The sequence below is a fragment of the Stenotrophomonas sp. STEN087 genome (assembly GCF_056759115.1).
This window is the reverse complement of sequence record NZ_JBRRCR010000002.1, coordinates 57,672-113,620: the sequence shown is the minus strand read 5'-3', so window position 1 is coordinate 113,620 and position 55,949 is coordinate 57,672. Positions and strand designations below refer to the sequence as shown.

The following is a 55,949-nucleotide window of genomic DNA, read 5'->3' as shown; positions in this document are numbered from 1 at the left end:
AGGGCTTCTTCCCAGCCGGCCTGCGCCTGAACGGTCCAGCCGCGCGCTTCCAGCTGCGCCTGCAGCGGTGCCAGCGGACCGGCCACCTGCACGTCCAGCGGCCAGCGCTGGTCATCGTCGAACTCGTTGCGGCGCGCCGGCAGCTTGGCCCAGTCGTGCTGCCACCAGGCCTGCATGTCCATGGCCACCGGTGCCGGCAGGGTCGGTTCGAAGCGCTCCAGCTTCACCGGGATGTTGCGCGGCGCGTACCACATCGCCGCCACCGCGAAGACGCCGTAGAACAGCCACGCCACCGGCTTCACCCAGAACGAGCGGTTGAAGCGGCGGCGGTAGGCGATGCCCAGCACCAGCAGCCAGAACGTGCCGAACAACATGCCGCCGATGACGTCGCTCAGCCAGTGCGCGCCCAGGTACAGGCGCGAGAAGCCGATCAGGCTGACCACGATGCCCGACACCAGGTACGGCCAGACGCGGGTGCGGCCGGGCATTTCGCGCGCGATCAGCACCGCGAAGAAGCCGAAGGTGATGGTGGCCATGGTCACCGACACCGAAGGGAAGCCGAAGCCACTGCTGGCATCGACCGGGCGCACCACGTCCACGGTGGTGCCCAGCAGCTTGGTCAGGGCCAGGCCGAAGGCCAGTGCGGCCAGCCAGTGCGCGGCGGCCATCCAGCGCCGGCGCCACACCAGGTAGCCCATGGCCGCGGCGGTGGCCGGCATCAGCACCTGCCAGGCGCCCAGCGAGGCCAGTGCCGCCATCGGGTAGTCGGCCAGCGGGTTGCGCAGGGCCAGCATGGCCTGGTGCACCAGCAGATCGATGGCCAGCGGTTCGCCATGGGCGACCACCACGGTCAGCAGCGCGAACCAGCCCCAGCCCAGCAACAGCAACATCAGTGCCAGCATCGCCAGCGGCACCGATTCACGGCGCTTCGGGTCGAGCACGCCGACCGTGTAGCGGCCCAGCGTGGGGTGGCGGTTGGACCAGTCCAGCAGGCGCGCCAGCCAGTGGTCCATGCGCGCGGCCGACCAGCGGTAGCCGTACAGCACGATGGCCCAGACCAGGCCGAGGATGACCACCAGCAGGCCGACCACCACCACCAGGCGTCCGGCAACCGCGGCGACGGCGTCATAGGCTTCGCCGAGGATCCAGCCCGGGGCCAGGAACAGCACCGCCCACGACAGGCTTGCGATGCCGCTGGCCTGCACGTAGCGGCTGGCCGGCATCTTCAGCATGCCGGCGATGGCGGGCACGAACGGCCGGATGGCGCCGACATAGCGCGCGATCAGGATGCTCTTGAAGGCATTGCGGCGGAACAGGTTCTCGCCACGGTCCAGCAGCTGAGGATAGCGGCTGAACGGCCAGACCCCGCGCAGGCGGTCGCCCCAGCGGCGGCCGATCCAGTAACTGATGCCATCACCGGCAAACGCACCCAGCGCCGCCGCAGCCACCGCATACGGCCCGGAGATCTGCCCCAGGCCGATGAACACGCCCACCGCGAACAGCAGGGGCAGCGCCGGCACGATGGCGCCGAGAATGATGACCGCATCGCAGAAGGCGATCAGAAAAATAACCGCGCCCGCGAGTACGGGATGGGCGGCAATCCACGCGAGGGTGGCGTCGATCCATGAAGAGTCCATTGCCCGATTATAGAGGCGTGAAGGTGACTGGTTCCCAGCGGCTTGGTGACCGTTTGCAACCAGCGCCATCGCCTAGAATGGGCGCATGCCGCACTCGACCGACGCTCCAACGCATGCCCTGAAGGCCGACAGCTTCGGCCGCATCCTGCTCGTGCAGGGGCCGCAGGGCCCCTTCGTACGCCGCGACCTGGGCGCAACGCCGCTGTGGCTGCGCGTGCCGGCGTGGTGGCTGGCCCGCCGCGAAGCACGCGCGCTGCGCCATATCGAGGGCATGGCCGACGTGCCGCAGCTGCTGGACTGGGATGGCCGCCACCTCGACCGCAGCTTCATGGCCGGCGATGCCATGTACCAGCGTCCGCCGCGTGGCGACCTGGCCTGGTTCCGTGCTGCGCGGCGCCTGCTGCAGCAGCTGCACCGGCGCGGCGTGGCCCATAACGACCTGGCCAAGGAGGCCAACTGGCTGGTGACCGAGGACGGCCGCCCGGCGCTGATCGACTTCCAGCTGGCGGTGATCGGCAACCCGCGCTCGCGCTGGATGCGCCTGCTGGCCCGCGAAGACCTGCGCCACCTGCTCAAGCACAAGCGCATGTACTGCCGCGAGTCGCTCACCCCGGTGGAGAAGCGCGTGCTCAAGCGCACCTCCTGGGTGCGCGAGCTGTGGTTCGCCACCGGCAAGCCGGTCTACCGCTTCGTCACCCGCCGCATCCTGCATTGGGAAGACAACGAAGGGCAGGGGCCGAAGCCGTGACCGCCGCGCAGGTGGTGACCGCGCCGCCGAGTGCGGCCAGCGTGCTGCGCGCGCAGCTGCCCGGCGCCAGCTTCGTGCACGCCTGCCAGGTCCATACCCGTCGCGATGGCCGCAGCGCGTTGCAGGCCTACCGCGATATGGCCGCGACCATCCCCGGCTGGTTCGATGGCCTGATGGCGCTGCGCAACCGCGGCATGCGCCTGCTCGGCATGAAGGACCTGGGTTCGTTGCGCGCGGTGCAGGACACCGTCGCGCCGCGACCGGGGCAGCGTCTGGGCATCTTCACCCTGCAGTCGCTGGATGAGGATGCCATCGTGCTGGAAGACAACGACCGCCACCTGCGCGTGCAGCTTGCGCTGCAGTGGCAGGGCGACGTGCTGGAAGTGGCCACCGTCGTGCATACCCACAATGCGTTTGGGCGGGTGTACATGCTGCCGGTGGCGCCGGTGCATCGATGGATCGTGCCGCACCTTCTGAAAAAGCAGGTGCAGGCCTACGACTGAAGACGGGATCTGTTGCGAAGCGTCGAGCCGGCCCGCGTGGTGCGGGTGCGCATGCGGACGCAAGGGGATGGCGTGAATCAATTCGTTGTCTGGCAGGGCCGCGCGGCCCAGGAGGGGGGGGGTGTCAGTCCGTGCAAAGCAGAAGTGGGACATCGGAAGCGTCTTTCTGCTTCCGCTTGAGGATGGCGATTCGTGTGTTGGCCAGGTCATCGGGCGTGAGGCGCACGTTCTGAATAGTGCGGTGATCGTTCTATTTGATTTCAAAGGCGCCTGGGCCGGTGGGGACATCCCCCCTCTGGGGCTGGATGCACTGTTTTCGGCCGTTTTTGTAACCCGCGATCTGCTGGATTCGGGGCGTTGGAAGGTGGTCGATCTTCGCGATACAGGGGGCGTGGTCGACGCGGCCCCCTATGAGACGCTGCGCAGGAGCGGATTCATTGGCGCCAGAATTCGAGGCTCGGGGATCGTGGAAGAGTTTGCAAATGCCTTCTATGGTCTTGCGCCTTGGGATGACTGGTATGTGCCGGACTATCTTGATGCCTTTCTGATTTCGGCGGAAAAGAAGCCGACTGATCGTCTTGTGTACTCGGGAAGGCACCCGGTATAGATGAAGGGGGTGCCTGTGCATCGATGGCTGAATGACTCATCAAGGAAGATCACATGAGGGGACGCGTATGGATCATGGCCGTTGTGCTGTGCGGAGTGTTGATTGCCTGCAAGGGCAGTAGTCATGACAACGTTGCTGCCGCGTCCGTTGACCGCTGCACGCATCGCATGTCGGTTGGGGCCTGTGTGGTCTCCGCGGTCGAGTTGTTCTCTGCTCCAGATGCATTTGAAGGACGGAGCGTCTCGGTCGTTCTCTTCTATCCCGGTCATGGCGCCAAGGTTCTGTTCGCAAGCCACGATTCCGCAGAGATCAACGACCTGGCTTCAGCCATCGTTTTTTTCAGGGTGGAGGACCAGCGGGAGCCGTTGCTTGAAGCGGGCTACTACCGCGTCAAGGCCATGTTCCAGCGCTCGCCGAAGATCGTTGTCGGTGACGGCGTTGTTCCCGAGCATGTCGTCGCTGGAAGATTCGCGGACCTGGAAAACGTCGAGCGGTTGCGGACGCTCACAGGCATGCGTGAATTCTGCGCCGAGTACAAAGACTGTTCGATCTCCTACTCGGATGGCGTCCTGCCGATACCTCGAACAGGTCCAGCAAACGATTCACCTGGCCATCCGGAATAAAGTAATGGTGATGGATTTTCTGGTTCTCTCCGCGCCTGTTGCCGTTGCTTTCACTTTCATATATCTGGTCGAGCTGAGGATGTTCCTTGCAAGGCTGCGGTTGGAGCTGCCGGACGAATGGCGCAATATGGGATCGCCGACTCTGGGCTACGCGTCGCGTAGTGTTGTCATTCCTCTTGTGCTGGGGGAATTGAAGCAGTTCGCGTTGCTTTCTTCGACGCAGCGAGCGCGTGCCAGGCGTTTGCGGGCTTACGTTACGGTCTTGTTTCCCTACTACATCGTCTGGATTCTGCTGGTGCTGTTCCGGAGAGAGTTGGGGTTGATTGGATAGCGCTGGATGATGCGGGCCTCTCGCGGCCCGACGCGCTGATTTCCGCATCAGGCAATTGATTGGGGTGATCCATGTGGTACTGCGCGCACGCCATTTTTTACTACGAATGCGAAGGGCAGGACTCGATTCTTATCCATGAGAACGTCTATCTCCTCAGTGCGGATAGCGAAGAGCAAGCTCTCGACAATGCGAAAGCGCTTGCCTCTGACTATGAGGATCTGAGCGGCCGCCTGATGGGTGAAGACGGTAGACCGTCCCTCTATCGATTCGCCGGAATCCGCAAGCTGATATCAGTAGAGACTGATGAGGACACTGCCGAGGGACGCCTGCACTCCGGTGTGGAGGTTACGTACTCTGTCATGGCGGTGGATACGTTGGATCAGGTGAGACGTCTTGCCCGTGGTGATGCCATCGAGGTTCTGTACCAGGAGTAGAGTCGAGCTTGCCCGACTGAAGGGCCAGGAGTAGAGCCGAGCCTGCTCGACTGAGGCGCCAGGAGCAGTCGAGCAAGCTCGACTCTACGGCAGGTGCCACGTCTTGCCTGTCGCCGGGCATGGCCCGGCGCTACCTCAAGGGCACGCTCCGGATCGGTAGCGCCGGGCCATGCCCGGCGGGTACGCAACGTTATGGCATCACGGCGCCGCCGGCACCACCTGCTGGCCGATGAAGTTGCGCTTGCCATCGAAGTCATAACCGATCTGCAGCTGGCCGACATCCGGGCAGGCATGGCAGTCGCGCAGCGGCGTGCGGTACAGCAGGCGGATGCCGCCGCCATCGAGCGGTGCCGTGCCTGCTGCCTGTGCGGGCGCGAACGGCGTGGCCTGCGGATGCGCGGCCAGCACCGCCTGTACCCCCGGGTCGGCGCGCAGGGTGTCGTCCAGCTGCACCGCGTCGACATCGATGCGCTTGCCGCCGGCATCCACCAGGCGCGTGCCCTCGTTGGTGTTGGCGCGGAACGGATACTCCACCGTGGCCACGCCCAGGCCATCGTGTTCATGCCAGGCCGTCACGTAGGCCAACTCGCCGCCGGTGGACAGCTGGTCTGCAGCGGCCACGGCATCGGCGCTGGCGCCGGCGGACTTCATCGTCTCGGCCAGGCACTCGCGCGTTGCGCTGTTCTCACCCTGCCGGCATGCGTTGAGGTCGCCATCCCAGACCACCGACTCGCTCCAGCGCAGTGAGCCATCGGCGGCCTTGCTGGCGGCGGGCGCATCACCCGTGGCGGGTTCGGTGCCGGGTTCCGGCGCACGGCCCTGGCAGGCGGTGAGCAGGGCCAGGCCCAGGGCAGGCAGCAGCAGGCGGGAACGGCGCATGGCGTGTACCTCGTGCGTGTGACTGGGGCGCCAGTATCGTCAACGCGCGGTGAACTCCGCGTCGGCGCGGCATACTAGCGGCTCATTGCATACGCTGGAGTGTGGAACGTGGGCAGTCTGCAGGGTAAAACCCTTTTCATCACCGGTGCCTCGCGTGGTATCGGCCTGGCCATCGCACTGCGCGCGGCGCGCGACGGCGCCAACGTGGCCATCGCCGCGAAGTCGTCGGTGCCCAACCCGAAGCTGCCGGGCACCATCCACAGCGCCGCCGAAGCAGTGACCGCGGCCGGCGGCCAGGGCCTCGCCCTGAAGTGCGACATCCGCGAAGAGGACCAGGTGAAGGCGGCCGTGGCCGCCACGGTGGATACCTTCGGTGGCATCGACATCCTCATCAACAACGCCAGCGCGATCTGGCTGCGCGGCGCGCTGGATACGCCGATGAAGCGGTTCGACCTGATGCAGCAGGTCAATTCGCGCGGCAGTTTCCTGTGCGCGCAGGCCTGCCTGCCGTACCTGCTGCAGGCGCCCAATCCGCACATCCTCACCCTGGCCCCGCCGCCCAGCCTGGAACCGAAGTGGTGGGGACCGCATACCGGCTACACGCTGGCCAAGATGGGCATGAGCTTCGTCACCCTCGGCCTGGCTGCGGAGTTCGGCCCGCAGGGTGTCGCGGTCAATGCGCTGTGGCCGCGCACGGTCATCGCCACCGATGCGATCAACATGATCCCCGGTGTGGATGCGGCCGGCTGCCGTACGCCGCAGATCATGGCCGATGCGGCGCACGCGGTACTGGTGCGCGAGGCCGCCGGTTTCCATGGCCGCTTCCTGATCGATGACGAGGTGTTGGGCGAAGCCGGGGTGACCGATCTGTCCGGGTACGCCGTGGACGCGTCGCGCCCGCTGCTGCCGGACCTGTTCCTGGATTGATCGGCGGCGCGTGCTTCTGAGGCAGTGGTCAAGGATGGCCACTGCCCGGGTTGGGTAGAATGGTGGCTGGAACCGTTTTCATCAGCCGTCTCAACAAGGAAGTTTCCCTATGCGACCGATGCTTCGCGCGGCCACCCTGGCTGCTTCGCTGTCCCTCGTCCTGGCCGCCTGTGGTGGCAAGCCTGCGGCCCCGGCCGATGCCGCCGACACTGCAGGCAAGGGAGAAACGGCGGCCGTCGACGCCGATGCCGACCAGGCCCTGATGGCCAAGCTCAACGGCTACATCGAGTGCTACAACGATGTGGACCGCAAGATCCATGCGGGCATCGGCCCGTACACGGTGTGGATGAAGGACCCCAAGGCCGGCCCGACCGGTCGCGAGCAACGCCCGATTGGTCCGCCGGACCTGACCGCCAGCGACCTCAAGGGCTGTGACACGGCGCTGCCGGAAGCCATCGCCGCGCAGCCGTCGCTGCCGGAACTGGACAAGGCCGCGCAGGGCTATCTCGATGCACTGCATGCACTGCAGCCGATCACCCACGAAGCGGCCGACTACTACCAGCGTGATGACTACGAAGACGATGGCTTCGCGCGCGGCAAGGCGCTGCATGCGCCGTTGATGTCTGCATTCAGCACCTTCGTCGAAGCCAGCGGCGTGTTCAGCGATGCGCTGGATGCCGAGAACGATCGCCTGCAGGATTCGCAGCTGGCCAAGGTCGAAGCGCAGGAAGGCCGCACCCGCAACTTCTACCGCCTGGCGATCATGCGCGATGCCAAGGCGCTGATGGACCTGATGGCCGAAGACAGCTTCGACGTGGCCGAAGCGCGCCGGCGCCTGGATGCGTTCAACGCGATCTCCGATGAGGCCCACGCCAAGGTGGCCGAGCAGGAGCCGGGCAAGCTGGACTGGAACAGCTTCGAGCGCACCGCCGAGGATTTCCGCCGCGCCAGCAAGGAGCGCCTGAAGCGCGTCGCGGACAAGACTCCGTACAGCGATTTCGAGCAGCGCATGCTGGACACCACGCTGGCGCCGCAGGGTTCGCCGGGCAAGCTGATGCAGGAATACAACTCGCTGGTCTTCCAGAGCAACCGCCAGTAAGGCGACCTACTGTTTTTTTTTGCAAGCAAGGAATTGAATTGAACGCTTCTGTACGTGTACTGCCGGTGCTGCTGCTGGGCGCCGTGGCCGGCCTGGCCGGTTGCAACAAGTCCACCGGCCTGTCGCTGGCCGATCCCAGCCTGGCCAAGGTCAACGCCTACATCGAGTGCTACAACGGCGTCGAGCAGCCCATCCACGAGGGCTTCGAGACGTACACCGGCTGGATCAAGGATGTCGAAGCCGGCCCGACCGGCAAGGAAGCGCAGCCGCGCTCGCCGGGCAAGGTGTTGTCGCACCGCGTGGAGTATTGCGGCCAGCCGCTGACCGACGCGCTGGCGCTGACGCCGGCGATCCCGATGGACGCGCCGGTGCGTGACTACCAGCAGGCCTTCCAGGCCCTGTACGCGAAGATCGAGCAGGCCGATGGCTACTTCAGCCGCGAGGAATTCCGCCGCGATGGTGGCGAAGGCATGCGCAGCCAGCACGCACCGCTGATGCAGGCCTATGCGGCCTTCTTCAAGGCCAGCGACGCACTGGACGTGGCGCTGGAAAAGAACGAGGAAGACCGCCGTGCCGCGCAGCTGAAGCAGATCGAAGAGAGTGAGGGCCGTTCGCCGGCTTACTACCACCTGCGCCTGGTCGGCGACGGCAAGCAGCTTGCGGTGGCCTTCCAGGATGAAAAGCCTGACGTCGCCGCGCTGCGCACGCGCGTGGCGGATTACGAGGCACTGGTGAAGGAAATGCAGGCCGCCGGCATCGGCAAGGACGACCCGATGTGGGGCCATGTGCAGCGCTCGGCCGACATGCTGATCCGCAAGGCCGGCCGTGGCATCGAACGCATCGAGCAGGGCAAGCCGATCAGCGCCGAAGGTCTGGCCGCCGAGCGCAAGGCATCGGGCAGCTGGCTCACTTCGGCCCCGGAAGGCGCGCAGTCGGACATCCTGGACGCGTACAACGACCTGGTGACCACCAGCAACCGCATGCATTGACGAGTACCGACTCTGGTGGGTGCGGACCGTTGGTCCGCACTGTGCCGGTGCTCATCCACGCATGGCGTGGATCTACTTGAAGGTATCCGGCAGGGCACTGCCGCACCGGCGGCAATGGCGGGCGTCGGGCTCGTGGCCTTCCAGCCCGCACTGCGGGCAGCCACGTGCATCCCGGCGCGCGGCCATGTCGGCCTCGCGCATGGTGCTGGCCAGCTCGGCGGTGTAGATGCCGGTGGGCACGGCGATGATGCTGTAACCGATCAGGATCAGCACCGAGGTGACGAAGCGGCCCAGCACGGTCTGCGGCACGATGTCGCCGAAGCCGACCGTGGCCATGGTCACCACTGCCCAGTACATGCTGGCCGGGATGTTGCTGAACCCATGCGCAGGGCCCTCGATGATGTACATCAGGGTGCCGGCGATGATCGTGATGGTGATGACCGTGAACAGGAACAGCAGGATCTTGCGCCGGCTGCGCCACAGCGACTGCAGCAGCACGCCGCTTTCCTCGATGTAGCGGGTCAGCTTGAGGATGCGGAACACCCGCAGCATGCGCAGCGCGCGCACCACCAGCAGGCTCTGCGCGCCGGGGATGAACAGTGACAGGTAGGCCGGCAGGATCGACAGCAGGTCGATGATGCCCCAGATGCTGACCGCGTAGCGCAGCGGCCGCTTCACCACCGCCAGGCGCAGCAGGTACTCGATCGTGAACAGGGCGGTGAAGCCCCACTCGATGACGTACAGCCAGTCCGACCATGCCACGTGCAGGTGCTGCACGCTGTCGATCATCACCACCAGGATGCTGGCGATGATCGCCACCACCAGGATCAGGTCGAAATTGCGGGACGGCCGGGTGTCGTGGCGGTAGATGATGTCGAACCAGGTCCGGCGCCAGCCGGAAGCGGTGGCGGGGTTCAGCTGGGGGGCGGAAAACGGGCGCATCCGCACATTGTGCCGCAGGGGCTGGGGGGCGAGAATGGGGGGTCCTGAACCCAATCCACTGCCATGACCGCCGCTACCGATCCGTTGATCTCCCTGTCGCACTACTACCTGCCGGTGTACAAGCCCCGCCAGGTGGTGTTGGAGCGAGGCCAGGGCGCCCGCGTGTGGGACAGCCAGGGCCGCGAGTTCATCGACCTGGCCGCCGGCATCGCCGTGTGCGGGCTGGGCCATAACGACCCGGACCTGGTGGCTGCGCTGGTCGAGCAGGCCGGCAAGCTGTGGCACACCAGCAACGTCTTCTACAGCGCGCCGCCGCTGCACCTGGCCGAGGAACTGGTGCAGGCCAGCCGCTTCGCCGAGCGCGTGTTCCTGTGCAATTCCGGCGCCGAAGCCAACGAAGTGGCGATCAAGATGGTCCGCAAGTGGGCCTCCAGCAAGGGGCGCCCGGCCGACAAGCGCGTCATCATCACCTTCCGCGGCAGCTTCCACGGCCGCACCATGGGCGCGGTCACCGCCACCGCCCAGCCGAAGTACCAGGAAGGCTACGAGCCGCTGCCCGGTGGTTTCCGCTACATCGACTTCAACGATGAAGTGCAGCTGGAAACCGCGATGGCCGCCGGCGACGTCGCTGCGGTCATGCTCGAGCCGGTGCAGGGCGAGGGCGGCGTGATGCCGGCCAAGTCCGGCTTCCTCAAGCGCGTGCGTGAGCTGTGCGACCAGCACGATGCCCTGCTGGTGCTGGACGAGATCCAGGCCGGCATGGGCCGCACCGGCACCCTGTTCGCGCACTGGCAGGATGACGTGGTGCCGGACATGGTCACCCTGGCCAAGGCCCTCGGCGGCGGCTTCCCGATCGGCGCGATGCTGGCCGGCCCGAAGGTGGCTGAAACCATGCAGTTCGGCGCCCACGGCACCACCTTCGGGGGCAACCCGCTGGCCGCGGCCGTCGCCCGCGTGGCCCTGCGCAAGCTGGCCTCGCCGGAGATCGCCGCCAACGTCAGCCGCCAGTCGAAGGCGCTGCGCGATGGCTTTGACCGCATCAGCGAAGAGTTCGGCGTGTTCAGTGGCGTGCGTGGCCGCGGCCTGATGCTGGGCGCGGTGCTGAGCCCGGCCTTTGCCGGCCAGGCCGGTGCGATCCTCGACCATGCCGCCGACCAGGGCCTGCTGACCCTGCAGGCCGGCCCGGACGTGCTGCGCTTCGTGCCGTCGCTGAACATCACCGACGAAGAAGTGGCCGAAGGCCTCAAGCGCCTGCGCGCGGCCGTTGCCGCGTTCGTCGCCGCGCGCTGATCCTGACGCTGGGGTCGGATCCCTCTCCTGCGGAGAGGGCTCTGACCCCCGGATCATCGTACCGCGTAGCGCTTCAACACCTTCCCCAGCCCACGCCCGTCACGCACCGTTTCCGCGTGCAGGCCGGCCGCGCGTGCGCCGCGCACGTTGGCGAACAGGTCATCGACGAACAACGTGTGCGCAGGCGCAACCTGCAGCACGTCGAGCACGCGCTGGAACACCGCCGGCTGCGGTTTGCGCAGGCCGAAATCGGCACTGCAGAACACCCGCCCGTGCAGCGCAGGAAACAGGCCCGGCAGCAGCTGGGGCAGCGCCTGCACCATCAGCGCGCCATTGTTGGTCAGTACCGCCAGCGGCACCTGCAGGTGCTCCAGGCGCTGCAGCACCGCGTCCTGCGGATGGCTGGCGGCCTGGCGTGCGGAGGTCCAGGTCTGCGCATCCACGGTGTGGCCCAGCAGTTCGCCAAGGCGCGCCAGATAGGTCGTGCCATCCAGCGCGCCGCTGTCGTGTGCCGCTTCCAGCCCACTGTCATACAGCGCCGCCTGCACGGCATCGGCGCTCACGTCCAGCGCCTGCGCCAGATGCAGCACGCGCTGCGCGCGCTGGTACTGCACCAGCACGCCGTCCACATCCAGCAGCAACAGGTCGATCCGCATGGCCTGAGCATGCCATTGCCATAGAAGCGCGAACACCCTGCCGTGCGCATGCGACAGACGGTCGCAGCCGGTGGCGCATGGCCCTGCCTAGAATGGTCGGTGAACCCGCAGGAGACGCAACGATGAAGGCTTGGATGGTGGCAGTGGGACTGGGTGCGCTGATGCTGGCGCCGTCGGCGATGGCACGCGTGTGTGCGGTGAGCATTGACAGCACGGACCAGATGAGCTTCAGCACGCGCCAGATCAAGGTGGCTGCCGACTGCAGCGAAGTGGACCTGACCCTGCGCCACACCGGCAAGCTGGCGGCCACGGCGATGGGCCACAACTGGGTGCTGACCCGCACGGCCGACTACCAGCCGGTGGCGATGGCCGGCATGCGCATGACTCTGGCCGACAGCTACCTGCCCAAGGCCGACAAGCGCGTGCTGGCGCACACCAAGGTGATCGGCGGCGGCGAAACCGCGCGTGTGCGTTTCTCGACCAAGGGGCTGCAGAAGGGCGGCGATTACACCTTCTTCTGCTCGTTCCCCGGCCACTTCGCGATGATGAAGGGCAGCTTCGTTTTCGGTTGATTGCAGCCACGCATGGCGTGGCTCTACTGGTGGAACGGTGCGCGCAGTCTGGTAGATCCACGCCATGCGTGGATACGGTGCCCCGGCAATGCGTGGTAGATCCATGCCATGCGTGGATGCCGTACCCCGGCAATGCATGGTAGATCCACGCCATGCGTGGATACGGTGCCCCGGCAATGCGTGGTAGATCCACGCCATGCGTGGATGCCGTACCCCGGCAATGCGTGGTAGATCCACGCCATGCGTGGATGCCGTACCCCGGCAATGCATGGTAGATCCACGCCATGCGTGGATGCCGTACCCCGGCAATGCATGGTAGATCCACGCCATGCGTGGATACGGTGCCCCGGCAATGCGTGGTAGATCCATGCCATGCGTGGATACGGTACAAGGCGGTGCCAACCAGGGTTGGCACCAACCGGGCGTGGGCTCAGCCCTTGGCGGCCTTGAACGCGATGCGGGCGGCGGCCAGAGTGGCTTCGATCACGGCATCGTCGTGCGCGCTGGACATGAAGCCAGCCTCGTACGCCGACGGCGCCAGGAACACGCCCTGGTCCAGCATCGCGTGGAAGAAGCGGTTGAACGCCGGGATGTCACAGGCGGTGGCCTGCGCATAGGTCTCCACCTTTTCGCTGGTGAAGAACAGGCCGAACATCGCACCCACGCGGGTGGTGGTCACCGCCACGCCGGCTTCCGCGGCGGCCGCTTCCAGGCCTTCGCACAGGTGCGCGGTGCGCGCCGCGAGGTCGTCGTGGAAGCCCGGCTGCGAGACCAGTTCCAGCATCGCCAGGCCGGCGGCCATCGCCACCGGGTTGCCGCTCAGCGTGCCGGCCTGGTAGATCGGGCCGGCCGGGGCGATCTGCTGCATCAGCTCGCGGCGGCCGCCGTAGGCGCCCACTGGCATGCCGCCGCCGATGATCTTGCCGAAGGTGCTCAGGTCCGGGGTGATGCCGTAGTGCGCCTGCGCGCCGCCCAGGGCCACGCGGAAGCCGGTCATCACTTCATCGAAGATCAGCAGGGCGCCGTACTGCGTGCACAGCGCGCGCAGGTGCTGCAGGTAGCCGTCGCGCGGCGGGATGCAGTTGGCGTTGCCCACCACCGGTTCGATGATCAGGCCGGCGATCTCGCTGCCCTGTGCTTCGAACAGCGCGGTGGCGGCGTCGAAGTCGTTGTAGGGCAGGGTCAGGGTCAGTTCGCTCAGGCCGGCCGGCACGCCCGGCGAGGTCGGCACGCCCAGGGTCAGCATGCCGCTGCCGGCCTTGACCAGGAACGAATCGCCATGGCCGTGGTAGCAGCCCTCGAACTTGACGATGCGGTTGCGTCCGGTGGCGCCACGGGCCAGGCGGATGGCCGACAGCGTGGCCTCGGTGCCCGAGTTGACCATGCGCACCATCTCGCAGGACGGCACCAGGCGGGTGATGGTCTCGGCCATGGTCACTTCGGCCGCACAGGGCGCGCCGAAGGACAGGCCATTGTCGATGGCCTTCTTCACTGCCTGGCGCACGGCCGGGTGGTTGTGGCCGACGATCATCGGGCCCCAGGAACCGACGTAGTCGATGTAACGGTTGCCATCGACGTCGTACAGGTAGGCGCCATCGGCGCGCTCGACGAAGAACGGCTCGCCGCCGACGGACTTGAACGCGCGCACCGGCGAATTGACGCCGCCCGGCAGCAGCTGCTGGGCGCGGGAGAACAGGGCGTGGGACTGGTCGTGGTTCATGGGGCTTTCCTGGGTGTTACGCGAACTGGGCGAGGAAGGCGCGCTGGGTCGCGACCGGGTCCTGCGCGGCATAGATGCCACTGACCACGGCCACCAGGTCGGCGCCGGCATCGATGATGGGACCGACATTGTCCGGCGTCAGGCCGCCGATCGCCACCCGCGGCACACCCAGTGCGGCGCTTTGCCGCAGCAGGTCGGTGTGGGCGCGGCTGCTGGTGACCTTGGTGGTGGTCGGGTAGAAGGCGCCGAAGGCCACGTAGCTGGCGCCAGCGGCCACGGCCTTTTCGGCGTTGGCCAGCTGGTCGTAGCAGGACGCGCCGATGATGGCGTCCGGGCCGAGCAGGGCGCGCGCGCTGGGGATGTCGCCGTCGGTGCCGCCCAGGTGCACGCCGGCCGCGCCCACGGCCTGGGCCAGTGCCGGGTCGTCGTTGATGATGAGCGGCACGCCGTGGACGGCGCACAGCGCCTGCAGGGCGACGGCCTGTTCCTGGCGCAGCTCGTCGCTGGCGGTCTTGTTGCGGTACTGCAGCCAGGTAGCACCGGCGGCCAGCAGCGGCGCCGTGCGCGCCAGCAGGCGTGCGGTATCGGGTTCATCCGGGGTGATCAGGTAGACGCCGCGGGGCGCCGGGGAAGCAGAAGTCATCGATGGCTACCGGTGAGTGGGCCGCGATGGGACAATGGCGGCCCGTGAATCCAGCCCTGATTATCCGATGAGCGACGCCACCCCCACCACCTTGCGTACCTGGATGTGCGTGGTCTGCGGCTTCATCTACCGCGAAGCGGACGGCCTGCCCGAAGAGGGCATCGCCCCGGGCACGCGCTGGGAGGACATTCCCGAGACCTGGACCTGCCCCGACTGCGGGGTGACCAAGGACGATTTCGAGATGGTCGAGATCGACTGAGCGCGGGTGGGTGCGGACCGTTGGGGTGGGTGCGGACCGTTGGTCCGCACAGCGGTAAATCAATGCAGCCGCGGCATCGGCCCGCCGAGGTCGATCAGCTTCTCGCGCAGCCACTGCGCATCGTTGGCCTCGGGGTTGCGGCGCAGGTACTGGCCCAGGTCGTGGCGGGCGCCGGCCACGTAATCCAGCTGCAGGTAGGCCAAGCCCCGGTCGCGCAGGGCATCGTCCTGTTCCGGGGCCAGCTTCAGCAGGCGGTCGGCACTGCGCGCGGCACGGTCCCACTCGCTGGCTTCGGCATACACGCCGTGCAGGTTGCGCAGCATGCGGATCAGGATCGCGCGGGTCGGCGCCGGGTCGAGGATCTGCGCCAGCACCTGGTCGTCCGGGGCCTGCCCGCCGAGGTGTGACTTGGCGCGCTCGCGCAGTTCGTCCACGTCCAGCGGGCGACCGCCGTTGAACGGGTCCATCACCAGCACGCCGTCGTCCACCGGCAGGCGCACCAGGAAATGGCCGGGGAAGGACACGCCATCCAGCGGAATGCCCAGGCGCCGGGCGACTTCCATCTGCACCAGGGCCAGCGAGATGGGGTTGCCCAGCCGGCGCTCGAACACCTGGTTGAGGTAGCTGTTGCGCGGGTCGTAGTACTCCTGGTGGTCGCCGCTGTAGCCCAGTTCGTCGAACAGGTGGCGGTTGACCGCGGCCATCTTCAGCGGCCAGCGCTCGATGGTGTCCACTTCCGCGCGCAGGTGGTCGACATGGCTCTGCACCAGCGCGTCGTACACGCCAGGCTGCAGGTCGGGGTATTCATCGCGCGCGATCAGCAACGCGGTCGGCAACAGTGGCAGCGCCTCGTCATCGACGTCGGCCAGTGCATCCCAGTCGGGGAGTGTGATCCGGTCCTGCATGGCCACAGACTGGAGGCAATCGCAGGCGGTTTCAAGAGGTGTGGCGTGAAAAGAACCGCGCCATGAAGAAACGGGGTCAGAGCCCTTTCGCGCGCGAAAGGGATCCGACCCCTGATTCCGACCTCGGGTGCCGGGCGCAGCCCGGCCAACCCTTATTTCTCGATGCCCGGGCCGAAGGTCAGCGGCGTGCCGTCCTTCAGCTTCAGCTTCTCGGCCTGGCCGGCGTTGAGCTCCAGCACGTAACGCGCCGGGCCACCGCTCGGGTAGGGCGGGCACATGTCGCCGGCCGAGCACGGCGGCACGTCGCGCTGCTGGCTGACCAGCTTGCGCTCGCTGTCGAAGTACAGGATGTCCAGCGCGATCTTGGTGTTCTTCATCCAGTACGCCTGCATTTCCTCGCGGTCGTGGATGAAGAGCATGCCGTTGTCGGCCGGCATCTGGTCGCGGAACATCAGCCCGCGGGCGCGGGTTTCATCATTGGTGGCCAGCTCCACCTGGTACCGGGCGCCGTCCAGCTCCACCCAGTGGCGGGCGGCATCGGTGGCGCAGCCGGTCAGGGCCAGCAGGGGGAGGATCAGCAGCGAGCGCAGCGACATGTCAGCGTCCTTCGGGAAATTCAGAGCACGACCGGCGGTTCGCCGCCGACGATCACCACATCGGCGCGACGGCGCGCGAACAGGCCGACGCAGACCACGCCCGGCAGCTGGTTGAGCTCGCGCTCCAGCTTTTCCGGATCGGTGATCTCCAGGTTGTGGATGTCCAGGATCTGGTTGCCGTTGTCGGTCACCACGCCCTCGCGCCAGGTCGGCTGGCCGCCGGTCATGTCGCGGATCTGGCGGGCCACCAGGCTGCGCGCCATCGGGATCACTTCCACCGGCAGCGGGAACCTGCCCAGCACCGGCACCTGCTTGCTCGGGTCGACGATGCAGACGAAGCGCTCGCTGGCCTCGGCGATGATCTTCTCGCGGGTCAGCGCGGCGCCACCGCCCTTGATCAGGCACTTGTTTGCATCGCACTCATCGGCGCCGTCCACGTACAGCGACAGGCTGCCGGCGTGGTTCAGTTCGATCACCTCGATGCCGTGCTGCTTCAGGCGGGCGGTGCTCTGTTCGGAACTGGACACCGCGCCCTTGATGCGGTGCTGGATGCGGGCCAGGGCATCGATGAAGTAGGCAACGGTGGAACCGGTGCCGACGCCGACGATCATGCCGTCCTGGACGTATTCGATGGCTTTCTCGGCGGCAAGGCGCTTGGCTTCGGACATGGGAGGACTCTCAGGCAGGGAATCAGGATTTCTTTTCGAGCGACAGCAGCAGCTTCCACTGCGCGGCCGTCACCGGGAACACCGACAGGCGGTTGCCCTTGGCAACCAGCGGGAAGCCCTCGCCGAGTTCGTCGGCGTGCAGCTTGATCTCGTCCAGCGCGATCACCTGCTTCAGCTTGCGCTCGAAGCGCACGTCCACCAGCATCCAGCGCGGGTTTTCGCGCGTGCTCTTGGGGTCGTGGTAATCGGACGTCGGGTCGAACTGGGTGTCGTCCGGGTAGGCCGCGCTGGCCACCGTGGCCAGGCCGACGATGCCCGGCACCTTTGTATTGGAGTGGTAGAACAGGATGCCGTCGCCGACCTGCATGGCGTCGCGCATGAAGTTGCGCGCCTGGTAGTTGCGCACCCCGTTCCAGGGCTCGACCTTCACCTTGGCCAGGTCATCGATGGAAAAAGCGTCCGGTTCGGACTTCATCAGCCAATAGCGCTTGCGGGCGGTCATGCGTTCACGGGGGCAGCGGAGGGGAACAGGGTGCCGTCTTCGGTACAGATCGCATCCACCGGCACGTCCCACGACGCCACCGGCAAGGACTCGACCTGCTGCACCGCGAACGCAGCACCGACCAGCCAGGGCGGCGCCGGCCGGTCGTGGCGGAGGGCGAAGCTGCGATCATACCAGCCGCCCCCCATGCCCAGCCGCCGGCACTGGCTGTCGAAGCCGACCAACGGGGTCACCACCAGCGCCATCTGCGCCGGTTCGAGGGTGTCTTCCAAGGCCACGTCCGGTTCGGGAATGCCGTAGCGGTTGCTGGTCAGCGGCTGGCCGGGCCGCCACGGCGCGAAGCGCAGCACCTCGCCGGCCAGCACCGGCAGGCAGTAGGTCAGGCCTTCGGGCAGCTGCAGCTGCCAGCGGTGCAGGGCGATCTCGCCATCCAAGGCCCAGTAGCCGGCCACCGGGCCGGTGCGCGGGGCGAAGGGCAGGGCAAGCAGGGCATCGGCCAGCGATTCGGCGGCGGCGATGCGCGCGGGCGCGGAAAGATCGCGGCGGCGTTGCCGCAGGTCGTGGCGCAGGGCCTGGCGCGGGTCGGTCATGGCAGCGTGCGGCGGGGGAACAGCCGTCATTGTGCCGGAAAGAACAAGGGCGACGCCCGAAGACGCCGCCCTTGCTGGAATATTGCATTCTCCGCAATGTCGATGCATGCGAAACGACCTTGAACCCGGGGGCTCAAGTGGGAACGCTGGAGAACCATCGGGCTTCCCGCTACAAGGCGGACCTGCACTCCCGGCGCTGTCGCGCTCCCGGTGTCGTTCTTAAGGGACAAGGCGAATGTTTGCACATGCCGTCGAGTACCGCAGAGAACGCGTCGCCATTATAGCCAGCGCGCAGGATCTGGATAGGCCGTTCGTCGGCAACAGTACGTGCCAATTCAGTTATGAAAAGACGCGATGCGCGCGCTCCTCACGTGCTGCTGTCGATCGCGCGGTCCAGCCGCCGGTTCAGATCGGCCAGCGTCTGCTGCAGGGCCACCGCCTGGCGGGCGTTCTCGTCGCGCAGCAGCTGCAGCTCGTGGGCCAGGTTGAGCGCGGCCAGCACGGCCACGCGGTCGACGGCAGCCATCCGGTTGCTGCCGCGGATCTCGCGCATGCGCGCATCGAGCAGGCGCGCGGCGGCCATCAGGCTGTCGCGTTCATCGCCACCGACGCCCACCGTGTATTCACGATCGAGGATGCGGACACTGACCGGTTCGGCGCTCATGTGTGCTGCTCCAGGGATTTGAGCCGGCTGATCATCGCTTCCACCCGCGAGCGGGCCTGCTCGTTCTTGGCCAGCAGCGTCGAACGCTCGGTCACCAGCTGTTCCTGCTGGTGGCGCAGGCTGCGGTTCTCCTCGGCCAGGCGCTGGTTGCGTTCAAGCAACGCTTCCACGCGGGCGGCGAAGGCCTGCAACTGGGCAAGGGGGTCGGCTGGTTCCATGCCGCACGATAGGCAAGCCGGGCAAGGGCGGTCAAGCGTTGCCGCAGCAGGGCCGGGCTGCCACGGGGAGGACCCGGTTGGGTTGCTACACTACCGGGCTCACGGGCGCGCGCGTGCGCACCCCGGGTTTCCCTTACGAACGAGCCGCACGATGACCGAACTTCCCTCCGTCGACGACGTTTCCCGCGCCAGCCAGGAACTGGGCCTGGGCGCCACCGCTGCCGAGCTGCACGGCGGCCTGTGCGGCTGGCTGGCCGCCGGCGGCGCCCCCGGCAATGACTGGCCGGCACGCGTGCTGGCCGACGACAACCTGGCCCCGGTGCCTGACGGCAGTGCGCTGGCGCAGCTGCTGGAAGCCACCATCAAGCAGCTGGAAGACCGCGACTTCGCCTTCGAACTGCTGCTGACCGACAACGACGACGTGGCCGCGCAGGCCGACGCGATGTTCGCCTGGACCCGCAGCTTCCTCGGTGGCTTCGGCCTGGGCAGCGGCGGCCGCCGCCCGACCCTGTCCGAAGAGGGCGAGGAAGCGCTGACCGACATGGCGAGCCTGGCCCGTGCCTCCAGCGAGGATTTCGAGGCCGGTGGCGAGGACGACGACGAAGCCCTGTCCGAGATCGAGGAGTTCATCCGCGTGGCGGTGCTGCTGCTGCACGGTGACGTGGTACTGGCCGCGCGCCACCGCCAGCGCCTGAACTGATGGATATCAAGCAGCGCACCGGCATCGCGGCCGGCGAGTACAAGCGTCGCCGCCGCCAGCTGATGGACATGGCCGGCGACGACGCGATCCTGGTGCTGCCGGCCGCATCGGAGAAGGTGCGCAGCCTGGATACCCATTACCCGTACCGGCAGGACTCGGACTTCCAGTACCTGAGCGGCTTCCCGGAACCGGAAGCGGTGCTGGTGCTGATTCCCGGCCGCCGCCATGGCGAGGCCATCCTGTTCTGCCGCGAGCGCGATGCCGAGCGCGAAGCCTGGGACGGCGGTCGTGCCGGCCAGGACGGGGCGGTGGCGCAGTACGGCATGGATGATGCCTACCCGATCGATGACCTGGACGACATCCTGCCGGGCCTGCTGGAAGGGCGTTCGCGCGTCTATTACCACTTCGGCCGCGATGCGGACTTCGACCTGAAGCTGATCGGCTGGGTCAACCGCGTGCGTTCGCAGGTGCGCCACGGCGCGCAGCCGCCGCATGAGTTCCTGGAGCTGGGCCACCTGCTGCATGAGCAGCGCCTGTTCAAATCCGGTGCGGAAGTGGCGCTGATGCACCACGCCGCGCAGATCAGCGTGCGTGCGCACCTGGCCGCGATGCGTGCGGCGAAGGCGGGAATCCATGAGTATGAGCTGCAGGCCGAACTGGAGCGCGTGTTCCGCGCGAGCGATGCGGTGCCGGCCTACAGCAGCATCGTCGGTGCCGGCCGCAACGGCTGCATCCTGCATTACCGCGACAACAACGCGCGTTCGCGCGATGGCGAGCTGGTGCTGATCGATGCCGGTGCCGAGTACCGCGGCTACGCCAGCGACATCACCCGCACGTTCCCGGTGAATGGTCGCTTCAGTGCCGAGCAGCGCGCGCTGCACGACCTGGTGGGCGAGGCGCAGGCGGCAGCGCTTGCGCAGGCCAAGCCGGGCGTGGCCTACGAGACCGGTCACCTGGCGGCAGTGCAGACGCTTACCGAAGGCCTGCTGCGGCTGGGCCTGCTGAAGGGCACGCTGGAAAAGAACCTGGCCGAGGGCCTGTACCAGCGCTTCTACCGGCACAAGACCGGTCACTGGATCGGCCTGGACGTGCACGACGTGGGCGATTACCGCCTGGCCGGCGATTCGCGCCTGCTGGAGCCGGGCATGGCCTTCACCATCGAGCCGGGCCTGTACATCGGCGCGGATGACACGACGGTGGAACCGCGCTGGCGCGGGATCGGCATCCGTACCGAGGATGACGTGCTGATCACCGATGACGGCCATCGCGTGCTGACCGAGGGGCTGGCGCGGAGTGCGGACGAGATTGAAGCGGTGATGGCGGGTTGAGGGTTTCTGGGTAGCAGGGCTTGCAGCCCTGCACCTGTTGGTAGTGCCGGCCGCTGGCCGGCAACCTCAAGATCAAGAGCCGAAGCGGCATTCCGTGGGATGGCGGGGCACTGTGGGTTTGCGGGGACGCCGTAAACCCATCCATGGGGGCTTGGTTGCCGCATCCATGCGGCTCACACCCCGCAAACCCACAGTGCCCCGCCTTCGACAGTTGGCCGGCGGCTGTTGGAACCTGCTGTTGGTGGGTGCCGACCGTTGGTCGGCACATCTGTCGGACATCGAATGAATCATCCACGCGTGGCGTGGATCTACCGGCGCGCGCGGCTGTTGGTGGGTGCCGACCTTGGTCGACACGATTTTTCTGTCAGATATCGCATGAATCATCCACGCATGGCGTGGATCTACTGGTACGAGCGGTTGTTGGTGGGTGCCGACCGTTGGTCGGCACATCTGTGGGATATCGAATGAATCATCCACGCATGGCGTGGATCTACTGGTAGGTGTCGACCTTGGTCGATACAGAGCGAGCGCAGCGAGCGATCCGCTTTTGGTTTTCTTTTTCTTTTCCGTGGCTGGCCGCGCACGGAAATTGTCCGTGGCCGGGCGGATGGGTTGCGCAGGGGCGTGAGCCGCATGGATGCGGCGACCGAGCTTACATGGACGTACTTGCAGCGTCCCCTGCGCAGCCCATCCGCCCGGCCAGGCGTCAGTAATCGCGCCGCACCCTGCGCCCAGCCACGAGGGGCTCAGCCGTTGGCTGCCGCAAACTCCGGACGCGTCAGGTTGTCCGCTTCGCCCTCGGTGCACAGCACTTCGTCTTCGATGCGGATGCCACCATACGGGCGGAAGAAGTCCACGCGGTCCCAGTTGACCGCATCGCCATGGCCGGCAGCCTTCACTTCGTCCAGCAGCATGTCGATGAAGTACAGGCCCGGTTCGATGGTCACCACCATGCCCGGTTCCAGCACGCGGGTCAGGCGCAGGTAGGGATGGCCGGCCGGGCGCTCGATGCGGCCGCCTTCCTCGCTGGCCGCGAAACCGGCCACGTCGTGCACCTGCAGGCCGATCAGGTGGCCGATGCCGTGCGGGAAGAACGCGGCACTGACGCCGGTTTCCAGCGCGGTCTGCGGCGAGACCTTGATGACGCCGAAGTCCTTCAGCACGCCCATCAGCGAAAGATGCGCATCCACGTGCAGCTGCTTGTAGTCGAAGCCGGCACGCACCGCCGCGCACATCTGCTGCTGGGCCGCGTCCACGGCCTCGATCATCGCGGCGAATTCGTCGTGGCCCTTGGCCGCGTAGGTACGGGTGATGTCGCTGGCGTAGCCGTGCGCGCTGGCGCCGGCATCGATCAGGAAGCTGCGCAGCGGCTGCGGTGCAGTGCGGCCCAGTTCGGTGTAATGCAGCACCGCGGCGTGTTCGTTCAGCGCAACGATGTTGCCGTACGGCAGCTCGTTGGCATCCTGGCCCACGGCCTGGCAGTAGGCCATGTGGATGTTGAACTCATCGGCGCCATTGCGGAACGCCGCCTCGGCAGCACGATGGCCGCGCACGCCCAGCACCTGCGCCTGACGCATCAGTGCGACCTCGTACGGCGTCTTGTAGGCGCGGTGCCATTCCAGGTAATTCACCACCGGCGCCGGGTTGTTCGGCACGTAGGCACCCAGCGCGCTCTGCGGCTCGCCGAGGATCGCGCAGCGCGACGGATCGGCCGGCAGCAGGGCCAGCGCCTCTTCCGGTTTGCGGATGATGTGGATGTCGAAGTGCTCCACCCACCAGCCGCTGGGGGCGTCCGGCACCACGTGCCAGTAATCGAACGGCTGGTGGAAGATCACCGCCGGACGCTTGCCCGGGGTGAACACCACCCAGCTGTTGGGCACGCGGGTGAGCGGCAGCCACGCCTTGAACTGCGGGTTCACTGCGTACGGGTAATCGCGATCGTCGAACATCTGGTAGTGCAGGGTGCCGCCGGGCACCACCAGGTGGTCGAAGCCGCCGCGGGCCAGCGCCTGTTCGGCGCGTCGGCACAGCACGGCCAGGTGGTCGGAATACAGGGCGCCAGGGTCTTGCTGGATCATTGCGGTGGCTCGACACGGAAAACGGCCCTAGATTCTGCCGCATACCGCAAAAAACCGCTGTGCAGGAACCGGCACTCAGCCTGTCGAAACCGGCGCCTCGTCGCTGTCCTCGCCGATCCAGGCACGCAGCAGCTGCCGATGTTCGCGCGACAGGGTGAGGAAACGGAAGCCGGCCCAGCTCTGCCCCGGGGCATGCGCCGGCTCGCTCCACAGCAGGTGCACGCCCACATCGATGGCCGCGCTGCGGCCGTCGCCCAGCGGCAGCGGGAAGCGCAGCTGGTACAGCGCGTCGTCGCGCAGCGGTTGGCTGGCCAGCATCAGCATGCCGGTTTCGGAAACATTGCCCAGCCGGCCGACCACGCTGTCGCGCATCTGGTCGGTGACCGGGACCAGGTCGGACACCTGGCGGCGCGGTGCGCGGCGGGTGTCCTGCGGCGGTAACTGGCTCATGCGTCAGGCTCCTGGCGGCGACGAGCGGCCAACGCGCGCAGGGCAGACAGGCTGGCCTGCCAGGCACGGTCGACCAGGCGGCCTTTTTCTTCGGTGACCAGCTGCGCCCGACCTGCGGCCATCTGCCGGGCCAGCGTATCCAGGTCGGTCTCGCTGCTCTTCTGCCCGCGCGGATTGACGAACAGCACGTGGCCGGTCAGCAGGCTGTACCAGGACAGGCGCTGGCGGCGCACGCTGCCGTCTTCGTCGGCGAGGTCGAACCAGCTGCCGAAGGGCAGGTTGGTCAGCTGCTCATGGCAGGCCTGTTCGGCCGCGGTGCGCGGTGCGGCGTCGTGGGTGCTGGTGCTGCCCGCCGCATGCTCGCCCAGGCGCGCGCGCGCCTTCAGGCGTGCACTGAGTTCGGTGCGCGAGGTGTGCTCGTCCTCGCCGCCGGGCGTGGCCAGGCGGCGGGCGACTGCCGAGGCTTCCTCGGGGTGGTAGCCGACCTGCAGCAGGGCCGCTTCCACTTCCGCGGCCAGCGGCGCGTCGGGCACGCTGTCGGCCTCGGCGGGCGCGGCGGTGACCGCGGCAATGCGTTCGGTCTGCTGCAGGCGTTCCTGCCACTGCGCCGAGTCATCGCCATGGCGCAGCCGGGTCAGGGTCAGGGCGTCGGCCCAGGCCTCGCGCAGCAGGGTCTGCACGAAGCGCGGCGGCTCCTGTGCCTGGCATTGCTGGTCGATCTGCGCGCTGGCTTCGCGGCGGGCCAGGGCCAACCGCTCCTTGCCGCGCGCTGCTTCCACATGGCGGCGTTCGGCCAGCTCGGCGCGATGCGCGGCGGCGCGCTGGTGCTGCTGGATTTCTTCATTGGCCGCAGCGAACGCTTCGGGCGTGCGCGCGTCCTGGCCCAGCAGTCCCTGCACGCTCTGCGCCAGGCGCTGCATCAGCTGCGGGTCCACGTCATCGTCGCCCAGCCAGTTGGCACCGGCTTCGGCGATGGTGTTGAGCAGTTCGCGCGCGGGGTGTTCGTCGCGCACGAAGAAGGCGGGGTCGGCCATCGCCGCGCGCGCCAGCGGCACCTGCAGGCGGGCCAGCAGGGCGGCCGGCACGGGGTCGGGGCGCTGCTGCTGCTGGACCTGCTGCAGCAGCAGGCGCAGCAGGTCGAGGTGGTCGCGATCGTGGCTGGCCAGCTGGGCCTGCGCGCCGTGCTCGCTGCGCAGCTGCGCGGTCACGGCAGTCTGCAGGTCGGTGATGCTGGTGGCGGCGCCGGCCTGGGCCTGCAGGCGCGCCAGCACCGCATCCACCAGGCCACTGGGCACCGAGGGCGGTTCGATGGCCATCGGCGCGGCGTGCCGGGCCTGCTGCAGCAGGTCGTGCAGCAGGTTGGCCGGGGGCGTGGTCAGTTCCGGGTTGGCTGCACCCGGCGGGACGGTGTCGGCGAAGGCGTTCTGCATCAGCGCCGACCACGAGCCCGCGCGGCCGGTGCTGCCCCAGCCGGTCAACGGCTCGGCCGAACGCGGTGCAGGCTGCGTCGCGCGGCCACCGCCGACGGACTGGGTGATGATGCGGCGGGTGCTGGACGAGCGCGCCAGGTACGGGGTGTAGACCAGGCCCGGCAGCACGCCGTGCTGGGCCAGCAGGTTGTTGGAGCGCTCCAAGACATCGCCGAGGCGTTCCAGCAGCTGGCGTTCGAAGCTGCGATAGAGCGCCAGCTGCAGTTCCGCGCTCAGCCCATCCTGTTCGGCCAGGCGCCGCACCAGGGTGCACAGCGCCTGCGGCGCCAGCGGCAGGGTGTCGTTGTCGAACGCCGGGGCGGCGGCCAGCACCGCAAGGCGCTGGCCGAGCAGGTTCAGGGAATTGCCCGAACGCTGGTTTTCCCGGCGCACCATTTCGGTCAGCACCAGGTTGCGGTCCACTTCGTGGTCATCCACCAGCGACAGGCCCAGCAGGCCCGGCGGGCGAGCGGGCGCGCTCGGCGGCGCGGTGTCCTGCGGCGCACGCAGCTGCACCAGGCTGTCGGCCAGCGCATCGAGCATGCGGTCGCAGAAGGTGCCGGCAAACGCGTGCAGCTGGCCACGCTGTGCCAGCAGCTCCGCCTGCATCTGCGGATTGCGTGCATGGTCGGCATCGTGCAGCAACGCCTGTTCGGCCGCTTCCACGGTAAGGATGAGCGGCGCGGTCAGCACATGGCGGCACAGCACCAGCAGTTCACCCAGCAGCTCGCGCACGCGGGGGGGCAGGTCTGCGGCGGCCAGGCGCGCGCTGTCAGGGGTGGCAAAGGGGAAAGCGGCAGACATCGGGTGCAGTTCCGGGATTCCCGCGAATCGACATGGGAATCTACCGTGTCGGCAGCCGCGGGCGCTACTTGAGGAATTTCTGCGGTGGGCACCCGTTCAAACGCAGCGAAGGGCGGCCAGCGGCCGCATCCGCCAGGCATGGCCCGGCGCTACTCCTCCAGGAACAGGCTCACCACATCGTTGGTGAAGCGACGGCCCAGTTCGGTCGGCTGCACGTGGTCGCCGCTCACCTCCAGCCAGCCGCGCTGCACGGCTTCGGCCAGCGGTGCGTCCAGCACGCTGCGCGGCAGGCCGGTGCGCGATTCGAAGTCGCGCAGGCCGAAGCCCTCGTGCAGGCGCAGCAGGTTCAGCATGTACTCAAACGGCAGGCGGTCGGCAGCGATCACTTCGTCGCCCCCGAACGAGGCCGGGCTGCCGGCGCTGTCCATGTAGGCCTGCGGGTGCTTGAGCTTCCAGCGCCGCAGCACGTGTTCCTCGGCACCGGAGCTGATCTTGCCGTGCGCGCCGGCACCGATGCCCAGGTAATCGCCGAAGCGCCAGTAGTTCAGGTTGTGCGCGCTCTGCCGGCCGGGGCGGGCATAAGCACTCACTTCATACTGGCCGAAACCGGCCTGCGCCAGCAGCGCCTGGCAGTGCTCCTGCATGTCCCAGGCATTGTCCTCGTCGGGGATGCCCTGCGGCGGCCGCGCGAAGAACACGGTGTTCGGTTCCAGGGTCAGCTGGTAGTGCGAGATGTGTGCCGGCTGCAGCGCGAAGGCGCGTTCCAGGTCGGCCTCGGCACCGGCCAGGGTCTGTTCCGGCAGCGCGTACATCAGGTCGATGTTGAAATTGTCGTAGCCCGCGTCCTGCGCCATCTTCACCGCGCGCTCGGCTTCGCCACTGTCGTGGATGCGGCCCAGGCGCTTCAGTGCGGCATCGTCGAAGCTCTGGATGCCGAAGCTGAGGCGGTTCACGCCGGCCGCGCGGTAGCGGTCGAAGCGACCGTGCTCGGCGGTGCCCGGGTTGGTTTCCAGGGTGATCTCGGCATTGGGCGCAAAGCGCAGGCGCGCGCTGGCCTGCTGCAGGAAGCGGTCGATCGCTTCCGGCGGGAACAGGCTGGGCGTACCACCACCGAAGAACACGCTGTGCACCACCCGGCCCCAGACCAGCGGCAGGTCCTGGTCGAGGTCGCGCAGCAGGGCATCGATGTAGGCCTCGAACGGCAGCTCGCCCTTGGCCTGGTGCGAGTTGAAATCGCAGTACGGGCATTTGCGCACGCACCACGGCAGGTGCACGTACAGCGACAGCGGCGGCGGCACCAGGCGCGGCGCGGTGTCGTGTGCGTGGTCGGCGGAGCAGGCTTCGCCGGGCAGGTGGTTGCAGTGGTCGTGGTCGTGCGGCATGGGTTTCATCGGTAGTGCCGGCCGCTGGCCGGCTTCCCTGGGCTAATCAGAGGGGCGTCAGAGCCAGCGGGCCAGCTGCTGCTTGAGCTGCTGCAGGGCGGTGGCGCGGTGGCTGATGGCGTTCTTCAGCGCCGGCTCCATCTCCGCGGCGGTCAGGCCGTGGCTGGTATCGAGGAACACCGGGTTGTAGCCGAAGCCGTTGGTACCGCGCAGTTCGCGGATGATCTGGCCTTCCCAGCGGCCTTCGCAGATCAGCGGCTGCGGGTCGGTGGCATGGCGCAGCAGCACGATGACCGCATAGAAGCGGGCACTGCGCTGGCCATCGGCAATGTCGGCCATCGCTTCCAGCAGCTTGGCGTTGTTGGCCGCGGCATTGGTCGGGTGGCCGGCGTAGCGCGCGCTGTACAGGCCGGGCGCGCCGCCGAGCGCATCGACGATCAGGCCCGAATCATCGGCCAGTGCCGGCAGGCCGGTCGCTTCGCAGGCCGCGCGTGCCTTCAGCAGCGCGTTCTCGACGAAGGTCAGGCCGGTCTCCTCCACGTCACCCAGGCCCAGTTCGGCGGCCGAGGTGATCTGCAGCGGCAGGTCGGCGAGGATCTCCTGCATTTCCACCAGTTTGCCGGCGTTGTGGCTGGCAAGCACGAGCGTCTTCATCAGCGGGGCTCCAACAGGTCCCAGGTGTTGCCGTACAGATCGCGGAACACCGCGACGGTGGCATAGGCTTCTTCGCGCGGCGCTTCCAGGAATTCGACGCCGGCGGCGACCATCGCCGCGTGGTCGCGGTGGAAGTCATCGGTGTTGAGGAGGAAGCCGACGCGGCCACCGGTCTGGTTGCCGATGCGGCTGCGCTGTTCCTCGTTGCTGGCGCGGGCCAGCAGCAGGGCGGCAGCGCTGCCATCGGTCGGCCCGACCACCACCCAGCGCTTGCTGCCCTGGTCGATGTCCTCCAACAGGGCGAAGCCGAGCTTGCCGGTGTACCAGGCAATGGCTTCGTCGTAGTCGGCCACCACCAGGGTGGTCAGGGCGATGCGGCGGTTCATGCCGACAGCGCCGCCTGCTGTGCGGCCAGCAGCTCGCCCACGCCCTTTTCGGCCAGGCCCACCAGCGCGTCCAGTTCATCGCGGCGGAAGGCATGGCCTTCGGCGGTGCCCTGCAGCTCGATGAAGCCGCCACCGTCGTTCATCACCACGTTCATGTCGGTGTCGCAGTCGCTGTCTTCGGCGTAGTCCAGGTCCAGCACCGGGGTGCCGCGGTACACGCCCACCGACACGGCCGCCACGGCGCCGAGGATCGGGTTGCGCTTGATGTCGCCACGCTTCATCAGCACGTTCACCGCATCGACCAGGGCCACGTAGGCGCCGGTGATGGCGGCGGTGCGGGTGCCACCGTCGGCCTGCAGTACGTCGCAGTCCAGGGTGATGGTGCGTTCCCCCAGGGCGTTGCGGTCCACGCAGGCGCGCAGGCTGCGGCCGATCAGGCGCTGGATTTCCAGGGTGCGGCCGCCCTGCTTGCCACGCGCCGCTTCACGGTCGCTGCGGGTGTGGGTGGCGCGCGGCAGCATGCCGTATTCGGCGGTCACCCAGCCTTCGCCCTTGCCACGCAGGAAGCCCGGCACGCGGTTTTCCACGCTGGCGGTGCACAGCACGCGGGTTTCACCGAAGCACACCAGCACCGAACCCTCGGCATGGCGGGTGAAGCCGCGTTGGATGACGACCGGGCGGAGCTGGTCGGGCTGGCGGCCACTGGGGCGGGAATCGGACATGGTGCGGGTTCCGTAAGGGCATGGGAGTACGCCGCCATGCCCGCGACCTTGACGGGGCGGGCAGGGGGGCTCAGGTGAGGGCGCTAGGGTACCATTCCCCCTTTGCACGCACCGGACACATTCCATGATTCGAAGCATGACCGCCTATGCCGGCGGCGAGCGCGTCACCCCGTGGGGCACGCTGGGCTGCGAGCTGCGCTCGGTCAACCACCGGTTCCTGGAAGTGGGCACCCGCCTGCCCGAGGAACTGCGTGCGCTTGAACCTCAGCTGCGCGAGCGCATCGCCGCCCGCCTGAGCCGCGGCAAGCTGGACCTGGTCATGCGCCTGCGCGCGCCGGAAGGTGCCGCCAGCCTGCAGGTGAACGAAGCGCTGCTGGGCCAACTGGGCCAGCTCGCGCACCGCCTGACCTCCGATTTCCCCAACCTGCAGGTCAGCTTCACCGAGCTGCTGCAGCTGCCGGGCGTGACCCAGGGCGAGGCCACCGACGCAGCGGCCCTGCAGGCCGAGGCGCTGTCGCTGCTGGACCAGGCACTGGACGGCTTCGTCGCCGCCCGTGAGCGCGAAGGCGACAAGCTGGCCGCCGCCATTGCCGAGCGCGTGGACGGCATCGAGCGCATCGCCAATGACGTGCGCACTCTGATCCCGGCCATTCGCGACGGACAGCGCGCCAAGCTGGCCGCCCGCCTGGCCGACCTGCCGCACCCGGTCGACCCCGGCCGTGCCGAGCAGGAACTGGTGATGTGGCTGCAGAAGCTGGACGTGGACGAGGAGCTGGACCGCCTGGGCAGCCACATCGTCGAGATCCGCCGCGTGCTGAAGCAGCGCGAGCCGGTCGGCCGCCGCCTGGACTTCCTGCTGCAGGAGTTCAACCGCGAAGCCAACACGCTGGGCTCGAAGTCGGTGGACAGCCGCACGTCCAATGCCGCGGTGGAGCTGAAGGTGCTGATCGACCAGATCCGCGAGCAGGTTCAGAACATCGAATGATGTGCAGCGGGGCGCCTTCGGGCGCCCTTCTTCATTGGGTTGAGTGCAGGTAGCCACGCATGGATGACGCGAACGACCCTCATCTGCCGATACGTCCTACCCTGGACCTGCTCGATGAGGTTCTGGATGTCGCCGGCCTGGAAAATGACGCAGGCGCCCAGGCGGCGCTGGCCCTGGGCTTTTGCGACCGGCTTGGGGATCGCCTGGATGCCGATCAACGCGCGGCGGTCGACGCGGCGCGCTGCTATTGGAGCCAGCAGGACAGGGCAGGGCGACGCCGGTGGCACGCTGTCTATGCGTCCCGGCTCGACCAGCAGCGGCAGGTCCTCAGCCCTGTTGACCGGCTGGTCTGGTGCAGCCTGGTCGACAACACCGGGCTCACCGGGTCTACGGGTGAGTTCCTGGTGCTGGAAGCGCTTGATGCCGGCCTGGGGCTGGATGACGTCGAGGCGGTGTTGTGCGGCTCGGTTCCGGGATTTGCGGCGGCGAGGGTGCGCCGGCCCCGCTGAGGCGCCTTTTCTGGCCCGATTCTCTAGATCGCTTCCGCCAGCGCCCGCAGTGCTCCCTGCGGATTGGTCTTGATGATGTGCAGCAGCGCGCGCGCGGGGCCCGTCGGATCCCGTCGACCCTGTTCCCAGTTGCGCAGCGTTCCCACATCCACGCGGATGATGTCTGCGAATTTCTGCTGGGAAAGACCTGTGGCCTGTCGGATGGCGCGAACTTCCATCGGGCTGACATGGCGCTCGCGCGACGGGCTGCGCTCCCCCTTCAGGATCTCGTTGGCTTCGGTAACGCTGCCCATGAGTTCGGCAAAAAGATGGTTGTCCATGGCTCACTTCCAGTTTTCGATGATGTTTCGCAGCGCTTTCTTCTGATCTGCTGTGAGATCGTCCTGATCATTCTTCGGGTAAGCCAGAAGCAGAACGATCTGGGACGCAGTGACGAAGTAGTAATAGATGATGCGGGCGCCGCCGCGTTTCCCTCGCCCTGGCAGGGCAGCGCGGATCTTGCGCAGGCCACCGGTACCTTCGATCAGGTCGCCGGCCTCCGGATTGGCCGCCAACCCCGTTTGAAAGGCACCGTAGTCCTCGTCCGACATCAGGGCCGTGATGAGGCGGGTGAACGTCGGCGTTTCGACGAAGATCATACGGCACGGTACGCCAATGGCGTATGTGCGTCAATGGCGTACATTCTGGTCCGCTGGCTCCGTGGCCAGATCAGCCATTCCAGCCCGCTCTGTTAAAGTTGCGTGCCCGCACCCCGGGGAGCCATCTGCCGGGCCTGGTTCCAGGATGTTCCGCGCAGCTCCCGCCGTGCTGGCGCGATCCTCCGCGCCGGTTCTGGAACATCGAGGATAAATTTTGCGAAATCAACAACTTGGGTTCCGCGCATGAGCGCTCCGTCCACCCCGTCGGCCGCCGTTGCGCGCGGTACGCTGTACATCGTTGCCGCCCCCTCGGGTGCCGGCAAGAGCAGCATCGTCAACGCCACCCTGGCGCGTGACCCGCAGATTGCCCTGTCCATTTCCTTCACCTCGCGCGCCATGCGCCCGGGTGAGGTGAACGGCGAGCACTACCACTTCGTCAGCGCCGAGACGTTCGAGGAAATGATCGCCGACGGCGACTTCTTCGAGCATGCCTGGGTGCATGGCGACTGGAAGGGCACCGCCCGCCAGTCGGTGGAACCGCAGCTGGCCGCCGGCCAGGACGTGCTGCTGGAAATCGATTGGCAGGGCGCGCAGCAGGTGCGCCAGCTGGTGCCGGGCACGGTGACGGTGTTCATCCTGCCGCCATCCAAGCAGGCCCTGCAGGACCGCATGCGCAAGCGCGGCCAGGACAGCGAAGCGGTCATCGCCCAGCGCCTGGGCGCCGCCCGCGATGAAATGCTGCACTTCAACGAGTTCGACTACGTCATCGTCAACGAGGTGTTCGACACCGCCGTGGACGAGCTGTGCGCCATCTTCACCGCCAGCCGCCTGCGCCGGGAGGCCCAGAAGGTCCGCCACGCCGGCCTTATCCAGGCCCTGCTGACCCCCGATGCGGGTGCAACTGACTGATTCCAAAAGAATCGGGTGGGGGTTGGCTTGATTTTGTCCAGCCCCTGCCAGTACACTCCGTCCCCTTTCCCTCATTCGACTGAGCGGCCGACCGGTCGCCGGGAGCCCGTATGGCCCGCATCACCGTAGAAGATTGCCTGGAAGTCGTTAACAACCGTTTCGAGCTGGTCATGATGGCCTCCAAGCGTGCCCGTCAGCTCGCCAACGGCGTGCAGGCCACCCTGGACAACGACACCGAAGACAAGCCGACCGTGCTGGCACTGCGCGAAATCGCCGCCCGCAAGATCGACAACGCGCTGATCGACGAAGTCGAGAAGGCCGAGCGCGAGCGTGCCGAGCGTGAAGCGCTGGAGTGGGCCGCCGCTGAAGTGGTCGCCGACGAAGACATGTCCAAGAACGACGATTGATCGCATCGATCAATGCCGTTGCTTGACCGCTGAACAGCCCGCCCCGTGCGGGCTGTTTCGCATTCAGGGTTTGCCGTAATCGGCGCGCTGGCATAGGCTTCTGGCATGAACCCAGGCCCCACTGCCAAGGTAGCCGCGCCCACCGCCGCGGCCGTACCTGATTACGTCCTCCAGCTCGAACGCGCCGCCCATTACCTGCCGCCGGAACAGCTGCCGCTGCTGCGCCGTGCCTGGGAAGTCGGTGCGTCGGCGCATGCTGGGCAGACGCGCAAGTCGGGCGAGCCCTACATCACCCATCCGGTGGCCGTGGCCCAGGTGCTGGCCGAGCTCGGCCTGGACGTGGAAGCGCTGATCGCCGCGATCCTGCACGACACCATCGAAGACACGCCGCTGACCCGCGAAGAGCTGGCCTCCGAGTTCGGCGAAGCCGTGGCCGAGCTGGTCGATGGCGTGACCAAGCTGGACAAGCTGAAGTTCCGCGACCGCCAGGAAGCGGCCGCCGAGAGCTTCCGCAAGATGCTGCTGGCGATGTCGCGCGACCTGCGCGTGATCATGATCAAGCTGGCCGACCGCCTGCACAACATGCGCACGCTGGGCGCGCAGAGCCGCGAAGCGCGCAGCCGCATCGCCCGCGAGACGCTGGAGATCTACGCGCCCATCGCCCAGCGCCTGGGCATGAGCCTGGTCAAGAGCGAGCTGCAGAACCTGGGCTTCAAGGCGCTGTACCCGTGGCGCCACGCCATCATCGAAAAACACATCCGCAGCCAGCCGGTGGTACGCCGCGAGGCGATGGCGCAGGTGGAAGTGCAGCTGTCGCAGCGGCTGGCGAAGGAAGGCATCGAGCACCGCCTGGTCAGCCGCATCAAGACCCCGTGGAGCATCTACAACAAGATGCGCGACGAGAACAAATCCTTCGACCAGGTGATGGACGTGTTCGGTTTCCGCCTGGTCGTGCGCAGCGTGCCCAGCTGCTACCACGCGCTGGGTTCGGTGCACGCCACCTTCAAACCGCTGGATGGCCGCTTCCGCGATTTCATCGCGATTCCCAAGGCCAACGGTTACCAGTCGCTGCACACCGTGCTGTTCGGGCCCTACGGTTCGCCCATCGAAGTGCAGATCCGCACCGAGGAAATGGACCTGATCGCCGAACGCGGCGTGGCCGCGCACTGGACCTACAAGTTCGGTGGCGATTCGCCCAACAGCGCGCAGAGCCGTGCCCATGCCTGGATCGTTGAACTGATCGATTCGCAGCGCGCCGCCGGTTCCTCGCTGGAATTCCTCGACAACGTGAAGGTCGACCTGTTCCCGGACGAGGTCTACCTGTTCACCCCGAAGGGCAAGATCCTGGCCCTGCCACGCAACTCCACCGCGCTCGATTTTGCCTATGCCGTGCACACCGACGTCGGCAACATGGCCGTGGCCTCGCGCGTGGACAAGAAGCTGGTGCCGCTGCGTACCAAGCTGGTGTCCGGGCAGTCGGTGGAAATCATCACCGCGCGTTCGGCCACGCCCAAGCCGCAGTGGCTGGAATTCGTGGTCACCAGCAAGGCGCGCACCGCCATCCGCCACCAGCTCAAGCAGCTGGAGCACGAAGACGCCGTGCAGCTGGGCCACCGCATGCTGGACCGCGCGCTGGAAGCGATGGATTCGTCGCTGGAACGCCTGCCAAAGGGGCGCCTCGATGCGTTCCTGGCCGAACACCGTTTCCCGCGCCTGGAGGCCCTGCTGGCCGAAGTGGCGCTGGGCAACTGGATGCCGACCCAGGCCGCGCAGGCGCTGATGGCCTATGCCGAGCTGCGCGGCGGCCCGCATTCGCGCCACCACTCGCAGGAAAAGATCCTCATCAACGGCAGCGAGCGTGGCGTGGTCACCTTCGCCGGCTGCTGCCAGCCGATCCCCGGCGACGAGATCATGGGTTACCACACCGCCGGCAAGGGCATCGTGGTGCACCGCGTGGATTGCCCGAACCTGGCCGAGCTGCGCAAGTCGCCCGAGCGCTGGGTGCCGATCGGCTGGGACACCACCGTGTCCGGCGACTACAACACCGCGCTGGTGGTGGAAGTGGAGAACGGCACCGGCGTGCTGGCGCAGCTGGCCGCGGCCATCGCGCAGAGCCACTCCAACATCGAGCGCGTGGATTACCTGGACCGCGACTTCAACGCCGCCGTGCTGGCGTTCAACATCCAGGTGCGCGACCGCAACCACCTGGCCGAAGTCATGCGCCGCCTGCGCCGCCTGTCGGTGGTGCAGTCGGTACGCCGCCAATAACGCACGGGGTCGGATCCCTCTCCAGCGGAGAGGGCTCTGACCCCATCGCGTGACCCGATCGCATGCACGGGGTCAGAGCCGTTTCCCGCCGGGAAACGGATCCGACCCCAGCCGACATCGCGCCCACCCGGTACAATCACCGCTCTGTTTTCCCCCAACGCACCGGAGCGACCATGTCCCGCCAGATCATCAACACCGAAAAGGCACCTGCCGCCATCGGCCCGTACTCGCAGGCCGTGCGCGCCGGCAACACCGTGTACTTCTCCGGCCAGATTCCGCTGGACCCGGCCACCGGCGACATCGTCGGCGTGGGTGACGTGGAAGCGCAGGCCCGCCGCGCCTTCGAAAACCTCAAGGCCGTGGCCGAAGCCGCCGGTGGTTCGCTGGACAAGGTCGTGCGCCTGGGCCTGTACCTGACCGACCTGGCCGAATTCGCCAAGGTCAACGCCGTCATGCAGGACTACTTCCAGGCCCCGTTCCCGGCCCGTTCCACCATCGAAGTCTCCGGCCTGCCGAAGGGCGCCAACTTCGAGGTCGACGCGGTGATGGTCATCGACTGACCCACCCGTGGCACGCAAGGCGGCGGTCACCCCGGCACTGTCACCGTCCGGCGAAGCATCCCTGGCGATGCTGGCCGGCGTGGGCCCGGCCGTGGCCGCCAAACTGCAGGCGCGTGGCCTGGCCACCCTGCAGGATCTGTGGCTGCACCTGCCGCTGCGCTATGAAGACCGCACCCGGCTGACCCGCATCGAAGACCTGCGCCCGGGCGTGCCCGCGCAGGTGGAAGTGCGGGTCACCGCGGTCGAACGCGGCATGCGTTACCGGCCCATGCTGAAGGTGGCGGTGGAAGACGAAGGGCGGGGCACCCTGGTGCTGCGCTTCTTCCACTTCCGCCAGCAGCAGGTCGGCCAGTTCGCGGTGGGCAACCGGCTGCGCTGCTTCGGCACGCCCAAGCCCGGCCACCTCGGCCTGGAAATCGTCCACCCCAGCTACCAGGTGCTGGGCCGCAACGACGATCCCGAACTCGGCGACCGCCTCGACCCGGTGTATCCCACCGTGGAAGGCGTCGGCCCGATGACCATGCGCAAGCTGATCGGCCAGGCCCTGGACCGCCTGCCCGAGGAAAGTACGCTGGAACTGTTGCCCACGGGCTGGCTCGATGGCCTGGGCCTGCCTTCGCTGCGCAGCGCGCTGCTGACCGTGCACCAGCCGCCCCCGGATGCCGATCTGGCCGCGCTGGCCGCCGGCACCCATCCGGCGCAGCGGCGTCTGGCGATGGAAGAACTGCTGGCCCACCACCTCAGCCTGCGCCGCCAGCGCATTGCGTTGCAGGCGCATCACGCGCCGCCGCTGGCGGGCCCGGGCAAGCTGGCCAAGGCCCTGCTGAAGCAGCTGCCGTTCGCGCTGACCGGCGCGCAGGCACGCGTGTTCAAGCAGATCCGCGAAGACCTCGCACGCCCCAGCCCGATGCTGCGGCTGGTGCAGGGCGACGTCGGTTCCGGCAAGACTGTGGTGGCTGCGCTGGCCGCCATGCTGGCGGTGGAGCAGGGCAAGCAGGTTGCCCTGGCCGCACCCACCGAACTGCTGGCCGAACAGCACCTCAACAATCTTCGCGGCTGGCTGGAGCCGCTGGGCGTACGCGTCTGCTGGCTGGCCGGCAAGGTCACCGGCAAGGCACGTGCCAAGGTGATCGAGCAGGTCGCCAACGGCGAAGCGCAGGTCGTGGTCGGCACCCATGCGCTGATGCAGGAAGCGGTGGTGTTCCAGGACCTGGCCCTGGCCATCGTCGACGAGCAGCACCGCTTCGGCGTGCACCAGCGGCTGGCCCTGCGTGACAAGGGCGCGGGCGCACACAGCGTGCCGCACCAGCTGGTGATGACCGCCACGCCCATTCCGCGCACGCTGGCGATGTCCGAATACGCAGACCTGGATGTATCGGCCATCGACGAGCTGCCACCCGGCCGCACCCCGGTGCAGACCGTGGCGCTGAACAACGATCGCCGTCCCGAGCTGATCGAACGCATCGCCTTGGCCTGCCAGGAAGGGCGTCAGGTGTACTGGGTCTGCACGCTCATCGAGGAAAGCGAAGAGCTGGATGCCACGCCGGCGCAGGCCACCTACGAATCGCTGCAGGCGCTGCTGCCCGGCGTGCGCGTGGGCTTGGTGCATGGCCGCCTGAAGGCTGCGGAAAAGCTGGCGACGATGGTGGCGTTCAAGGCCGGCGAGATCGATCTGCTGGTGGCCACCACCGTGATCGAAGTGGGCGTGGACGTACCCAATGCCTCGTTGATGGTGATCGAGAACGCCGAGCGCCTGGGGCTGGCCCAGTTGCACCAGCTGCGCGGGCGGGTAGGGCGCGGCTCGGCCGTGTCGCGCTGCGTGCTGCTGTACCAGGCACCGCTTTCGCAGATGGCGCGCGAGCGCCTGCAGACCATGCGCGAAACCAACGACGGGTTCGTCATCGCCGAGAAGGATCTGGAGCTGCGCGGCCCCGGTGAACTGTTGGGCACCCGGCAGACCGGCCTGGCCGGTTTCCGCATTGCCGATCTGGCCCGCGACGCCGGCCTGCTGCCCGGCGTGCATGACCTGGCCGAGCGCCTGCTGGCCCAGCAACCGGCGCTGGCCGACCGCGTGGTCAACCGCTGGATCGGCACCGCCGTACGCTACGCCTCGGCGTAACCGCCGAAGGGGTCTGCCGACGGGGTCGGATCCCTTTGCTGCGCAAAGGGCTCTGACCCCATTCCCGGAATGCACATTCACGCATGGCGTGGCTCTACCGGAGCATCGGTAGCGCCGGGCCATGCCCGGCGGCCGCTCGCGCACCACCTGTAGAGCCGAGCCCACGCTCGGCTGCTTTCACGCATCGGGGTCAGAGCCCTTGCCCTATGGGCAAGGGATCCGACCCCATCCCCGTCGCATCTGCCCCCGCGGCAGGGTGGTCTTGCAACGGTCATCAACCCGGTCCACACTTCGTTGCCGATCTGAAGACGGCAACGATGACCCATAAGATCCCGCTGTTGATCGACACCGACCCCGGTGTGGACGACGCCCTGGCCCTGCTGATGGCCTTCGCCGATGAACGGCATGATGTGGTCGCCCTGACCATCGCTGCCGGCAACGTCGGCCTCGACTACACCGTCCGCAACGCCCTCAAGCTCTGCGACATCGTCGGCCGCACCGACGTGCCAGTGTTCGCTGGCAGCCCCGATCCGCTCATCCACCCCTCGATGGACGCTGCCCACGTGCACGGCCGCGACGGCTACGGCGACGTGGACCTGCCGCCGCCCAGCCGCCAGGCCGAGGCCGAACACGCTGCGCTGGCCATCCTGCGCCTGTCGCACCAGTACGCCGGCGAGCTGATGCTGGTGATGCTTGGCCCGCTGACCAATCTGGCGCTGGCGCTGAAGCTGGACCCGACCCTGCCCCAGCGCATCAAGCGCATCGTGGTGATGGGCGGTGCCGTCACCTGCCACGGCAACATCACCCCGGCCGCCGAATTCAACATCGCCTTCGATCCCGAAGCCGCGCATGTGGTGTTCACCTCGTTCAAGCATCTGCTGGTATCCGACTGGGAGGCCACTGTCGCCCACGGCCTGCCGCTGGAGCAGGCGGAGCAGTGGCTGCAGGCCGATTCCGACCGCGCACGCTTCTATGAGCTGATCTCGCGCAAGACCCGCGCGCTGTCCGAAGACGCGAAGGGCGGCCGCTGGTACACCGCCGATGCGGTGGCCATGGCCTGGGCGCTGAACCCGGAAGGCCAGCTGCAGGTGGAATCGCGTCCGCTTAACGTGGAACTGAACGGCACGTTCAGCCGCGGCGCCACCATCGTCGACTGGAACCGCCAGACCGGCCAGCCGGACAACTGCGACCTGCTGATGGCCTACGACCAGGCCCGTTTCGAGGCCCTGGTCCGCAAGGCGCTGGGCGCCGATTGATCCCGGCATGCGCACACCGGTTGCCCCGCGCGGCAACCGGTGTTTATAATGCCGCTCTTGACCACCAGCCCATTTACGGTGTGAGCCCATGAAGGCCGATATCCATCCGAACTACCGCGACGTCGTCTTCGAAGACGTCACTTCCGATTTCAAGATCCTGACCCGCTCCACCATGGCGACCAAGGAAACCACCACCTGGACCGACGGTAACGAATACCCGCTGGTCAAGGTCGAAATTTCCTCGGCTTCGCACCCGTTCTACACGGGCAAGCACAAGGTGATCGACACCTCGGGCCGTATCGACAAGTTCCAGAAGCGCTACGCGCGCTGATCCGTCGATCCAGCTTTGAACCGACGGCCGCGCTTTGCGCGGCCGTTTGTTTTTGTCCGGCGCCCACCCAACAGGCGTTTGGAATGGCGGAACAGACCGTTCAGGGGATGGCGTCTTTGCCCATCAAGGCCGCTTGCCGGCAGGGTTGCCCCTGCCCGTCGTCTACGACTTCCGTCTAGCCCCCGACAAATGCTGCTGTGCGATAATGACCTGATCCCCGGCACAGGCCGAGGACGTCATTCACGTGCCTGACCAATGCGCTTGGGCAGGCGCCTTCCCATGAAGGAGCGCACACAGTGTCCGATCTTGATCAGGTCACGCTCAACGCCGGCGACAAGTCGGTCGTTCTGCCCGTCATCAAACCCACCCTTGGCAACGACTGCGTCGACATTGCGAAGCTGACCAAGGAAACGGGGTATTTCACCTACGATTCCGGCTTCACCGCCACGGCCAGCTGCAAGTCCGCCATCACCTACATCGATGGCGACAAGGGCGTGCTGCTGTACCGCGGCTACCCGATCGAACAGCTGTCGGAAAAGTCGAGCTACGTCGAAGTGGCCTACCTGCTGATCAACGGCGAGCGCCCGAGCGCCGAGCAGCTGAAGGCCTTCACCGATGAGCTGACCGCCGAAGCCAACGTCGATGAGTCGATCAACACGCTGATCGGCAGCTTCGCCAAGGATGCCCACCCGATGGCCATCCTGGCTGCCGCGATCGCGCAGCTGTCGGCTATCTACCACGACTCGCTGGACCTGTCCGACGCCGAACAGCGTCGCCAGGCTGCCGTGCGCCTGATCGCCAAGGTGCCGACCCTGTCGGCCCTGATCTACCGCCACGGCAAGGGCCTGCCGGCCAACAAGCCGGACACCTCGCTGGATTACGTCAGCCGCTTCCTGAAGCAGACCTTCGAGTCGGCTGATGGCCAGTACGATCTGAACCCGGACGTGGTCAAGGCACTGGACCTGCTGTTCATCCTGCACGCCGACCACGAGCAGAACGCCTCGACCTCGACCGTGCGCCTGGTCGGTTCGACCGGTGCCAACCCGTACGCGTCCGTCGCCGCTGGCGTCACCGCGCTGTGGGGTCCGGCCCACGGCGGTGCCAACGAAGCCGTGCTGAAGATGCTGGAAGAGATCGGCACCGCCGACAACGTCGAGTCCGCCGTGGTCAAGGCCAAGGACAAGACCTCCGGCTTCCGCCTGATGGGCTTCGGCCACCGCGTGTACAAGAACTTCGACCCGCGCGCCAAGGTCATCGGTGAGATGACCGGCAAGGTGCTCAAGCAGCTGGGCGTGCAGGATCCGCTGCTGGACGTGGCCGTGAAGCTGGAACAGGCCGCGCTGCAGGACGAGTACTTCGTCGCCCGCAAGCTGTACCCGAACGTCGATTTCTACAGCGGCATCATCTACAAGGCGCTGCAGATCCCGACCGAAATGTTCACCGTCATGTTCGCCCTGGGCCGTACCTCCGGCTGGGTGTCGCATTGGCTGGAACAGCAGGTCGACCCGGAAATGAAGATCGGCCGTCCGCGCCAGGTCTACACCGGCAGCGACGTGCGCGACTACCAGGGCTGATCGCCTGCGGTAAGTCGTGAGAAGAACGCCCCGCACTGCGGGGCGTTTTTTTTGCGTCGTGCATGCCCTCGGCGCCGGCACCGTCGCCGGTAGCGCCGGGCCATGCCCGGCGGCTCTTGCCCTGGTATGCGCGTCCGCGCAAAAACCATCCACGCATGGCGTGGATCTACTGATGCTCGGCGTCGGCACCGTGCCCCGGTAGCGCCGGGCCATGCCCGGCGGCTCTTGCCCTGGTATGCGCGTCCGCGCAAAAACCATCCACGCATGGCGTGGATCTACTGATGCACGGCGTCGGCACCGTGCCCCGGTAGCGCCGGGCCATGCCCGGCGGCTCCTGCCCTGGTATGCGCGTCCGCGCAAAAAACATCCACGCATGGCGTGGATCTACTGATGCTCGCCGTCGGCACCGTGTCCAGGTAGCGCCGGGCCATGCCCGGCGGCTCTTGCCTTGGTACATGCCAACCTTGGTTGGCACGCCTTTGCGCTCGTCTCGCGCGTATCCACCCGCGCCAAGACCGCGTGATTCAAGGGTCTCACCAGCTTCACAAGCGCACGCGCAGCCTCAGGACGCACGCTGCACCCGCAGCACCGATACGGAGCGTCCACCCATGAGTACCCGATTTGATCCACCCGAGCGCGGCCCGCTCGGCCCCGACGTCGCCACTGTCGTCACCGCGCCCATCGTGGCGCCGCCCAGCGAAAGCGCTGTGTCCTGGGGCGCCATCTTCGCCGGTGCTGCCGCGGCCGCCGCGCTCTCCCTCATCCTGCTGATCCTCGGCGTGGGCCTCGGCCTGTCCTCGGTCTCGCCGTGGTCGTTTGAAGGTGTCAGCAAAGAAACCTTCGGCTGGTCCAGCGTCGCCTGGCTGACCTTCACCGCACTGGCCGCCTCCGGCCTGGGCGGCTACATCGCGGGCCGTCTGCGCACCAAGTGGACACAGATCCACGGCGATGAAACCTACTTCCGCGATACCGCACACGGCTTCGTGTCGTGGGCCGTCGCCACGCTGCTCACCGCCGGTCTGCTGACCTCGGCCATCGGCGGCGTGCTGGGTGCCGGTGCCAAGGTTGCAGGCGCCACCGCAGGTGCTGCAGCGTCCACTGCAGGTGTTGCCGCGGCCGGTGCCGGTGCGGCGGCTGCGGGTGCGCCGGAAGGCGACCTCAACTACTGGGTGGATTCGCTGTTCCGTAATGCAACCACCCCTGGCCCGGATGCCGCCGCTGCGCCGCCGGCCCCGCCTGCACCGGGCGCCGCCCCGGGCAATGCCCCGATGGACCCGACAGCACCGCCGCCGCCGCCGGTGGCCGCCACTGCCGGCCCGCGTGACGCCCGTATGGCACCGCCGCCGCGCCCCATGCCGGGCCATGGCCCGATGGGCGACCGTCGTGAGGTGCGTGCCGAGGTGAACCGCATCATCGTCAACAGCCTGCAGGTTGATGGCCTCGACCCGGCCGACACCCAGTACCTTGCCAGCCTGATCGCCCGCGAGACCGGTATGAGCCAGGCCGAAGCCCAGGCCCGCGTGGCCGATGTGCAGACCCGCATGCGTGCCGCGCTTGAAAAGGCCAAGAACACGGCCCAGCAGGCGGCTGACGATGCGCGCAAGGCCACGGCCTATGCCGCGCTGTGGCTGTTCATCACCCTGCTGATCGGTGCGTTCTTCGCCAGCCTCAGCGCCACCTGGGGCGGCCGCCGCCGCGACCTGTAACCCGCATTCCATGCAAGGAGACCTGCCATGAAAATGATTCTGCTCTGGCTGTTGGGCGTGCCGATTCCGCTGTTGATCCTGTACGCGATCTTCTTCTGACAGCACACGCTTGAATGATCTGACCATCAGGCCGCCGAAAGGCGGCCTGATGTTTTTGGGGTAGCGCCGGGCCATGCCCGGCGGCGTCTGTGCCATCCACGCATGGCGTGGATCTACTGCTACGCGTTTGCTCTCTGAATCCACAGTAGAGCCACGCCATGCGTGGATGCCCTCTGCTCGAGCAATGAGGTTAGTTGCAAAACAAACAGCGAAAAGTTGCATCTCTCTCAAATCTTGACCGTCATCCCTAAAATTCCTTAACAACCAAATATTTAGGAATCGTTGAATGGTCAACGGGGGTAGGGGTTCCTACCATTCTCTCCGTCGCCACTCCCTACCTCCGGTGTGGTGACGCTCCCCTCCCACCCTCCTTCCTCCGGGAGGGGAGCTTCTTCCTTTCATTGTCCGAGAGAGACAACACCGATGAACACTTTCCTGAAAAAGGCCGCGCTTGCTGCAGCGCTGGTCACCGCTTCGCTGTCCGCACACGCCGCCGACGTCGATATCGCCGTCTGGGCCGACGTGGATCCGACGCTCGCTCTCCTGAAGGCTGACGGCACACCGCTGGACGACTCGGTCAAGATGGCGCACAACCCGGGCACGGGCCTGCTGGTGCCGTGGACCCAGCGCGTTCGCATCTACAGCAACGACCCCAAGAAAGATATTGAAGTGCGTTTGGGGGCCGACCCGACGCTGGTACTGGAAAGCGGTGGTGGCACGCCGGTGCCCCTGGCTGTCAGCCTCAACGGCCAAGCCCTGACTACGACCCAGCGCACCTACGATGCCAGCAATCTGTTCGATGGCGCGCTACCCGGCGCATCCATCCCGATGGATCTGCGCATTGCACAAGGCAATGCCACTGCCATCCTGGATGCTGGCAAGTACGTGGGCATCGTCAACATCGCCATGGTCCAGAGCGCCGGCACCCCGTAACACCCAGCGTTGAACCCCGCGCCGGCCCGACCACCGGGCCGGCCGCACCAGGCACACCACCCATGAAAGCTCCCGCACCCGCCGTCACCCGGCTGGCGGTCGCGCTCGCCTTGTCGCTGGCCACGCCGCTGGTCGCGGCACGCGGCGTTCCCGTCGGTTTCGAGGATCTGGTCGAAGGCCAGACCGAACAACTCGACATCCGTCTGTTCGGCCGCAGCGCTGGGCTGTCGCCGGTGCGCGTCACCTTGGAACACGTGCAGCTGGAAGATCCCGAGCGCGTGCTGCAGGCGCTCGGTCTTTCACCCGACGCGCAGGCCGCACTGCTGCCAGCACTCTCGCAGCCGCTGCCGCGCAACAGCCACCTGGCCTGCCGCTTTGGCGGTGCCGAAGCCGGCTGCGGCTATCTCGATCCGCCAGAGGACCCCAACGCCGTGCGCGCGCTGTACGACGAAGGCGAGGGCGCGGTGCGTCTGTTCGTGGCCAAGCAGTGGATCACCGCCGAGCCCGCTGCCAGCCGCTTCCACCAGATCAGCAGCAACGCCGAAAACGCCTTCCTGCACCAGCAGACCATCAACCTCAGCGGCGGCCGTGGCTACCAGGCCATCACCGCCCAGGGCGCGGGCGCGCTGGGAATGTTCGAGCGCGGCCACATCGCCGTGGACTGGAACTTCAACAGCCAGCAGTACCGCGGTGGCCGGCGCCGCCACGATTTCCAGTTCGACAACGCCTACTACCGCCATGACCTGGGCCCGCAGCACTACCTGCAGGCTGGGCGCATGGATCGCCGCAACCTGTCCAGCCCGCAGGGCGGCACCTTCAGTTTCAGCATGCTGCCGATGGACCGCTTCGCCGGGCTGCGCATCGGCACCACCCAGGCCTACGTGGATACCGAAGCGGCCGTGCAGTCCACGCCGCTGACGGTGCTGCTGGCCCGCGATGCACGCGTGGACGCCTTCGATGGCGAGCGCCTGCTGCAGAGCTTCTACCTGCAGGCCGGCATCAACGATCTGGACACGCGCCGCTTCCCGTTCGGCAACTACACCATCACCCTGCGCATCTACGAAGACGGCGTGCTGGTGCGCAGCGAGGAAGCACCGTTCGACAAGGGCGGCGACTGGGCCAACAGCAGCGTGCAGTGGTTCATGCAGGGCGGCCGCCGCAACGAGCGCCGCAGCGACCGCTTCGATGGCGAGATGGCGGCCATGGCCGGCCTGCGCGTGCCCATGGGCCGCGACATGGCGCTTACCGCAGGCGTCGCCGATCTCGGCGGCTTCAGCTACGGCGAGCTGCGCGTGGACCTGCGCCATATGTTCACCACCCAGGACGTGCGCGCCAGCTTCAGCGGCATGCGCGGCAGCGATGGCAGCAGCGGCCAGCAGCACCAGCTGTCCTACCGCCGCAAAGCGTCCTGGAACGTCTACCAGCAGCGCATGCGTGGCCGCACCTGCCAGTTCGAAACCGATACCCGCGACCGCCTGGCCTGCGCCGATTCGCTCAGCGCCTCGATGTCACTGCCCATCGGCGGTGGCAACGCCTACGTCGCCTACACCCGCCGCCAGACCTGGAGCCGAGGCACCGTGCTCACCCCCGACCCCGATGACCCCATGGCCGCGCTCGACCCGCTGCTGCCGTGGGAGCCGCGCTACAGCCGCGACCCCAACCTCACCCGCACCTGGCAGGCCAGCTACAGCCGCGTGCAGCGCTGGCAGGAGTTCAGCGTCTCCACACGCGTGGGCGTATGGCAGCAGGCCACGCAGCGCAGCGCGGGCGACAGCCGCGACCGCGGCATTTTCATCAACCTCAGCCTCACCCGCCTGCAGCGCCGCGACATCGGCAGCTCGCAGCGGCGCTATGCGCTGGATGTGCGCCAGCCGCAGCACGCGCGCCCCGATGTGAACTACAGCGCCGGCCAGACCCTGCGCCAGGAAGTGGATGCGCAGTACCGCGAGGCCACCGTAGACCTGCGCGGCAACAACAATGACCGCTACAGCGCATCGCTCAGCGCCCAGACCCAGAACAAGTACGGCCACACCGGCGCCAGCGTGTCGCACTACCAGCAGCGCGGCGGCGACGAACTGAGCTACACCGCCACCCACAGCTCCGGTCTGGCGCTGGGTCGTCGTGGTTTCTACTGGGGTGGTGGCCTGGGTGCCGAGGCCGGCCTGGCGGTGCAGGTGGATGGCACCGACGATCTGGAACTGACCGGCGTGGCCGCCGAGCTGCAGGTGGGCGGCCAGCGCAAGCAGCGCCTGGCGCTGGGCGAGCGCCGGCTGATGCCGCTGTCGGCCTATCAATCGCACCGCGCCGAAGTGCAGGATGCCAGCGCACTGAACAGCGACGCCGCCATCCGCGTGACTGGCGTAGGCGGCGCACGCCCGCTATTCCTCGCGCCCGGTCGGCTGGTGCGCATGCCGGTGCCGATTGAAGTGACTTACACCTTCATCGGCAACGCGCGCGACGTGGCCGGCGTGCCGCTGGGCGGCGCCCGCATCCTCAACGCCCCCGTGCCCGGCACCGGCAGCAACGGCGGTTTCGTGGCCGATTTCCCGCGCCGCGAACGCACCCTGTACCTGCTGCAGGACGACCGCCTGCTGCAGTGCCCGCTGCAGGTGCGCGAGCGCCGCAGCGTGGTGATGCTGGTGGGCGCAGTGAACTGCGAGCCGCTTTCGGTGGCGCAGCTGCCGCCGGACATCCGCCAGCAGGCGCGTGTGACCCGGCTGCTGCAGGAACAGGCGTTGATTGCAGGCACGCAGCAGACCGCTGCGGCAGGAGGTACGCCATGAAGCGCGCAATTCGTGGGTTGATGTGGGTGATGTTGAGTACCGCGCTGGTGGTTATGGCGCCGCGGGCGTTTGCGCAGCGGCCGCCGGAGACGCATCCGGTGAGCGAGCATCGGGACATCGTGATGAGTTGGGATAGGTCGGCGTTGCCGGGGGATGTGGAGATGCTGCCACGTCGAACTATGCTTGGCTATGCCCATACAGACTTGAGCCTGCCGTACGGACGCTTGCACTTCGTTTGCAGATCAGAGTCCAGTGCTAAGAGCGGACGTTGCCCTACGGAGGGGAGGGAGCTTTCAACAGGGGGTGAGCGGGCGATTCCGCTGACATTTAGCGAGGGAAGAAGCGGCACGCACATTGATCTAAACGTTACGGCCAGTATCGAAAGAGCGATGGCAGACAGAGCGTGTCTTGGGGACTTCTGGCACGGGGTCCCGCTTGCACCTTGGTCAACCTATGGGAATGTGTGCGGTCCCGAGATCGCTGCGGGCACTGGCGCGAAGCTGCTGCTTGGGCAGGACGAGCTTAGAAAGCTGGTAGCTGGAGTGTGGACGGCACGCCTAGAGCTAACGTTACGTACTCCCATAAACCCAATCCTAGCGACCTATAGCTTCGACTTCTCTTTCACCATCACAGACCGCGACGCAGTAGCCATCTACTTCCCGCAGTTCGACGAAATCTCCCCACACGTCGGCATGAACCTCCGCTACGACCCCATCACCCAGACCGTGGGTGGCGGCACGACCGTGGATATGTGCCTGTACGACGGCCTCGGCTCGCAAGCCCCCTACCTGGGCGTCACTGTCCGCGATTCCGGCAGCCCAACACCCGGCCCCACTGGCTTCTCCGCATGGCACCGCGACAGCGGCGGCACCGGCGACAGCGAACGCCTCGATTACAACGTCACCCTCGACTACAACGGCGCGCCGCTGACCATGCGCAATGGGGTGGAAGAACAGCTTACCGGCATCGACACCGCCAAGTTGAAGCTGGTGGTGCTGCCCGGCATGAGCCAGCCCGTTTTCTGCGTGGATACACCGCTGCGGCTGGAGATGCCGCGCGTGCCCATTGCCGAGAAACAGGCGGGCTATTACCGCGGCGATCTCAAGGTCGAACTGCGCGTCCCCACCGGTGTGCCCTGATCCCCACCAGGAGTGTCCATGAAACGTCTTTCTTTCTGTCTGTTGCCGCTCTGCCTGCTGCTGGCGGTGCCAGCCCAGGCCAACCTCACCGTGCATCCCATGCGCACCTCGGTGGATGCCAAGCGGGGTACGCAGATCCGCGTCTACTCGCAGTCCACCCAGCCGCAGTACATCCAGGCCTCACTGCGGCGCATCGTCAACCCGGCCGATGTCGATGAGCGCGAGGTGGAGGTGGAGCCCGGCGACGCAGCCATCGCGGTGACGCCTGCGAAATTCGCACTGTCAGGCGCAGGCAATCGCCTGATACGTGTCATCCCGCTGCAGCCGGTGGAGCGCGAAGCGGCATACCGCGTGTACTTCGAAGGCGTCAGCGGGCCTGAAGAGGCAACCGCAGAAAAAAAGGAAGCCGCCGAGGCCAAGGTTGGTGTCAACCTGGTCTGGGGCGCGCTGGTGAACGTGCTGCCGGCCGACGGCACGGTGCTGCCACGCCTGCAGGGCGACACCCTGCGCAACGACGGCACGCTGCGCCTGGGCATTACCAGTATTTCCGATTGCATCGGCAATCGATGCACTGCGCACGACGTCTCCCGCAGCCTGTACCCCGGCAGTGCGCTGCAGCTGCCGTTTGCCGTTGAAGCCGGGCACACCGTGCAGCTGCGCTACCGGCTGACCCGCGATGGCTACCGCGAGCACGTGCAGACCCTTACACCCTGATCCCCGCACCCCGCCTTGCGCTGGGCGCGGGCGGGTTTCTTCTGTATTCCCTGTTAAGGAGACACCTGATGAACAAAATCTATCGCCGCATCTGGTCCACCGCACGGCAATGCTGGGTGGTGGCCAGCGAGCTGACTGCACCGCGCGGAAAGGCAGCCTCGAGGTGTGCAGCTGCATGCGCAGTTGCGGCGGCTTCTCTCTTGCCCAGCCTCGGTTTGGAGGATGCGCGGGCAGTCGTGTACGAAGCATGCCAAAGCCGGAGCCAGCCGGTGTTCAATTGCATTCCCTATCTCGCACAACTGGAGGGCTCTCAAGCAAACACGCTGGGTGCCAACACAACTTCCTACATGATGCTAGGCATGAGCAACCACATGCAGGGTAAGTACTCGTCGTTGTTCGGCAACTGGTCACGGTCGGTGGGTGACAACAATGCCGTGTTTGGATTTGATGCAAGGGCGAAGCGAGGTGGAAGCGCAGTGTTTGGCGCGCGTTCCGAAGCCGATGGATTCGGCGCTGTTGCGCTTGGCCACCATGCCTACGCATTCGGAGACCATTCCATTGCAATGGGGCGCTCCGCAAGAACGGTGGGCAATGACGGAGGGATATCGCGGATCGCCATTGGTGGCGATGCCTACGCAGGCACTGCCGGTTGGACCGGTGCTGTTGCGTTGGGTGGCGACGCGAGGGCCGAGTACGACGGCATTGCCTTGGGATATGGAGCCCAGGCGAAAGGCGTTGGGTCGGTCGCCCTTGGCCGAGGCGCTATTGCGACGGAAACCTACGTCGTCTCAGTTGGCAATGCCGATAGGCCGCGGCGCGTGGTCTATGTTGACGACGGCAACGTGACCATGTACAGCCTGGACGCCGTGAACGGGCGACAGCTGCTTCGGGTCCGGGAGAAGGCGGAGCAAGGTGTATCGGATGCGGCGGCCGCGCGGGCGGCTGCGGATCAGGCGCTGATCAATACAAAGCTGGTGACCCAGACCTCCCCCAGCAGCGTCATCCGCGTCGGTGGCGAGAATACCGGTAACGTACTGACGGTCAGTAACAAGAATGGCGATCTGCGTTACCTCAATGGTGTCCGAAACGGAACGCTGAGCACCACCAGCACCGATGCGGTGACCGGGCAGCAATTGTTTGCCACCAATCAAGACGTTACCTCCGCAAGCGACCGCGCAACGCGTGCACTCGCCGAAGCCTCCGCACTTGGCAACATGCTGGCGACCGGCACGGCACCCACAGATGCCAACAAGGCAGTGGCCTCTGCGGCAGGTGCCTTTGCCGGCGGTACGGGCGCCGCCGCAAGCGGCGCGTCCGCCTTGGCCATTGGCCAGGACAGCCGTGCGCGGGGGCGTCAATCGATGGCGCTGGGTCAAGGCGCAAAGGCAGAGGGATGGTCTTCGTTTGCGTTTGGCGCCGGTGCACATTCCCAGGCAGAAAGTGGCATCGCGCTAGGGTATAACGCAAGCGTCATCGGCGAGGATTCAAAGTTCTCCGTTGCGCTGGGCGAGCGGGCAAGCGCTTCGCACGCGAACGCCGTTGCGCTTGGCGCAGGTTCCGTTACCACGGCCCGCAATCAGGTATCGGTTGGGAACGACAGGGAAAAGCGAAAGATCGTCAACGTGGCCGACGGCGCGCTGACGGCCACCAGCACCGATGCGGTGACCGGGCAGCAGTTGTTTGCCACCAACCAGGCAGTCAACTCGGCCGATGAGAAGGGCGCGCGGGCTCTGGCGAAGGCCGAGGCGGCGGCCGTCGCTGCCGAGCAAGCCTGGCGCCAGGCCGCATCGCTTGGTCAGACCGTGGCCAGTGGAACAGCCGCATCTGAATCAAACCGCGCCATCGCTGACGGCGCCGGTGCATTTGCCGCCGGTGCCAGTGCAGCCGCCACGGCCGAGTCAAGTCTGGCGCTGGGCAGGGAAAGCCATGCGACGGGCAAGCAGTCCATCGCCCTGGGCCATCAAGCCAACGCGGATGCGTGGTCCTCCTTTGCAGTGGGTGCCGGAGCGCACTCGCAGGCGGAGGGTGCCGTGGCATTTGGGTACCAGGCCAAGGTAATGGGTGAGGAGTCAAAATTTGCGATCGCACTCGGTGAGCGAGCGGTTGCATCACACGCCAACGCTGTCGCCCTCGGATCAGGTTCAGCAACGAGTGCGGTAGATCAGGTATCTGTGGGAAATGCAAAGGTAAAGCGCTCGATTGTCAATGTAAAAGATGGTGAGTTGAGCGCGACCAGCAGCGAAGCAGTGACTGGCAGACAACTCAACGCCACCAATACCGAGCTGTCCTCTGTACACACCGTGGCGACGGCGGCGCAGACAGCCGCCAGCACAGCGCAGGCCACTGCAGATACTGCCTTGGGCAAGGCCAACACGCTTGATGGGCTGCTCAGCCAGGTGGCGGTCGACAGCAACCTCCGCCTGGGTGGACAGAATTCGGGCACTGTTCTGGACGTAAGCAACAAGTCGGGCGCTGGCCGCCGTCTGACTGGTCTGGCCGAAGGCGCGATCAACGCCAGCAGCACGGAGGCGGTGGCCGGCAAGCAGTTGTTCACTACCAACGAGAGGGTCAAGGCAAATGAGGGCGTGCTTGCAGGCCATACCCGCGATCTGACGGCGCAGTCTGGCCGCATTGCCGACAATCGACGCGATCTGGATGCGCTGCGCTCGGAGTTTGAGGCCTTCGATCCGGACTTGGATGGCGTGGTGAAGTTTGCTGCCGATGGGAGTGTGGACGTCGCTGGCGGCAAGTTGCGTGGGGTGGCTGCGGGCGATATCAGCTCGGCGGCGAGTACTGATGCGGTGAATGGTGGGCAGCTATTTGCCACTAATGAGCGAATTTCCTCGATGGAATACGGCGGCCGCTTCTTCAAGATCGGTACGGATGAATACAGTGAGGACGCGTATGCAGGCTGGTTTGGTGTTGCCATTGGTGAATCTGCAGAAGCATCCCGACTTGGTGAGGGAGGGGTTGCTGTGGGTGGATACGCCAGAGCATTGGCAACCAATTCTGTGGCACTGGGACGGGGCTCCACGGTCATGCAGGGTGCTACCAAGGGGTTCGCACTTGGTGCGGGCTCTCGTGTTGAGGCAGAAGGCGGCGTTGCGTTTGGAGCTGACTCCAAGGTAATGGGCGCCGCTAAAGGCAGTATCGCAATCGGCGAAGGTTCCATTGCTGATGTGGCTGGCACGGTGTCGCTTGGTGGCGAGGGATTGGTGCGCAGGATCACTAACGTCGGACGTGGCGTAGGCCTGTCAGACGCCTCTACGGTCGCTCAGCTTAGCGATGCCCTTCGGAATCTAGGGGCGGGCGCAGGCATGGATGGCAGCGGCAACATCATAACTCCCACCTACAACGTCCAAGGCGGCACTCAAAACAACGTCGGCGACGCCTTGGCCGCACTCGACAGTGCCGTGGTCACTGCAGACAGCCGCGTAGACAACCTTGAAGGCAAGCTGCGCTCCGCATTCCAGGATGGCCCGTCGGTGCGTGCCGATGGCCTGAATCAGCTGGTTCTGGCAGGCGCCAACGGCTCGGTGCTGACCAATCTGGCCGACGGCCGCATTGCCGCAGGCAGCCGTGACGCCGTTACCGGTAGCCAGCTGTTTGAGGCGAAGCAGGAGATCGCCCGCAACCGCAATGATCTGGATGACCTGCGCGGTGAGCGTGATGGGCTGCTGTCGCGCGGGCTGATGGCGGCGGAGCAGGGCAACGTGATTGACTACGGCGGCGCGCGGTTGACGGGTGTTGCTGATGGGGTGGTCTCTGCGGAGAGCCGTGATGTGGTTACCGGGCGGCAGCTCAATCAAACGAATGAGATGGTGGCGAAACTGGAGCGAGCCTCAAATTCGATTGCCATCTATAGTGACAATGAGTCAAAGGCTGCACAGGCTGGATACCTGGGGGTAGCGGTAGGTAGTGACGCAAAGTCGCATGGAGATGGTTCAACCGCAATCGGTAGCTATGCGACAGCAGAATCCACTAACAGTACTGCGATTGGCCGCGGAGCTTGGGTAGGCGCTTATGGTGCCTATGGCATTGCAATTGGTAGCAATACGAATGTGGAAGCGATGTACGGTATGGCTTTTGGGGTGGGGAGTAGAGTGATACGCGGCGCGGACCGAAGTGTTTCTCTGGGAGCCGATTCAGTCGCTCTCGAGGCGAATACCCTATCGATCGGCAACGACTACCTGCAACGCCGCATCGTAAACGTAGCCAACGGCCGCAACACCACCGATGCCGCCACCGTCGGCCAGCTCCGCGGTGCGCTCGCCACCCTCGGCGGCGATGTCGATGTCAACGGCAACATCATCAACCCCACCTTCAACGTGCAGGGCGGCCAGCAGTCCACCCTCAACGACGCCCTGTCCAGCCTGGACGCCGCCGTCGTCACCAACACCACCCGCACCGAGCACGTGGAATCCCAGCTCCGCGCGGTCTTCCAGGACAGCCCGACCGTCCGCAACGACGGCCTGAACCAGCTCACCTTCGCCGGTGCCAGCGGCATGGTGCTGTCCAACGTCGCCAACGGTGCCATCGCCGCCGGCAGCCGCGATGCGGTCAACGGTGGCCAGCTGCATTCCATGCAGCAGCAGCTCAACGGCCGCATGGACGGGCTGGAACAGCGCATCGACGGCCAGCCGCAGGCACCGCAGTCGCGTGCGCTGACCGTGGCGGCTGTGGACAGCGCCGCATCGTCCACCCCGGCGGCAACGCCGGCCGCCGACGCGCCGACCCCGCCGCCGCCGTCCAGCAGTGACAACAAGTCCGTAGCCGATGCAGGCAACGCGCCGAAGTCCTCACCGCAGCCGCAGGCCGACGCGCCCAAGCCGGAATCGCCCACGCCGCAGGTGGACACCGCCGAGCTGGAGAGGATGCTGGCCCGCGCCAACGAGTACAGCGATGGCATCTCCCGCGAGGTGGATGCGCGCCTGGACAAGATGGACAAGCGCTTCAACCGCATGGCAGCGATGAGCAGCGCGCAGAGTGCGATGGCCATGAACACCGCCGGCCTGAACACCTACAACCGCCTCGGTGCGGGCGTGGGCTACAGCGATGGCGAATCGGCCATGGCCGTGGGCTACCAGCGCGTGTTGAACGACAAGGGCTCGGCCACCTTCAGCCTCAATGGTGCCTTCACCAATAGTGGTGAACGCAGCATGGGCGTGGGTGTGGGCATCGGCTGGTAAGCCGTGCAGCCCCGGCGTGGCGCGCAGAAGGATGCCCGTTGCGCCGGGGCACTTCAAAGGGAGATGGCGATGTACAAGAAGTTCAGCCGCTTCATGACCTACCGGCGCTTCTATGTGTGGCGTGCGCGGTACAACTACGTGGTCCGCAGCATCAACGGATGGACATGGGTGTATGCGCTGCTGTTCCTGGGCCTGATCTATTCCTGCTGGATCATCTGGAAGCTGAGTGATCCGCCGGTGCCGCGCGTGCACCCGGAGGCGGCGAAGATCCAGGTGCGGATGATCCGCGAGCAGTCGATGCATCGCGTGGCCGTGGCGCATTACGGTGTCAGCCATCCCGGGCAGGACTTCACGACCGCCGACGAGGTGCGGGCGGCGACGCTGCGTGCGTTGCGGGCGCGCGAACTCTACCTGGGCGAAGAGTCCAAGCAGCTGCAGGCGGACATGCTGGCGGATATCTCCGACTACATCCGCGCGACGGGCGTGTGTGCGCCCTTCATCTGCTGGCATGTGAAGGAGAGCGTGGCGCAGCTGCGCAGGGCAGGGGAGCGCACGGCCAGACTGGATGCGGCACTGCGACCGATGCTGGACCTGCCCGACGGTGCGCTGCCGCCGCTGGAGGGAGACCTGGACCGGCTGCAGAACTCGTGGTCGGACTCATTCCACGATGTGGTCTTCCACGGCTGGATGCTGAGTGACATCCAGGTGCTGCACGAGCGGATGATGGAGGAGTACCCGCGGCGTGAGCCGATGCCGTGGCTGTCGCGGCTGATGGACAAGCCGCTGGACCCACGTTACGCGATGTGATGCACGTGCGTGCTCGGGTAGGTGTCGACCTTGGTCGAAACAGATCAAGAGCGCCAACCAAGGTTGGCCTCTACCCTGTCGTTGCCGCAGGCAACCACAGGGTGACGGCGGCGCCACCCAGTTCGCTGTCGCCGATGCACACATGGCCGCTGTGGCGCTCGGCCACGGTCTTGACCATGGCCAACCCCAGGCCGAAGCCGCCGGGAGTGTCATGCAGGCGCACATAAGGCGCAAATACATGCTCGCGGTGCGCAGGCGATATGCCGGGGCCGTCATCATCCACCTGCAGCCGCAGGCCCTGGTCCTCGCACGTGGCGCGCACGCAGACTTGGCGCTTGCCGTGGCGCATCGCGTTGGCCATCAGGTTGCGTACGGCCAGTTCCAGAGCGGCGGCGTTGGCCTCCACCGTCAAGCCAGGCTCGCAATCCATCACCAGCCTGGGGCCGTCGCGGCGGGTAGCATGGCCGGCAGCGGCCTCCAGCAGCGGTGCCACCTGCACCCGGCTGCGTTCGACCAGCGGCATCCGCCCGAATCGCATGTATTCCACACTGGCCGCAGCCAGCTCCTGCAACAGCTGCAGATCGGTCTGCAGCTCACGCAGCAGCGCGGCATGTTCGCCCTGCAGTGGCGGCTGCTGCTCCTCCATCAAGCCGGCGGTGAAGTGCAGCCGGGCCAGCGGTGTACGCAGTTCATGGGCCATGGCCTGGCCCATCAGGCGCTGGCCGTCGAGCAGGACGCGCAGCTGCTGGGACAGATCACACAGCGCCTGCCCCAGCGGCCGCAGCAGTCGCGTGCGCAGCGCGGGAATGGGATGGCTGAAGTCATTTGCGCGCAGGTCCTGCACGCTGCCATGCAGTACCCGCACGTCGTGCCAGAGGCGGTGGATCAGGAAATACAACGGCAGGGCAATGGCGGCCACCAGGGTGGACAGCAGGCTCAGCCAGTACAGCTCTTCCTCAAGCGGATGCAGCGGAGGATCCGACGGGAGATCGTAGAAGCTGCCCAGGGTGACTACGGAGGCGGTGACCCCCAAACGCTGGTGGCTGTATGCGCCATCGTCTGAGATGACGATGTGGCCCCGTCGCAGCTGGCCAGCCTCGTCCGCGGGCAGGTTTGCCGCCACCGTTTCCAGCGGCTGCAGTTGCAGCGGGTAGGCAAATACGTCCTGCAGGGTCTTCAGGACGGCCGGCCGCTTTTCGGCCGGTGCCTGCAACAGCTTCTCCGCCAGCAGCGCATGGCTTCCCTGCACCCGGAAGTGCAGCGTCGACACCGGCGTATCGTCCATGAACCGCTCCCACAGCAGCGAGCCGGCGGTCAGCAGCACCAACTGGGCAATGATGAAGGCCGTGCAGTAGCGCGCGTAGAGCGGCAGCGCGCCCCGCGGCAACCGACGCGTCATTGCCAGGCAGTCGCGTTGAACAGGTAGCCCTGGCCACGGATGGTGCGGATGCGCAGGGGCTCGGCATCGGCATCGCCCAGCTTGCGCCGCAGGCGCGAGACGCGCGCGTCCATGGAGCGGTCCATGCCATCGAAGTCGATGCCGCGCAGCCCTTTGAACAGATCATCGCGGTGCATGATGCGCCCAGCGTTGCGTGCCAGCAGCACCAGCAGATCGAACTCCGCCGTGGTCAGTGCCACGGGTTGTCCGCACAGATGCACGCTGCGGCTGCTGGAGTCGATGTGCAACTGGCCAAAGGCGAGCGCGGCCTCGTCCACGGCTACGTTGCCGGATCGGCGTAGATGGGCGCGCAGGCGTGCCAGCAGCACGGCAGGTTCCTGCGGCTTGGTGAAGTAGTCGTCGGCGCCCAGCTCCAGCCCCACCACCTGGTGGATGTCGTCGGCGCGCGCGCTGTAGATGCACAGCAGGCCGCGATAGTGGGTGCGCAGCGCGCGGCAGATGTCCAGTCCGTCCATATCGGGCAGGCCAAGATCGAGCAGGATGATATCCGGCACCTGCGCGCGGACCTGCGCCAGCGCGGCCTCGCCACAGTCGGCACGCTGCACCTGGAAGCCATGGCGCTGCAGGTAGCGGGTGGTCAGATCGGCCA

The 55,949-nt window shown here is 66.8% G+C and carries 55 protein-coding genes and 1 other RNA gene (2 of these 56 cut by a window edge); 31 read left to right on the top strand and 25 right to left on the bottom strand.

The annotated features are described in order from the left end of the window. Window positions 1-1,637, bottom strand: partial view of a bifunctional DedA family/phosphatase PAP2 family protein gene (locus ACVOK1_RS01235; protein WP_108769899.1) — the 5' portion only. It extends 358 nt beyond the left edge of the window; only the first 1,637 of its 1,995 coding nucleotides appear in the window; its start codon is at window positions 1,635-1,637; its stop codon lies beyond the left edge, outside the window. 85 nt (window positions 1,638-1,722) lie between these two features. Between ACVOK1_RS01235 and ACVOK1_RS01230 the strand changes: the two genes are divergently transcribed. The 6 genes from ACVOK1_RS01230 to ACVOK1_RS01205 all read left to right on the top strand — a co-directional run bounded on the left by ACVOK1_RS01230 (window position 1,723) and on the right by ACVOK1_RS01205 (window position 4,883). Further along, the gene (locus ACVOK1_RS01230; protein WP_367380255.1) at window positions 1,723-2,385 is read left to right on the top strand and encodes a serine/threonine-protein kinase; all 663 of its coding nucleotides are present in this window, start codon (window positions 1,723-1,725) and stop codon (window positions 2,383-2,385) included. Next, window positions 2,382-2,888 (top strand): DUF2867 domain-containing protein, encoded by a 507-nt coding sequence (locus ACVOK1_RS01225; RefSeq protein WP_481560811.1) that lies wholly within the window; start codon window positions 2,382-2,384, stop codon window positions 2,886-2,888. Before ACVOK1_RS01230 ends, ACVOK1_RS01225 begins: the two co-directional genes overlap by 4 nt. Before the next feature lie 121 nt (window positions 2,889-3,009). Then, entirely contained in the window at window positions 3,010-3,495 is a 486-nt protein-coding gene (locus ACVOK1_RS01220) for a hypothetical protein (RefSeq protein WP_481560810.1), read from the top strand. 53 nt (window positions 3,496-3,548) lie between these two features. Then, a complete protein-coding gene (locus ACVOK1_RS01215; RefSeq protein ID WP_481560809.1) occupies window positions 3,549-4,118 on the top strand; it encodes a hypothetical protein in 570 nt (189 codons plus the stop codon). Between the two features lie 4 nt (window positions 4,119-4,122). Then, a complete protein-coding gene (locus ACVOK1_RS01210) occupies window positions 4,123-4,449 on the top strand; it encodes a hypothetical protein (protein WP_481560808.1) in 327 nt (108 codons plus the stop codon). A gap of 71 nt (window positions 4,450-4,520) precedes the next feature. Further along, window positions 4,521-4,883, top strand: coding sequence for a DUF4288 domain-containing protein (locus tag ACVOK1_RS01205; protein ID WP_481560807.1), 363 nt, complete (start codon window positions 4,521-4,523; stop codon window positions 4,881-4,883). Between the two features lie 198 nt (window positions 4,884-5,081). On the opposite strand, the gene ACVOK1_RS01200 is transcribed toward ACVOK1_RS01205, so the two are convergent. Then, window positions 5,082-5,762 carry a hypothetical protein gene (locus ACVOK1_RS01200; protein ID WP_481560806.1) on the bottom strand — a complete coding sequence of 227 codons (681 nt, stop codon included), beginning with the start codon at window positions 5,760-5,762 and terminating at the stop codon, window positions 5,082-5,084. Window positions 5,763-5,870: 108 nt separating this feature from the next. Here ACVOK1_RS01200 and ACVOK1_RS01195 point away from each other — a divergent pair, with 108 nt between their 5' ends. The 3 genes from ACVOK1_RS01195 (at window position 5,871) to ACVOK1_RS01185 (ending at window position 8,777) form a co-directional block, all read left to right on the top strand. Then, entirely contained in the window at window positions 5,871-6,689 is an 819-nt protein-coding gene (locus ACVOK1_RS01195; RefSeq protein WP_164074017.1) for an SDR family oxidoreductase, read from the top strand. A 109-nt stretch (window positions 6,690-6,798) separates the two neighbouring features. Beyond that, the gene (locus ACVOK1_RS01190; protein ID WP_481560805.1) at window positions 6,799-7,788 is read left to right on the top strand and encodes a YiiG family protein; all 990 of its coding nucleotides are present in this window, start codon (window positions 6,799-6,801) and stop codon (window positions 7,786-7,788) included. Between the two features lie 38 nt (window positions 7,789-7,826). Next, a complete protein-coding gene (locus tag ACVOK1_RS01185) occupies window positions 7,827-8,777 on the top strand; it encodes a YiiG family protein (protein ID WP_481560804.1) in 951 nt (316 codons plus the stop codon). A 72-nt stretch (window positions 8,778-8,849) separates the two neighbouring features. On the opposite strand, the gene ACVOK1_RS01180 is transcribed toward ACVOK1_RS01185, so the two are convergent. Next, a complete protein-coding gene (locus tag ACVOK1_RS01180; protein ID WP_406234826.1) occupies window positions 8,850-9,719 on the bottom strand; it encodes an ion transporter in 870 nt (289 codons plus the stop codon). A 63-nt stretch (window positions 9,720-9,782) separates the two neighbouring features. On the opposite strand from ACVOK1_RS01180, the gene ACVOK1_RS01175 reads away from it, so the two are divergent. Beyond that, the gene (locus ACVOK1_RS01175; protein WP_200752079.1) at window positions 9,783-11,009 is read left to right on the top strand and encodes an acetylornithine transaminase; all 1,227 of its coding nucleotides are present in this window, start codon (window positions 9,783-9,785) and stop codon (window positions 11,007-11,009) included. 53 nt (window positions 11,010-11,062) lie between these two features. Here the strand turns inward: ACVOK1_RS01175 and ACVOK1_RS01170 are convergent, their stop codons facing one another. Further along, window positions 11,063-11,665, bottom strand: a complete 603-nt coding sequence (locus tag ACVOK1_RS01170; protein WP_481560803.1) for an HAD-IA family hydrolase — start codon at window positions 11,663-11,665, stop codon at window positions 11,063-11,065. Window positions 11,666-11,787: 122 nt separating this feature from the next. On the opposite strand from ACVOK1_RS01170, the gene azu reads away from it, so the two are divergent. Continuing rightward, window positions 11,788-12,237 carry an azurin gene (azu, locus tag ACVOK1_RS01165; protein WP_108769889.1) on the top strand — a complete coding sequence of 150 codons (450 nt, stop codon included), beginning with the start codon at window positions 11,788-11,790 and terminating at the stop codon, window positions 12,235-12,237. A 430-nt stretch (window positions 12,238-12,667) separates the two neighbouring features. Here the strand turns inward: azu and hemL are convergent, their stop codons facing one another. Together hemL and thiE are read right to left on the bottom strand one after the other, a co-directional pair. Continuing rightward, entirely contained in the window at window positions 12,668-13,957 is a 1,290-nt protein-coding gene (gene hemL, locus ACVOK1_RS01160) for a glutamate-1-semialdehyde 2,1-aminomutase (protein WP_481560802.1), read from the bottom strand. A 16-nt stretch (window positions 13,958-13,973) separates the two neighbouring features. Further along, the gene (gene thiE / locus ACVOK1_RS01155; RefSeq protein ID WP_481560801.1) at window positions 13,974-14,600 is read right to left on the bottom strand and encodes a thiamine phosphate synthase; all 627 of its coding nucleotides are present in this window, start codon (window positions 14,598-14,600) and stop codon (window positions 13,974-13,976) included. 34 nt (window positions 14,601-14,634) lie between these two features. Here thiE and ACVOK1_RS01150 point away from each other — a divergent pair, with 34 nt between their 5' ends. After that, window positions 14,635-14,859, top strand: coding sequence for a rubredoxin (locus tag ACVOK1_RS01150; protein ID WP_108769886.1), 225 nt, complete (start codon window positions 14,635-14,637; stop codon window positions 14,857-14,859). Between the two features lie 59 nt (window positions 14,860-14,918). Here ACVOK1_RS01150 and ACVOK1_RS01145 read toward each other — a convergent pair whose 3' ends face one another. The 8 genes from ACVOK1_RS01145 to ACVOK1_RS01110 form a co-directional block, all read right to left on the bottom strand. Beyond that, window positions 14,919-15,764 carry a SirB1 family protein gene (locus ACVOK1_RS01145; protein ID WP_108769885.1) on the bottom strand — a complete coding sequence of 282 codons (846 nt, stop codon included), beginning with the start codon at window positions 15,762-15,764 and terminating at the stop codon, window positions 14,919-14,921. Between the two features lie 152 nt (window positions 15,765-15,916). Next, window positions 15,917-16,360 (bottom strand): DUF192 domain-containing protein, encoded by a 444-nt coding sequence (locus ACVOK1_RS01140; protein ID WP_108769884.1) that lies wholly within the window; start codon window positions 16,358-16,360, stop codon window positions 15,917-15,919. A 20-nt stretch (window positions 16,361-16,380) separates the two neighbouring features. Continuing rightward, window positions 16,381-17,028 (bottom strand): ribose-5-phosphate isomerase RpiA, encoded by a 648-nt coding sequence (gene rpiA, locus ACVOK1_RS01135; RefSeq protein WP_116865168.1) that lies wholly within the window; start codon window positions 17,026-17,028, stop codon window positions 16,381-16,383. Between the two features lie 22 nt (window positions 17,029-17,050). Next, window positions 17,051-17,530, bottom strand: coding sequence for an EVE domain-containing protein (locus ACVOK1_RS01130; protein ID WP_481560800.1), 480 nt, complete (start codon window positions 17,528-17,530; stop codon window positions 17,051-17,053). Next, complete coding sequence (locus tag ACVOK1_RS01125) at window positions 17,527-18,120, bottom strand: 5-formyltetrahydrofolate cyclo-ligase (protein ID WP_481560799.1); 594 nt, start codon at window positions 18,118-18,120, stop codon at window positions 17,527-17,529. The genes ACVOK1_RS01130 and ACVOK1_RS01125 overlap by 4 nt, the downstream gene beginning before the upstream one ends. 84 nt (window positions 18,121-18,204) lie before the next feature. Then, a non-coding RNA gene (ssrS, locus tag ACVOK1_RS01120) (6S RNA) lies at window positions 18,205-18,390 on the bottom strand. A 97-nt stretch (window positions 18,391-18,487) separates the two neighbouring features. Beyond that, window positions 18,488-18,784 carry a cell division protein ZapA gene (locus ACVOK1_RS01115; RefSeq protein WP_108769880.1) on the bottom strand — a complete coding sequence of 99 codons (297 nt, stop codon included), beginning with the start codon at window positions 18,782-18,784 and terminating at the stop codon, window positions 18,488-18,490. Next, the gene (locus tag ACVOK1_RS01110; RefSeq protein ID WP_108769879.1) at window positions 18,781-19,002 is read right to left on the bottom strand and encodes a TIGR02449 family protein; all 222 of its coding nucleotides are present in this window, start codon (window positions 19,000-19,002) and stop codon (window positions 18,781-18,783) included. Before ACVOK1_RS01110 ends, ACVOK1_RS01115 begins: the two co-directional genes overlap by 4 nt. Before the next feature lie 151 nt (window positions 19,003-19,153). Between ACVOK1_RS01110 and ACVOK1_RS01105 the strand changes: the two genes are divergently transcribed. Then, complete coding sequence (locus tag ACVOK1_RS01105) at window positions 19,154-19,702, top strand: UPF0149 family protein (RefSeq protein WP_108769878.1); 549 nt, start codon at window positions 19,154-19,156, stop codon at window positions 19,700-19,702. Between the two features lie 5 nt (window positions 19,703-19,707). Beyond that, entirely contained in the window at window positions 19,708-21,030 is a 1,323-nt protein-coding gene (locus tag ACVOK1_RS01100) for an aminopeptidase P N-terminal domain-containing protein (RefSeq protein WP_108770745.1), read from the top strand. 746 nt (window positions 21,031-21,776) lie between these two features. Here ACVOK1_RS01100 and pepQ read toward each other — a convergent pair. The 7 genes from pepQ to rph all read right to left on the bottom strand — a co-directional run bounded on the left by pepQ (window position 21,777) and on the right by rph (window position 28,975). After that, window positions 21,777-23,108, bottom strand: coding sequence for a Xaa-Pro dipeptidase (gene pepQ, locus ACVOK1_RS01095; RefSeq protein WP_481560798.1), 1,332 nt, complete (start codon window positions 23,106-23,108; stop codon window positions 21,777-21,779). Between the two features lie 75 nt (window positions 23,109-23,183). Beyond that, window positions 23,184-23,558 carry a PilZ domain-containing protein gene (locus tag ACVOK1_RS01090; protein ID WP_108769876.1) on the bottom strand — a complete coding sequence of 125 codons (375 nt, stop codon included), beginning with the start codon at window positions 23,556-23,558 and terminating at the stop codon, window positions 23,184-23,186. Then, window positions 23,555-25,831, bottom strand: a complete 2,277-nt coding sequence (locus tag ACVOK1_RS01085; protein ID WP_481560797.1) for a DUF1631 family protein — start codon at window positions 25,829-25,831, stop codon at window positions 23,555-23,557. The genes ACVOK1_RS01090 and ACVOK1_RS01085 overlap by 4 nt, the downstream gene beginning before the upstream one ends. A 149-nt stretch (window positions 25,832-25,980) precedes the next feature. Next, window positions 25,981-27,213, bottom strand: coding sequence for a radical SAM family heme chaperone HemW (hemW, locus tag ACVOK1_RS01080; RefSeq protein WP_164075215.1), 1,233 nt, complete (start codon window positions 27,211-27,213; stop codon window positions 25,981-25,983). 57 nt (window positions 27,214-27,270) lie between these two features. After that, window positions 27,271-27,867 carry an RdgB/HAM1 family non-canonical purine NTP pyrophosphatase gene (gene rdgB, locus ACVOK1_RS01075; protein ID WP_481560796.1) on the bottom strand — a complete coding sequence of 199 codons (597 nt, stop codon included), beginning with the start codon at window positions 27,865-27,867 and terminating at the stop codon, window positions 27,271-27,273. Further along, window positions 27,867-28,253 carry a VOC family protein gene (locus tag ACVOK1_RS01070; RefSeq protein WP_481560795.1) on the bottom strand — a complete coding sequence of 129 codons (387 nt, stop codon included), beginning with the start codon at window positions 28,251-28,253 and terminating at the stop codon, window positions 27,867-27,869. Before ACVOK1_RS01070 ends, rdgB begins: the two co-directional genes overlap by 1 nt. Then, complete coding sequence (gene rph / locus ACVOK1_RS01065) at window positions 28,250-28,975, bottom strand: ribonuclease PH (RefSeq protein ID WP_481560794.1); 726 nt, start codon at window positions 28,973-28,975, stop codon at window positions 28,250-28,252. The genes ACVOK1_RS01070 and rph overlap by 4 nt, the downstream gene beginning before the upstream one ends. Window positions 28,976-29,099: 124 nt before the next feature. On the opposite strand from rph, the gene ACVOK1_RS01060 reads away from it, so the two are divergent. Both ACVOK1_RS01060 and ACVOK1_RS01055 read left to right on the top strand, forming a co-directional pair. Continuing rightward, window positions 29,100-29,960 (top strand): YicC/YloC family endoribonuclease, encoded by an 861-nt coding sequence (locus ACVOK1_RS01060; protein ID WP_108769871.1) that lies wholly within the window; start codon window positions 29,100-29,102, stop codon window positions 29,958-29,960. A gap of 59 nt (window positions 29,961-30,019) precedes the next feature. Beyond that, the gene (locus ACVOK1_RS01055) at window positions 30,020-30,469 is read left to right on the top strand and encodes a hypothetical protein (RefSeq protein WP_481560793.1); all 450 of its coding nucleotides are present in this window, start codon (window positions 30,020-30,022) and stop codon (window positions 30,467-30,469) included. Between the two features lie 23 nt (window positions 30,470-30,492). On the opposite strand, the gene nadS is transcribed toward ACVOK1_RS01055, so the two are convergent. Next, window positions 30,493-30,789 (bottom strand): NadS family protein, encoded by a 297-nt coding sequence (gene nadS / locus ACVOK1_RS01050; RefSeq protein ID WP_079223060.1) that lies wholly within the window; start codon window positions 30,787-30,789, stop codon window positions 30,493-30,495. Between the two features lie 3 nt (window positions 30,790-30,792). Then, a complete protein-coding gene (locus tag ACVOK1_RS01045; protein ID WP_481560792.1) occupies window positions 30,793-31,107 on the bottom strand; it encodes a type II toxin-antitoxin system RelE/ParE family toxin in 315 nt (104 codons plus the stop codon). 243 nt (window positions 31,108-31,350) lie between these two features. Between ACVOK1_RS01045 and gmk the strand changes: the two genes are divergently transcribed. The 15 genes from gmk (at window position 31,351) to ACVOK1_RS00970 (ending at window position 53,901) form a co-directional block, all read left to right on the top strand. Then, window positions 31,351-32,016, top strand: a complete 666-nt coding sequence (gene gmk / locus ACVOK1_RS01040) for a guanylate kinase (RefSeq protein WP_108769867.1) — start codon at window positions 31,351-31,353, stop codon at window positions 32,014-32,016. A 110-nt stretch (window positions 32,017-32,126) separates the two neighbouring features. Further along, the gene (gene rpoZ, locus ACVOK1_RS01035) at window positions 32,127-32,423 is read left to right on the top strand and encodes a DNA-directed RNA polymerase subunit omega (protein WP_079223054.1); all 297 of its coding nucleotides are present in this window, start codon (window positions 32,127-32,129) and stop codon (window positions 32,421-32,423) included. A 105-nt stretch (window positions 32,424-32,528) separates the two neighbouring features. Next, window positions 32,529-34,691: a RelA/SpoT family protein gene (locus ACVOK1_RS01030; protein WP_481560791.1), complete on the top strand. Its 2,163-nt coding sequence runs from the start codon at window positions 32,529-32,531 to the stop codon at window positions 34,689-34,691. Window positions 34,692-34,864: 173 nt separating this feature from the next. Further along, window positions 34,865-35,251 (top strand): RidA family protein, encoded by a 387-nt coding sequence (locus ACVOK1_RS01025; protein ID WP_481560790.1) that lies wholly within the window; start codon window positions 34,865-34,867, stop codon window positions 35,249-35,251. A 7-nt stretch (window positions 35,252-35,258) separates the two neighbouring features. Further along, window positions 35,259-37,370, top strand: a complete 2,112-nt coding sequence (gene recG / locus ACVOK1_RS01020; protein ID WP_481560789.1) for an ATP-dependent DNA helicase RecG — start codon at window positions 35,259-35,261, stop codon at window positions 37,368-37,370. Between the two features lie 317 nt (window positions 37,371-37,687). After that, entirely contained in the window at window positions 37,688-38,626 is a 939-nt protein-coding gene (locus tag ACVOK1_RS01015) for a nucleoside hydrolase (protein ID WP_481560788.1), read from the top strand. An 88-nt stretch (window positions 38,627-38,714) separates the two neighbouring features. Beyond that, entirely contained in the window at window positions 38,715-38,957 is a 243-nt protein-coding gene (locus tag ACVOK1_RS01010) for a type B 50S ribosomal protein L31 (protein WP_079223041.1), read from the top strand. 296 nt (window positions 38,958-39,253) lie between these two features. Continuing rightward, on the top strand, window positions 39,254-40,531 hold the full coding sequence (locus ACVOK1_RS01005) for a citrate synthase (RefSeq protein ID WP_481560787.1): 1,278 nt from the start codon (window positions 39,254-39,256) through the stop codon (window positions 40,529-40,531). 608 nt (window positions 40,532-41,139) lie between these two features. Next, window positions 41,140-42,237 (top strand): hypothetical protein, encoded by a 1,098-nt coding sequence (locus ACVOK1_RS01000; protein ID WP_481560786.1) that lies wholly within the window; start codon window positions 41,140-41,142, stop codon window positions 42,235-42,237. Window positions 42,238-42,759: 522 nt separating this feature from the next. Next, the gene (locus ACVOK1_RS00995) at window positions 42,760-43,269 is read left to right on the top strand and encodes a CS1 type fimbrial major subunit (protein ID WP_481560785.1); all 510 of its coding nucleotides are present in this window, start codon (window positions 42,760-42,762) and stop codon (window positions 43,267-43,269) included. Window positions 43,270-43,331: 62 nt separating this feature from the next. After that, on the top strand, window positions 43,332-46,052 hold the full coding sequence (locus tag ACVOK1_RS00990; protein ID WP_481560784.1) for a TcfC E-set like domain-containing protein: 2,721 nt from the start codon (window positions 43,332-43,334) through the stop codon (window positions 46,050-46,052). Further along, on the top strand, window positions 46,049-47,191 hold the full coding sequence (locus ACVOK1_RS00985) for a CfaE/CblD family pilus tip adhesin (protein ID WP_481560783.1): 1,143 nt from the start codon (window positions 46,049-46,051) through the stop codon (window positions 47,189-47,191). The genes ACVOK1_RS00990 and ACVOK1_RS00985 overlap by 4 nt, the downstream gene beginning before the upstream one ends. 18 nt (window positions 47,192-47,209) lie before the next feature. Then, window positions 47,210-47,905 carry a pilus assembly protein gene (locus ACVOK1_RS00980; protein ID WP_481560782.1) on the top strand — a complete coding sequence of 232 codons (696 nt, stop codon included), beginning with the start codon at window positions 47,210-47,212 and terminating at the stop codon, window positions 47,903-47,905. A 68-nt stretch (window positions 47,906-47,973) separates the two neighbouring features. Continuing rightward, window positions 47,974-53,094, top strand: coding sequence for an ESPR-type extended signal peptide-containing protein (locus ACVOK1_RS00975; protein ID WP_481560781.1), 5,121 nt, complete (start codon window positions 47,974-47,976; stop codon window positions 53,092-53,094). Between the two features lie 69 nt (window positions 53,095-53,163). Then, complete coding sequence (locus ACVOK1_RS00970; protein ID WP_481560780.1) at window positions 53,164-53,901, top strand: hypothetical protein; 738 nt, start codon at window positions 53,164-53,166, stop codon at window positions 53,899-53,901. 70 nt (window positions 53,902-53,971) lie between these two features. Here the strand turns inward: ACVOK1_RS00970 and ACVOK1_RS00965 are convergent, their stop codons facing one another. Together ACVOK1_RS00965 and ACVOK1_RS00960 are read right to left on the bottom strand one after the other, a co-directional pair. Further along, window positions 53,972-55,300 (bottom strand): ATP-binding protein, encoded by a 1,329-nt coding sequence (locus tag ACVOK1_RS00965; RefSeq protein ID WP_481560779.1) that lies wholly within the window; start codon window positions 55,298-55,300, stop codon window positions 53,972-53,974. Continuing rightward, on the bottom strand, window positions 55,297-55,949 hold the 3' portion of the coding sequence (locus ACVOK1_RS00960; protein ID WP_481560778.1) for a response regulator. Its footprint extends 37 nt past the window's final position; 653 of the gene's 690 nt are visible here — the last part of the coding sequence; the start codon falls outside the window, past its right edge; the stop codon is at window positions 55,297-55,299. Before ACVOK1_RS00960 ends, ACVOK1_RS00965 begins: the two co-directional genes overlap by 4 nt.

Coding starts and splice junctions, on each gene's coding strand:
- ACVOK1_RS01230 (WP_367380255.1), top strand. CDS start 1,723: ATGCCGCACTCGACCGACGCTCCAACGCATGCCCTGAAGGCCGACAGC.
- ACVOK1_RS01215 (WP_481560809.1), top strand. CDS start 3,549: ATGAGGGGACGCGTATGGATCATGGCCGTTGTGCTGTGCGGAGTGTTG.
- ACVOK1_RS01210 (WP_481560808.1), top strand. CDS start 4,123: ATGGTGATGGATTTTCTGGTTCTCTCCGCGCCTGTTGCCGTTGCTTTC.
- ACVOK1_RS01205 (WP_481560807.1), top strand. CDS start 4,521: ATGTGGTACTGCGCGCACGCCATTTTTTACTACGAATGCGAAGGGCAG.
- ACVOK1_RS01200 (WP_481560806.1), bottom strand. CDS start 5,762: ATGCGCCGTTCCCGCCTGCTGCTGCCTGCCCTGGGCCTGGCCCTGCTC.
- ACVOK1_RS01190 (WP_481560805.1), top strand. CDS start 6,799: ATGCGACCGATGCTTCGCGCGGCCACCCTGGCTGCTTCGCTGTCCCTC.
- ACVOK1_RS01180 (WP_406234826.1), bottom strand. CDS start 9,719: ATGCGCCCGTTTTCCGCCCCCCAGCTGAACCCCGCCACCGCTTCCGGC.
- ACVOK1_RS01175 (WP_200752079.1), top strand. CDS start 9,783: ATGACCGCCGCTACCGATCCGTTGATCTCCCTGTCGCACTACTACCTG.
- ACVOK1_RS01170 (WP_481560803.1), bottom strand. CDS start 11,665: ATGCGGATCGACCTGTTGCTGCTGGATGTGGACGGCGTGCTGGTGCAG.
- azu (WP_108769889.1), top strand. CDS start 11,788: ATGAAGGCTTGGATGGTGGCAGTGGGACTGGGTGCGCTGATGCTGGCG.
- hemL (WP_481560802.1), bottom strand. CDS start 13,957: ATGAACCACGACCAGTCCCACGCCCTGTTCTCCCGCGCCCAGCAGCTG.
- thiE (WP_481560801.1), bottom strand. CDS start 14,600: ATGACTTCTGCTTCCCCGGCGCCCCGCGGCGTCTACCTGATCACCCCG.
- ACVOK1_RS01150 (WP_108769886.1), top strand. CDS start 14,635: ATGGCGGCCCGTGAATCCAGCCCTGATTATCCGATGAGCGACGCCACC.
- ACVOK1_RS01145 (WP_108769885.1), bottom strand. CDS start 15,764: ATGCAGGACCGGATCACACTCCCCGACTGGGATGCACTGGCCGACGTC.
- ACVOK1_RS01140 (WP_108769884.1), bottom strand. CDS start 16,360: ATGTCGCTGCGCTCGCTGCTGATCCTCCCCCTGCTGGCCCTGACCGGC.
- rpiA (WP_116865168.1), bottom strand. CDS start 17,028: ATGTCCGAAGCCAAGCGCCTTGCCGCCGAGAAAGCCATCGAATACGTC.
- ACVOK1_RS01130 (WP_481560800.1), bottom strand. CDS start 17,530: ATGACCGCCCGCAAGCGCTATTGGCTGATGAAGTCCGAACCGGACGCT.
- ACVOK1_RS01125 (WP_481560799.1), bottom strand. CDS start 18,120: ATGACCGACCCGCGCCAGGCCCTGCGCCACGACCTGCGGCAACGCCGC.
- ACVOK1_RS01115 (WP_108769880.1), bottom strand. CDS start 18,784: ATGAGCGCCGAACCGGTCAGTGTCCGCATCCTCGATCGTGAATACACG.
- ACVOK1_RS01110 (WP_108769879.1), bottom strand. CDS start 19,002: ATGGAACCAGCCGACCCCCTTGCCCAGTTGCAGGCCTTCGCCGCCCGC.
- ACVOK1_RS01105 (WP_108769878.1), top strand. CDS start 19,154: ATGACCGAACTTCCCTCCGTCGACGACGTTTCCCGCGCCAGCCAGGAA.
- pepQ (WP_481560798.1), bottom strand. CDS start 23,108: ATGATCCAGCAAGACCCTGGCGCCCTGTATTCCGACCACCTGGCCGTG.
- ACVOK1_RS01090 (WP_108769876.1), bottom strand. CDS start 23,558: ATGAGCCAGTTACCGCCGCAGGACACCCGCCGCGCACCGCGCCGCCAG.
- ACVOK1_RS01085 (WP_481560797.1), bottom strand. CDS start 25,831: ATGTCTGCCGCTTTCCCCTTTGCCACCCCTGACAGCGCGCGCCTGGCC.
- hemW (WP_164075215.1), bottom strand. CDS start 27,213: ATGCCGCACGACCACGACCACTGCAACCACCTGCCCGGCGAAGCCTGC.
- rdgB (WP_481560796.1), bottom strand. CDS start 27,867: ATGAAGACGCTCGTGCTTGCCAGCCACAACGCCGGCAAACTGGTGGAA.
- ACVOK1_RS01070 (WP_481560795.1), bottom strand. CDS start 28,253: ATGAACCGCCGCATCGCCCTGACCACCCTGGTGGTGGCCGACTACGAC.
- rph (WP_481560794.1), bottom strand. CDS start 28,975: ATGTCCGATTCCCGCCCCAGTGGCCGCCAGCCCGACCAGCTCCGCCCG.
- ACVOK1_RS01060 (WP_108769871.1), top strand. CDS start 29,100: ATGATTCGAAGCATGACCGCCTATGCCGGCGGCGAGCGCGTCACCCCG.
- ACVOK1_RS01055 (WP_481560793.1), top strand. CDS start 30,020: ATGGATGACGCGAACGACCCTCATCTGCCGATACGTCCTACCCTGGAC.
- nadS (WP_079223060.1), bottom strand. CDS start 30,789: ATGGACAACCATCTTTTTGCCGAACTCATGGGCAGCGTTACCGAAGCC.
- ACVOK1_RS01045 (WP_481560792.1), bottom strand. CDS start 31,107: ATGATCTTCGTCGAAACGCCGACGTTCACCCGCCTCATCACGGCCCTG.
- gmk (WP_108769867.1), top strand. CDS start 31,351: ATGAGCGCTCCGTCCACCCCGTCGGCCGCCGTTGCGCGCGGTACGCTG.
- rpoZ (WP_079223054.1), top strand. CDS start 32,127: ATGGCCCGCATCACCGTAGAAGATTGCCTGGAAGTCGTTAACAACCGT.
- ACVOK1_RS01030 (WP_481560791.1), top strand. CDS start 32,529: ATGAACCCAGGCCCCACTGCCAAGGTAGCCGCGCCCACCGCCGCGGCC.
- ACVOK1_RS01025 (WP_481560790.1), top strand. CDS start 34,865: ATGTCCCGCCAGATCATCAACACCGAAAAGGCACCTGCCGCCATCGGC.
- ACVOK1_RS01015 (WP_481560788.1), top strand. CDS start 37,688: ATGACCCATAAGATCCCGCTGTTGATCGACACCGACCCCGGTGTGGAC.
- ACVOK1_RS01010 (WP_079223041.1), top strand. CDS start 38,715: ATGAAGGCCGATATCCATCCGAACTACCGCGACGTCGTCTTCGAAGAC.
- ACVOK1_RS01000 (WP_481560786.1), top strand. CDS start 41,140: ATGAGTACCCGATTTGATCCACCCGAGCGCGGCCCGCTCGGCCCCGAC.
- ACVOK1_RS00995 (WP_481560785.1), top strand. CDS start 42,760: ATGAACACTTTCCTGAAAAAGGCCGCGCTTGCTGCAGCGCTGGTCACC.
- ACVOK1_RS00990 (WP_481560784.1), top strand. CDS start 43,332: ATGAAAGCTCCCGCACCCGCCGTCACCCGGCTGGCGGTCGCGCTCGCC.
- ACVOK1_RS00985 (WP_481560783.1), top strand. CDS start 46,049: ATGAAGCGCGCAATTCGTGGGTTGATGTGGGTGATGTTGAGTACCGCG.
- ACVOK1_RS00980 (WP_481560782.1), top strand. CDS start 47,210: ATGAAACGTCTTTCTTTCTGTCTGTTGCCGCTCTGCCTGCTGCTGGCG.
- ACVOK1_RS00975 (WP_481560781.1), top strand. CDS start 47,974: ATGAACAAAATCTATCGCCGCATCTGGTCCACCGCACGGCAATGCTGG.
- ACVOK1_RS00970 (WP_481560780.1), top strand. CDS start 53,164: ATGTACAAGAAGTTCAGCCGCTTCATGACCTACCGGCGCTTCTATGTG.
- ACVOK1_RS00965 (WP_481560779.1), bottom strand. CDS start 55,300: ATGACGCGTCGGTTGCCGCGGGGCGCGCTGCCGCTCTACGCGCGCTAC.